At 71.0% G+C, this 48,467-nt stretch carries 43 protein-coding genes and 1 pseudogene (1 of these 44 only partly in view); 12 read left to right on the top strand and 32 right to left on the bottom strand.

Translation table 11 applies throughout. The annotated features are described in order from the left end of the window. Window positions 1-113 precede the first annotated feature (113 nt). The 3 genes from C464_RS12490 to C464_RS12480 are packed head-to-tail and all read right to left on the bottom strand — an operon-like array spanning window position 114 to window position 4,413. Complete coding sequence (locus C464_RS12490; protein WP_049911130.1) at window positions 114-1,322, bottom strand: ABC transporter ATP-binding protein; 1,209 nt, start codon at window positions 1,320-1,322, stop codon at window positions 114-116. Next, a complete protein-coding gene (locus C464_RS12485; RefSeq protein ID WP_006114077.1) occupies window positions 1,303-3,138 on the bottom strand; it encodes an ABC transporter permease in 1,836 nt (611 codons plus the stop codon). The genes C464_RS12490 and C464_RS12485 overlap by 20 nt, the downstream gene beginning before the upstream one ends. 27 nt (window positions 3,139-3,165) lie before the next feature. Continuing rightward, window positions 3,166-4,413, bottom strand: a complete 1,248-nt coding sequence (locus tag C464_RS12480) for a thiamine ABC transporter substrate-binding protein (protein ID WP_006114076.1) — start codon at window positions 4,411-4,413, stop codon at window positions 3,166-3,168. Between the two features lie 157 nt (window positions 4,414-4,570). Between C464_RS12480 and C464_RS12475 the strand changes: the two genes are divergently transcribed. The 4 genes from C464_RS12475 to hisA all read left to right on the top strand — a co-directional run bounded on the left by C464_RS12475 (window position 4,571) and on the right by hisA (window position 7,821). Further along, complete coding sequence (locus C464_RS12475) at window positions 4,571-5,389, top strand: hypothetical protein (protein ID WP_006114075.1); 819 nt, start codon at window positions 4,571-4,573, stop codon at window positions 5,387-5,389. Between the two features lie 230 nt (window positions 5,390-5,619). Continuing rightward, a complete protein-coding gene (locus tag C464_RS18535) occupies window positions 5,620-6,042 on the top strand; it encodes a hypothetical protein (RefSeq protein ID WP_152420937.1) in 423 nt (140 codons plus the stop codon). Beyond that, window positions 6,039-6,968 (top strand): hypothetical protein, encoded by a 930-nt coding sequence (locus C464_RS12470; protein ID WP_006114074.1) that lies wholly within the window; start codon window positions 6,039-6,041, stop codon window positions 6,966-6,968. The genes C464_RS18535 and C464_RS12470 overlap by 4 nt, the downstream gene beginning before the upstream one ends. Window positions 6,969-7,080: 112 nt before the next feature. Beyond that, window positions 7,081-7,821 (top strand): 1-(5-phosphoribosyl)-5-[(5-phosphoribosylamino)methylideneamino]imidazole-4-carboxamide isomerase, encoded by a 741-nt coding sequence (hisA, locus tag C464_RS12465; RefSeq protein ID WP_006114073.1) that lies wholly within the window; start codon window positions 7,081-7,083, stop codon window positions 7,819-7,821. Between the two features lie 37 nt (window positions 7,822-7,858). On the opposite strand, the gene C464_RS12460 is transcribed toward hisA, so the two are convergent. Further along, complete coding sequence (locus C464_RS12460; protein WP_006114072.1) at window positions 7,859-8,617, bottom strand: adenine nucleotide alpha hydrolase family protein; 759 nt, start codon at window positions 8,615-8,617, stop codon at window positions 7,859-7,861. 1 nt (window position 8,618) lies between these two features. Further along, window positions 8,619-10,046 (bottom strand): APC family permease, encoded by a 1,428-nt coding sequence (locus tag C464_RS12455; protein ID WP_006114071.1) that lies wholly within the window; start codon window positions 10,044-10,046, stop codon window positions 8,619-8,621. A 148-nt stretch (window positions 10,047-10,194) separates the two neighbouring features. Between C464_RS12455 and hisB the strand changes: the two genes are divergently transcribed. From hisB to C464_RS12440, 3 genes are all read left to right on the top strand, one after another. Beyond that, the gene (hisB, locus tag C464_RS12450; RefSeq protein ID WP_006114069.1) at window positions 10,195-10,791 is read left to right on the top strand and encodes an imidazoleglycerol-phosphate dehydratase HisB; all 597 of its coding nucleotides are present in this window, start codon (window positions 10,195-10,197) and stop codon (window positions 10,789-10,791) included. 85 nt (window positions 10,792-10,876) lie between these two features. After that, the gene (locus tag C464_RS12445; RefSeq protein ID WP_006114068.1) at window positions 10,877-11,764 is read left to right on the top strand and encodes a YkgJ family cysteine cluster protein; all 888 of its coding nucleotides are present in this window, start codon (window positions 10,877-10,879) and stop codon (window positions 11,762-11,764) included. Between the two features lie 116 nt (window positions 11,765-11,880). Next, the gene (locus C464_RS12440) at window positions 11,881-13,668 is read left to right on the top strand and encodes an L-aspartate oxidase (RefSeq protein WP_006114067.1); all 1,788 of its coding nucleotides are present in this window, start codon (window positions 11,881-11,883) and stop codon (window positions 13,666-13,668) included. Between the two features lie 49 nt (window positions 13,669-13,717). Here C464_RS12440 and C464_RS12435 read toward each other — a convergent pair whose 3' ends face one another. The 7 genes from C464_RS12435 to larE all read right to left on the bottom strand — a co-directional run bounded on the left by C464_RS12435 (window position 13,718) and on the right by larE (window position 18,747). Further along, window positions 13,718-14,014, bottom strand: a complete 297-nt coding sequence (locus tag C464_RS12435) for a DUF7861 family protein (RefSeq protein WP_006114066.1) — start codon at window positions 14,012-14,014, stop codon at window positions 13,718-13,720. Further along, the gene (locus C464_RS12430) at window positions 14,011-14,625 is read right to left on the bottom strand and encodes a GNAT family N-acetyltransferase (protein WP_006114064.1); all 615 of its coding nucleotides are present in this window, start codon (window positions 14,623-14,625) and stop codon (window positions 14,011-14,013) included. The genes C464_RS12435 and C464_RS12430 overlap by 4 nt, the downstream gene beginning before the upstream one ends. A 65-nt stretch (window positions 14,626-14,690) precedes the next feature. Next, window positions 14,691-15,830, bottom strand: coding sequence for a Brp/Blh family beta-carotene 15,15'-dioxygenase (locus tag C464_RS12425; RefSeq protein ID WP_006114063.1), 1,140 nt, complete (start codon window positions 15,828-15,830; stop codon window positions 14,691-14,693). Further along, entirely contained in the window at window positions 15,823-16,653 is an 831-nt protein-coding gene (locus tag C464_RS12420; protein WP_006114062.1) for a lycopene cyclase domain-containing protein, read from the bottom strand. Before C464_RS12420 ends, C464_RS12425 begins: the two co-directional genes overlap by 8 nt. A 136-nt stretch (window positions 16,654-16,789) precedes the next feature. Beyond that, complete coding sequence (serB, locus tag C464_RS12415) at window positions 16,790-17,440, bottom strand: phosphoserine phosphatase SerB (protein ID WP_006114061.1); 651 nt, start codon at window positions 17,438-17,440, stop codon at window positions 16,790-16,792. A gap of 46 nt (window positions 17,441-17,486) precedes the next feature. Next, window positions 17,487-17,690 (bottom strand): hypothetical protein, encoded by a 204-nt coding sequence (locus tag C464_RS12410; protein ID WP_006114060.1) that lies wholly within the window; start codon window positions 17,688-17,690, stop codon window positions 17,487-17,489. A 130-nt stretch (window positions 17,691-17,820) separates the two neighbouring features. Continuing rightward, window positions 17,821-18,747, bottom strand: a complete 927-nt coding sequence (larE, locus tag C464_RS12405) for an ATP-dependent sacrificial sulfur transferase LarE (RefSeq protein WP_006114059.1) — start codon at window positions 18,745-18,747, stop codon at window positions 17,821-17,823. A 131-nt stretch (window positions 18,748-18,878) separates the two neighbouring features. On the opposite strand from larE, the gene C464_RS12400 reads away from it, so the two are divergent. Continuing rightward, window positions 18,879-20,906, top strand: a complete 2,028-nt coding sequence (locus C464_RS12400) for a MutS-related protein (RefSeq protein ID WP_006114058.1) — start codon at window positions 18,879-18,881, stop codon at window positions 20,904-20,906. 33 nt (window positions 20,907-20,939) lie between these two features. Here C464_RS12400 and C464_RS12395 read toward each other — a convergent pair whose 3' ends face one another. The 3 genes from C464_RS12395 to tatC all read right to left on the bottom strand — a co-directional run bounded on the left by C464_RS12395 (window position 20,940) and on the right by tatC (window position 26,651). Next, entirely contained in the window at window positions 20,940-21,320 is a 381-nt protein-coding gene (locus C464_RS12395; RefSeq protein WP_006114057.1) for a RidA family protein, read from the bottom strand. 84 nt (window positions 21,321-21,404) lie between these two features. After that, entirely contained in the window at window positions 21,405-24,356 is a 2,952-nt protein-coding gene (gene uvrA, locus C464_RS12390; RefSeq protein ID WP_006114056.1) for an excinuclease ABC subunit UvrA, read from the bottom strand. Window positions 24,357-24,452: 96 nt separating this feature from the next. Next, window positions 24,453-26,651: a twin-arginine translocase subunit TatC gene (gene tatC / locus C464_RS12385; RefSeq protein ID WP_006114055.1), complete on the bottom strand. Its 2,199-nt coding sequence runs from the start codon at window positions 26,649-26,651 to the stop codon at window positions 24,453-24,455. Window positions 26,652-26,808: 157 nt separating this feature from the next. Between tatC and C464_RS12380 the strand changes: the two genes are divergently transcribed. Together C464_RS12380 and C464_RS12375 are read left to right on the top strand one after the other, a co-directional pair. Continuing rightward, window positions 26,809-27,981 (top strand): twin-arginine translocase subunit TatC, encoded by a 1,173-nt coding sequence (locus C464_RS12380; RefSeq protein WP_006114054.1) that lies wholly within the window; start codon window positions 26,809-26,811, stop codon window positions 27,979-27,981. A 200-nt stretch (window positions 27,982-28,181) separates the two neighbouring features. Then, window positions 28,182-29,090, top strand: coding sequence for an EamA family transporter (locus C464_RS12375; RefSeq protein ID WP_080510438.1), 909 nt, complete (start codon window positions 28,182-28,184; stop codon window positions 29,088-29,090). Between the two features lie 88 nt (window positions 29,091-29,178). On the opposite strand, the gene argF is transcribed toward C464_RS12375, so the two are convergent. The 15 genes from argF to C464_RS12305 all read right to left on the bottom strand — a co-directional run bounded on the left by argF (window position 29,179) and on the right by C464_RS12305 (window position 44,949). Next, on the bottom strand, window positions 29,179-30,078 hold the full coding sequence (argF, locus tag C464_RS12370; protein ID WP_006114052.1) for an ornithine carbamoyltransferase: 900 nt from the start codon (window positions 30,076-30,078) through the stop codon (window positions 29,179-29,181). A 59-nt stretch (window positions 30,079-30,137) separates the two neighbouring features. Then, window positions 30,138-31,316: a [LysW]-lysine hydrolase gene (locus tag C464_RS12365; protein ID WP_006114050.1), complete on the bottom strand. Its 1,179-nt coding sequence runs from the start codon at window positions 31,314-31,316 to the stop codon at window positions 30,138-30,140. Continuing rightward, window positions 31,316-32,443 carry an aspartate aminotransferase family protein gene (locus C464_RS12360; protein WP_006114049.1) on the bottom strand — a complete coding sequence of 376 codons (1,128 nt, stop codon included), beginning with the start codon at window positions 32,441-32,443 and terminating at the stop codon, window positions 31,316-31,318. The genes C464_RS12365 and C464_RS12360 overlap by 1 nt, the downstream gene beginning before the upstream one ends. Then, window positions 32,440-33,387 (bottom strand): acetylglutamate/acetylaminoadipate kinase, encoded by a 948-nt coding sequence (locus C464_RS12355; RefSeq protein WP_006114047.1) that lies wholly within the window; start codon window positions 33,385-33,387, stop codon window positions 32,440-32,442. Before C464_RS12355 ends, C464_RS12360 begins: the two co-directional genes overlap by 4 nt. After that, window positions 33,384-34,454 (bottom strand): N-acetyl-gamma-glutamyl-phosphate reductase, encoded by a 1,071-nt coding sequence (argC, locus tag C464_RS12350; RefSeq protein ID WP_006114046.1) that lies wholly within the window; start codon window positions 34,452-34,454, stop codon window positions 33,384-33,386. The genes C464_RS12355 and argC overlap by 4 nt, the downstream gene beginning before the upstream one ends. Continuing rightward, the gene (lysX, locus tag C464_RS12345; protein ID WP_006114044.1) at window positions 34,451-35,365 is read right to left on the bottom strand and encodes a lysine biosynthesis protein LysX; all 915 of its coding nucleotides are present in this window, start codon (window positions 35,363-35,365) and stop codon (window positions 34,451-34,453) included. Before lysX ends, argC begins: the two co-directional genes overlap by 4 nt. Before the next feature lie 79 nt (window positions 35,366-35,444). After that, entirely contained in the window at window positions 35,445-35,633 is a 189-nt protein-coding gene (gene lysW, locus C464_RS12340) for a lysine biosynthesis protein LysW (RefSeq protein WP_006114043.1), read from the bottom strand. Between the two features lie 132 nt (window positions 35,634-35,765). After that, the gene (locus C464_RS18970) at window positions 35,766-35,930 is read right to left on the bottom strand and encodes a hypothetical protein (protein WP_161781680.1); all 165 of its coding nucleotides are present in this window, start codon (window positions 35,928-35,930) and stop codon (window positions 35,766-35,768) included. After that, a complete protein-coding gene (argH, locus tag C464_RS12335; RefSeq protein WP_006114041.1) occupies window positions 35,927-37,468 on the bottom strand; it encodes an argininosuccinate lyase in 1,542 nt (513 codons plus the stop codon). The genes C464_RS18970 and argH overlap by 4 nt, the downstream gene beginning before the upstream one ends. Beyond that, window positions 37,469-38,710: an argininosuccinate synthase gene (locus C464_RS12330; protein WP_006114040.1), complete on the bottom strand. Its 1,242-nt coding sequence runs from the start codon at window positions 38,708-38,710 to the stop codon at window positions 37,469-37,471. Between the two features lie 354 nt (window positions 38,711-39,064). Next, window positions 39,065-40,402, bottom strand: a complete 1,338-nt coding sequence (gene hemL / locus C464_RS12325; RefSeq protein WP_006114039.1) for a glutamate-1-semialdehyde 2,1-aminomutase — start codon at window positions 40,400-40,402, stop codon at window positions 39,065-39,067. Between the two features lie 111 nt (window positions 40,403-40,513). Beyond that, window positions 40,514-42,196: an ammonium transporter gene (locus tag C464_RS12320; protein WP_006114038.1), complete on the bottom strand. Its 1,683-nt coding sequence runs from the start codon at window positions 42,194-42,196 to the stop codon at window positions 40,514-40,516. Between the two features lie 496 nt (window positions 42,197-42,692). Further along, the gene (radA, locus tag C464_RS12315; RefSeq protein ID WP_006114037.1) at window positions 42,693-43,724 is read right to left on the bottom strand and encodes a DNA repair and recombination protein RadA; all 1,032 of its coding nucleotides are present in this window, start codon (window positions 43,722-43,724) and stop codon (window positions 42,693-42,695) included. A 182-nt stretch (window positions 43,725-43,906) separates the two neighbouring features. Beyond that, window positions 43,907-44,407: a hypothetical protein gene (locus C464_RS12310; RefSeq protein ID WP_006114036.1), complete on the bottom strand. Its 501-nt coding sequence runs from the start codon at window positions 44,405-44,407 to the stop codon at window positions 43,907-43,909. 71 nt (window positions 44,408-44,478) lie between these two features. Then, complete coding sequence (locus C464_RS12305) at window positions 44,479-44,949, bottom strand: hypothetical protein (RefSeq protein WP_006114035.1); 471 nt, start codon at window positions 44,947-44,949, stop codon at window positions 44,479-44,481. A gap of 184 nt (window positions 44,950-45,133) precedes the next feature. Here C464_RS12305 and C464_RS12300 point away from each other — a divergent pair, with 184 nt between their 5' ends. Then, window positions 45,134-47,344, top strand: coding sequence for an ATP-dependent DNA helicase (locus C464_RS12300; RefSeq protein WP_006114034.1), 2,211 nt, complete (start codon window positions 45,134-45,136; stop codon window positions 47,342-47,344). 30 nt (window positions 47,345-47,374) lie between these two features. On the opposite strand, the gene C464_RS12295 is transcribed toward C464_RS12300, so the two are convergent. After that, window positions 47,375-47,734, bottom strand: coding sequence for a DUF7473 family protein (locus C464_RS12295; RefSeq protein ID WP_006114033.1), 360 nt, complete (start codon window positions 47,732-47,734; stop codon window positions 47,375-47,377). Window positions 47,735-47,812: 78 nt separating this feature from the next. Beyond that, window positions 47,813-48,373, bottom strand: coding sequence for a TATA-box-binding protein (locus C464_RS12290; protein WP_006114032.1), 561 nt, complete (start codon window positions 48,371-48,373; stop codon window positions 47,813-47,815). A gap of 57 nt (window positions 48,374-48,430) precedes the next feature. On the opposite strand from C464_RS12290, the pseudogene C464_RS12285 reads away from it, so the two are divergent. After that, window positions 48,431-48,467: pseudogene (locus tag C464_RS12285) on the top strand (TIGR01177 family methyltransferase) (it continues 1,088 nt past the right edge of the window).

Here is a 48,467-nt window from a genome sequence, read left to right as displayed (position 1 = left end):
CCCCCCCAGCCTCGTCAGTCGCCGTCGCTTCGCTCCGGCGACTGACTCCCTCGCGCGTGCTGGCTTCGCGGCCGCCGGTGGCGGCCGCTCGCAGGCACGCGCCACCGCAGGAATTAGCGCTGATCCACGTCGATCACGTGCGCGTCGCCCGGGTCGAACCCGACCGTCACCGCGCCGTCGAGGGGATCCACGGCCCGGACGAGCAGTTCGCGGTCGCCCCAGTCGAGCGTGACGCGCGTCGTCTCGCCGAGGAACTCCGCGCTGGCGACGGTCGCGCGGAGGGCGTTCTCGCCCGCGGGGGCGGCGGTCTCGTGACCCGCGGCTTCGTCCGCGCTCGCGACACGGAGGTGTTCCGGGCGGACGCAGAAGGCGATCCGGTCGCTGACTTCGGGGGACCGCGTCGCGGCCGCGTCTCCCGCCACCCCGTCGCTCCCGACCCCAACGCGGAGCGTCTCGTCGCCGCCGTCGACGTCGACCGCGAGTTCGCCTTCGTCGGACGAACCCGTGACGCGGCCCGCGAACACGTTGTTGTCGCCGACGAACTCCGCGACGAACCGCGTGGCGGGCTCGCGGTACACCGTCCGCGGCGGCGCGACCTGCTCCGGATTCCCGTCGTTCATCACCGCGACGCGGTCGGAGACGGCCAGCGCCTCCTCTTGGTCGTGGGTGACGTATATTGTGGTGATCCCCAGTTCGGACTGGATCCGCTTCACCTGCGCGCGGAGCCGCTCGCGGAGCCGCGCGTCGAGCGCGCTCATCGGCTCGTCCAAGAGCAGCACGTCGGGGCCGGGCGCGAGCGCCCGCGCCATCGCGATCCGCTGCTGTTGCCCGCCCGAGAGGCTCTCGGGGTCGCGGTCGGCGGCGTCGGGGAGGTCGACCAGTTCGAGCAGCTCCGCGACGCGCTCGTCGCGCGTGACGCCCGCGGGCGGGTCGGCGAAGTTGAGCCCGTACGCGACGTTCTCCCCGACGGTCATGTGCGGGAACAGCGCGTAGCTCTGGAAGACGACGCCCACGTCGCGGTCCTCAGGGGGCACGCCCGCGACCGACTCGCCGGCGAAGCGGACCGTCCCGCTCGTCGGCTCCTCGAACCCGGCGATCAGCCGGAGCGTGGTCGTCTTCCCGCAGCCGGAGGGGCCGACGAGCGTGAAGAACTCCCCCTCGCGCACCCGGAGGCTCACGTCGTCGACGGCGGTCGTCCCGCCGTAGCGCTTGCTGACGCCGTCGAGTTCGACCGCGACCGGGGCGTCGGCGGGGTCGGCGTCGCCGGCCGCGCCCTCGCGCCCGCCGCGGCCGGGCGCTCGCTCAGAGCCCACCGTGCTCACCCCCGAGGCGCTCGATGACGACGAAGCTCAGCCCGGTGACGACGAGCAGGACGACGCCCATGGCGGTCGCCGGTCCGAGCCGCCGCCCGATGAACCGTTCGATCGCGACGGGCATCGTGTACGCGTCGGCCCCGGTCGCCAACACCACCGTCGACGTGAACTCACCGATCGAGATGGCGAACGCGAACGCCGCGCCCGCGACGACCGCGGGCCACACGAGCGGGAGCTCCACGTCCCGGATCACCCGCGCCCGCGAGGCTCCGAGCGCCCGCGCGGACTCGACGAGCGAGCGGTCCAGCCCGGAGAGCCCGGGCGAGACGGTCCGCACGACGAACGGGTAGCCCGAGACCGCGTGCGCGACGACGATGGCGACCGCGCCGCTCGCGGCGATCCGCCATCCCGCGATCTCGACGCCGAAGACGAGCCCCCGCAGGAGTCCGAGCCCGACGATGATCCCGGACACCGCGAGCGGGGCCATCGCGGCCGCGTCGACCAGCGTCCGCCCGCGGTACCGGCGCGTGGTCAACACCGCGACGACGACGCCCATCGGGAGCGCGAGCAGCGTCGCGGCCGCCGCGAACGCCAGCGAGTTCCGGATAGCGGGCCACGGCCGCACCTGAAACGCCGCCCCCGTCCGCTGGCGCTCGACCAGGAACCGGTAGTGGTCGAGCGTGAGCGCCCCGTCGCCGCCGGTCACCGACGCGAGGATCATCGACGCGATCGGCGCGAGGAAGATCACGCCGGCGACGAGGACGTAGGCGGCCAGCCCCGCCCGCGGGAGCAGTTCGCGGAGCGTCGGCGCGGGCGGAACCAGCGAGCGTCGGGACAGGGGTCGCGCGCCGCGCGTGCTCGTCGCGTTCCGGGCCTCGTACCGGAGGTACGCGAGGAGGACCCCCAGCGAGACCACGAGTTCGACGATCGCCAGCGCGGCCGCCTCGGCGTAGCTCAGGTCGCGCACGAGCCGGTAGACGAACACCTCGACGGTCGCCAGCTGGAACCCCCCGAGCGCGAGGACGATGGGGAAGGTCCCGAAGGTGAACACGAAGGTGAGCGCCGCGCCCGTCAGCACGGCCGGGTACACCTGCGGCGCGACCACGTCGACGAACGCGCGGACCGGGCCGGCCCCAAGACTCCGGGCGGTCTCGACCGCGCTCGCGTCCACCGACTCCCACGCCGCGGTCGTCACGCGCGCCACGAGCGGCGCGTTGTAGAACGCGTGGGCGATCACCACGGCTTCGAGGGTGAAGAGGAGGTCGACCGGCGGGAGACCGAGCGCGCCCAGCGCGGCGTTCAGCGTGCCGTTGTCGCCGAACGTGGCGACGAACCCGACCGCGACCATGATCGACGGCAGGACGAACGGGACGATGGTGAGCGAGCGCAGCGTCCGCCGGCCGGGGAACTCGAACCGCGCGAGCAGGTAGGCCGCCGGGAGGCCTAGGGCGACGCTCGCGACCGTCGAGAGGACCGCCTGATACGCGGTGAAGCCGACGATCCCCAGCCGGCGGTCCGGAGAGAGCAGCGCCCGCGCGACCGCGGCCGGCGACTCGCCCGACAGCAGCCGCGCAAGCTCGCCGAAGTAGAACGGGTCGGTGAGAACCTCGGCGAAGACGCCGAGGGTGAAGACGCCGTCGACGACGACCGCCTCGACCAGGACCGTCGCGGTCGGGTAGTAGAAGGCGACGACGAGCGCGGCGCTGGTGAGGACCGCGAGCGCGGTCAGCGCGTTCGACTCGACGCGCTCTCGCAGGCGGGCCGCGCGGCCCCCTCGGCCACCGCGGTCGCCGTCCGTCGCCCGATCGCCGTCGGCTCCCGTCACGCGTTCGGTCTCTCGCCCGTCACGCGCTTAGTTCCCGGCGAACTGCCGCTCCCAGGCCTCGACCCACGCGTCGACCGAGCCCTGGAGCTCGTCGTAGGTGAACGTCACCGGGTCGGCCGGTTCCTGTGCCAGCTCCGCGTAGTCGCTCGGCAGGTCCGCGCCCTCGACCGCGGGGAACGCGACGTTGCGCTGGGCGATCTCGCCCTGGACGTCCGGCTCCAGCATGAACGACATGAACTGCCGGGCGAGGTCGGGTTCGTCCGCGTCGGCGAAGGCGGCCATCCCCTCGGGGTTCGCGTACGCCTGGTCGTTCAGGAAGCGGATCTGGTGCTCGTCGAGGTCCGCGCCCTCCATGTTCGCGAACACCTGGTCGGTGGAGTAGGAGACGACCATCGGGGCCTCGCCCTCGCTCCAGGCCGCGTACGCGTCGTCCCACGACCCCAGCACGCGCACGTCGTTGTCTTGGAGGTCCGCCCAGTAGTCGAGGTAGTCGTAGTCGGGGTCGCCGTCCTCGCCCGAGACCGCCTCCCCGTCGCCGTCGCTCGCGACGCCGCCGTCGCCGAAGCGGCTGATCGTGTGGAGGAGGAACGCGCGCCCGGTGGAGGAGGCCCCGGGGTTCTGCGCGATGAGCGCTCCCGCGTGCTCGTCGTCGAGGAGCCCGTCGAACGTCTCGGGGGCCTCCGCGGTCGTGCTGTCGTACACGAGGCTCACGTACCCGGTGTCGAACGGGACCGCCCGGTCGAACGGGTCGAACCGGAGCCCCTCCTTGACGGTGTCGCGGCCGTCGACCTCGCCCGCCTCGGCGAAGAGGTCGCCGTCGAGCTGTTCGTCGACGCGCACGAGGTCCTCCGTCGTGAGCCCGACGTAGACGTCGGCGTCGACGTCGGTCCCCGAGGCGGCGCGCTCGACGTAGTAGTTCACCTCGTTGTCGGGCGTCGCCCACTCCAGCTCGGCGTCGTACCGGCTCTCGAACTCCTCTTTGAGCCACTCGCCGGGGCTCACGGAGGGCGCGTCGATGAAGCTGGAGTACGTCGCCACCGTCAGCGTCGGCGTCTCCCCCTCGCCGTCGCCGCCGTCGTCCGTCTCGTTTCCGCCGCCTCCGGACCCGTCCTCGCCGTCTCCGGATCCGTCGCCACCGTCACCGCCGTCGTCGACCTGCTCCGCGCTACAGCCGGCGAGCGCGACGGCCCCGGCCGCCCCGGCCGCCGTCAGGAACCGCCGTCGGGTGTGTGACCGGGCGCGTCGCCGCCGCGTCTCGCTCTCGTCGGTAGTCATCACTCGGTTGTTGTACTCGGTGGTTACATAAGGGATCCGTCCTCGCCCGCCGCTCCGTCTCCGGGTCAGCGCGCCGGCCGGCTTCCTCGGACCGCCGACCGACTCTCTCGGTTCGGACTCCCGACATCCATTTACTCCGCGCGGACCACCTCGATCCATGGACGAGCACACCGACGTGCGGTCGACGCGGACCACTCGCCGCCGCCTGCTCGCCGGCGGCGCGGCGGTCGGCGTCGCCGGGCTCGCCGGCTGTCTCGGCGGCCGCGACGGGCCCGTGCCGGCCCCCGAGGTGACGAGCGATCGGATCGAGGACTGGCGGCGGACCGACGAGTCCGAGCGCACCGTGTTCGAGGAGTCGTACGGACCGGTTACCGTTCAGGCGCGCGAACACACGCGGGTCTTCGAGTACGCGCCCGTCGCGGACGCGCTCGCCGCCACGGTCGACGCCGACGGCTCGCCCGTCGTCTTCTTCGCGACGCGGATCGACCTCCGGCCCGCCGTCGACCGGCTCCCGGCCTCGGTCGGCCGGGACAGGATCCTGCGCCGGGTGGAGACGGCGGCGACCGACGCCTTCCGCGGGCAGCTCCGGACCGCCGGCATCGAGAACGTCGAGATCGCCGACGAGGGGATCTCCACCGTCCGGTCCGGTCACACGGCGACCGTGTGGCGGCTGACCGGCGAGTACGCGCTCGACGGCGAGGTCCCGCTCCCGACCGGCTCCGCGACCGACGTGGGTGGACCCGTCGAAGTCGGAGCCCGACTCGGCGTCTGGCACGACGGGACCGACGTGATCGTCGCCGGCGGCGCGTACCCGACCGAACCGCTCATCGCGGTCTTCGAGGCGTCGCTGCCCGACTCGGTCGACGCCGAGCGCGCGGTGACGGAGCTCGCCGACGCGGAGACCGCCGAGACGCTCGCGACCGACCCCGCCGCCTACGACGAGGACGTCTCGCAGCTGCTCATCTCGGTGGTGTGAGCGGACGGACGTCCGAACGTTCCGGCTCTGTCGGAACGCTGTCGTTCGTGTACTCCACCGGACCGTCCGGTGACTGAAGCGCGCGAACCCGGCACGGTATCCACATCGGGCGAGACACTTCCGACGAGTTACCACCCCGTGTCGATCGCAGCCGACCCGGGAACTGTCACCCGCTGAAGAGTCGCTAGGACCCCGAGTGCTTATTTTCGATCAGACAGCAGACTCATACTGTGTACCGACGAGCCCTCCTCACGTCGCTCGCACCCGTTCTCGCCGGCTGTTCGCTGGCACCGAGCGAGCCCTCCACAGCATCGTATCCGACGACCAGACCGAACGTCTTCATCTCCTTCGACTGGCATCCCGACCGATCGGCGCTCGATGTCACGTTCGAGCGTGGGAACCGGCTTACGACCGAAAACACGGGTCGACTCGCTATCGTCACGCCGGACTTAGACGATCGTGAAACCGCGTGGGTCGGCCCGACGCAAACGAACCCGAGGGCATCGTTTCCGCTCACTCCCGAGGCGACGGTGACCCACGAGATCCCGAGACCGGCACGGACACGGGTGGTTTGGGACGGACCCGGGGAGCGGAAGGGCGTAGCGGTCGCAGTCTGGCGGCCCGAGACGGGGTCCGGAGAGACCGACGGATGAACCGCCGTCAGTTTCTCGCCGGCGCCAGTACGGCCGTCGCCGGCACGGCAGCCGGATACGGCGGCGTCCGCGTGGCCGACATCCGTCCCTACGATCCCCCGCTGCCGACGGGAGACTCACCCCGTGAGCGCATCATCGCGGCGGCGAAGCATCGCTCGGCAGCCGACCACCGGGCGACCACTCGGACTCGGGTTCTGGACGACGGGACCGGGGACGCGCCGTACGATCTCGACGCGTACCGGCGGCGGTACCAACACTCGCGTCGCCGGTATCTACACGCGCTGACCACGTATCGGGGACCGCTGAGAGACGCCGGCATCGACGGGTTTCATCAGGAGATGCTCCCGCATCCAGACCTCTGGGCAGCGCTTCACTACGGTCGAGTGTTCAGGAACCCCGAAACCCTCCCGTCGACCACCGTTACCTACGTCACAGACGGGAGAGTGGTCCACGATACCGATGCCCCGGCCCCGGCGGGGAGTACGGTTCGCGTCTCGGACGCGCGGGCCGATGTCATCGCTCCGAACGATTATCCGACCGAACTGGCCCCGGTAGCATTCGTCCGTCCGCACCGGACCGACTGGAAGACGAGCGAAGAATCAGCTGAGACCGTCACCTACCGCGTCTCCGGCCCGGACGCGTACGCACAGGTCGTTCCGTTTCGGCACGGCACGCGGGACGTGGAACTTGGCGACTGCCGGATCGAGGTGACGCTCGATCGCGACACGGGGCGACTCCGGCAGATCACCGACCATCGCGTCCTCACGCTCGACCGAGAGGACGGAAGCGAACGATCGCTCACGTACCGCATTGAGACCGACTTCGACCGGTACGAAGAGACCGCCGTTCGTCCTCCGGTCGGTGATATCGAGCAAGACTTCAGCACTCGTCTGCGGGGGTTCCTCTTCGATTTACTGACCTACTGAGTTCTCGCGCCGACCGGGAACGAGGCTCTGTCGGGCGCTCCCCCGAGTCAGGCCCGCGCGTTCCGTCTCCTGAACCGACCGGTTTAATCGCCGGCCGCGACTCCCCTTCCGTATGAGCCACTTCCCGGAGTTCGAAGTGATCCCCGCCGTCGACGTGCAGGACGGCGAGGTCGTCCAGCTGGTCGGCGGCGAGCGCGGGACGGGCAAGCGCTACGGCGACCCGGTCGCGGCCGCCGAGCGCTGGATCGAGGCCGGTGCCGAGACGCTCCACCTCGTCGACCTCGACGGCGCGTTCGAGGGCGAGCGCGTCAACGCCGACGCGATCGAGTCGGTCGTCGAGAGCGTCCCGGACGGGGTCGGCCTCCAGCTCGGCGGCGGCATCCGCACCGCCGAGGGCGCTCGCGACCTCCTCGACTTGGGGCTCGACCGCGTCATCCTCGGGACCGCGGCGGTCGAAAATCCCGAGATCGTCGCCGAGATCGACGAGACCCACCCGGGGAGCGTCGTCGTCAGCCTCGACGCGAAGGACGGCGAGGTCGTCGTCTCGGGCTGGACCGAGGGGACGGGGTTGGACCCCGCCGAGGCCGCCGCGCGCTACGAGGAGCTGGGGGCGGGCGCGATCCTCTTCACGAACGTCGACGTGGAGGGCCAACTGGCGGGGATCGACCGCGAGGCGGTCGCGAGCGTGGTCGACGCGGTCGAGATCCCGGTCGTCGCCTCCGGCGGCGTCGCGAGCGTCGACGACGTCGTCGCGCTGAAGGACGCGGGCGCGGCCGCGGTCGTGGTCGGCACGGCGCTGTACGAGGGCCGGTTCTCCTTGCGGGAGGCGCAGGCGGCCGCGGACGGAGACTGAGCCGCGACCGGTCGGGCGGCCGACCGCGGCGCTCCGCTCACGCTTCGGGCCGCTCGCGCTGGACGACCAGCACCGGCCCGAGGAAGCGCTCGGCGACCTGCTCCGACGGCATCCCGAAGACGAACGTGGTGACCGACGGGTCGGTCTCGCCCATCACGACCGCGTCGTGCGACTCGGCCCGACTCGCGATGGCGTCGATCGGGACGCCCCCCTCCTCCACCGCCGTCTCGATCCGGTCCGGGTCGACCCCCCGTTCGACGAGGTCGCTTCGCACGCCGTTGAGGAACGCCTCCCCGTCGTCGCGGGACTCGCCCTCGTCGAGGGCGTGGTACAGCGTCACCGCGACGCCCGCGTCGGCGAACAGGCCGGCGACGAGCCGCGTGTTCCGGCCGACGCCGACGGTCCCGCGGAGCGCGACGAGGACCGACTCCACCTGCTCGGTGCTGTTCGGGACCAACACCGCGAGGCAGTCGTGCTCGTAGATGAGCCGGTCGACCGTCGTCTCCCTGTCGTGAGTGAACACGAGCCGCGTCTCGACGTCGGCCCCGGCCGTGGCGAGCCGCGCCGCGAACTCGTCGAGCTTCGACATCGCCGTCTCGCCGAACTGCTCGCGCGCCTGTTCGGCCGCGGTCTGCTCGGGGATCACGTGGTAGCCGAGCAGCACGACGCGGGCGTTCGCGAGCAGTTCGGGCGTCCCGGCGGGGAGCGACTCGCCCTCCAACACCGCCAGCGGGACCAACACCGACGGGCGGTCGGGGGCGGGCTGTGCGTCGTCGTCCGCGGGTGTGTCGGGCATCTCAGAAGTCACCTCTCAGTTCCACGTCGGTCGCGTAGTACCGGTACCAGCCGTAGGCGGCGACCATGATCGCGACGCCGACGCCGATCGACGCCGGCTGCATGAACGCGATGAGCGCGAAGCTCGCGACCCCGCCGACGCCGGCGACGGCGACCCCGGCCGGACAGCGGAAGGCGGGCGCGTACCAGTCGGGCCGCTCGCGGCGGAGCCGGACGAGCGCGACGCAGATCAGGCCGTACATCACGAGGTGGAGGAACGACGCCACCTCGGCGAGCAGCTCCACCTGTCCCGTCGCCGCGAGCGCGACGATGGGGCCGCCGGCGAGCCCCAGGGCGACGTGCGGGGTCCCGTACGCGAGGTTGATCCGGCTCGCGGCCTCGGGGATGAGGTCGTCGCGGCTCACCGCGTACACCGCCCGCGACGCGCTGAGGATCGACGCGTTCGCGCTGGAGAACGTCGCCAGCAGCCCCGCGATCACGATGGCGAGCGCGCCGGGGAAGCCGACGAACTCGCGGGCGACCTCCACCATGGCGGTCTCGCCGAACTCGCCGAGCCGCGCGCTCCCGAACGCGCTCGTCGCCACGAAGATGGTGACGACGTAGAAGACGCCGACCACGACCACGGAGCCGACCATCGCCAGCGGGAGGTTCCGGGAGGGCTCCTTGATGTCGCCGGCGACGGTCGCCACCTGCGCGAAGCCGAGGTACGACGTGAACACGAGCGCGGCGGTCTGGAGCACCGGGAGCGCCCCGCCGGGCGGGAAGAAGCGCTCCGGGACGCTCTCGGCCCCGAAGACGCCGAGCGCGTCGAGGCTCCCGTAGCTCAGGAACAGCGTGAGGATGACGAGCAACACGATCACGATCGCGTTCTGGAGCGCCGCGGTGTTCTCCGTGCCGAAGAGGCTGAGCGCCGTGAGCCCGACGCCGAACGCGACGCCGAGCGGGACCGCGGGATCGACCGGGAGCGCGATCCCCGCCTCGAGGAACACCTGCCCGGCGTAGCTGCCGAGCCCGACGAGGTAGAACGCGGAGGCGAACACGAGCCCGAGCCAGAGGCCGAGGCCGACCACCGCGCCCGGGGCGGTGCCCAGCCCCCGCGAGATGAAGAAGTAGCCGCCGCCGCTTCGCGGCATCGCCGTGGCGAGCTCGGCGGCCGGCAGCGCGACCAACAGGGCGACGACCGCGCCGATCGCGAACGACACGGCGGCCGCCGGCCCCGCGTTCTCGGCCGCGAGCCCCGGGAACACGAAGATCCCCGCGCCGATCATCGTGCCGATGCCGATCGCGAGGCCGCCGACGAGCCCGATCGTCCGTTCGAGCTCTCCCTCCCCGGTGTCGGCGTCGACGACGTCGGCGAGGGCGTCCGGGACCTCGACGTCGGGGGGCGAGGGCGCGGCGTCGCTCGCGTCGGCGGGGTCGGAGCCGTCCATACGTGTGGAGACGCGTCACTGACGCGACAAATATCCTCCGCCGCCCTCGACCCGGTCGCCGCGGCGCGGACCCGAGCCGTCGCCGGTCGGTCGCAGCGGGGCCCGCGCCACCCGCAACCGACTTACGAATCCCCCGCGACGGGCCGGTATGAGCGACCACGACCGGACCGCGGCCGTCACCCGCGAGACGAGCGAGACGACCATCGAACTCACGCTCGCGGTCGACGGCGACGGCGACAGCGAGGTCGACACGGGGGTCGGCTTCTACGACCACATGCTCGAATCGTTCGCGAAGCACGGCCTCTTCGACCTCACGGTCCGCTGTAACGGCGACCTCGACATCGACGACCACCACACCGTCGAGGACGTGGCGATCTGCCTCGGCGAGGCGTTCGACGAGGCGCTCGGCGACAAGCGGGGAATCCGGCGCTACGCCGACCGCCGGGTCCCCCTCGACGAGGCGGTCGCGAGCGTCGTCGTCGACGTGGCCGGCCGGCCGCACTACGAGTTCGAAGGCGCGTTCTCGCAGGAGTCGGTCGGCGAGTTCACGAGCGTCATGGCCGACCACTTCGCGCTCTCGCTGGCGCACAACGCCGGCCTGACGCTCCACGCCGCGCTCGAGCGCGGGGACAACGCCCACCACGAGGTGGAGGCGCTGTTCAAGGCGCTGGCGCGCGCGCTCGACGACGCCACCCGCCTCGACGAGCGCCGCGGCGACACGCCCAGCACGAAGGGCGAGCTCTGAGCGCGCGTCGGTCCACTTCTCCGCCGGCGGCCGCGGTCGTCTCCCGCCCATCGCTTATGCCTATGGGGGTCGTTAGCACGGCTGTATGGAACTCCGCTGTGAGGGGTGTGCCGGCTGCTGCGTCGACTGGCGGCCGCTCGACCCGGCGGCGGCGGGCTCCGACCGGGCCGGACCGCGCCCCCCGCTCGACGACGTCTACGGCCTCGCGCCGCTCACCCGCGACGAGGTCGCTCGCTTCGTCGACGACGGTCTGGCCGACGCCCTCGTCCCGCGGCTCTTCCAGCCGGCCGAGCGCGACGACAGCGTCCGGGTCGACGGGGTCGACCTCGCCGCCGCCGACGGCCGCCCCGTCTTCGTCGTCGGCCTCCGGAAGCCGCCGAAGCCGGTCGCGCCGATCGGGACCGACGAACCGCGCTGGCTCGACGCCTGCGCCTTCCTCGACCCGACCACCCTCCAGTGTCGGATCCACGACTCGGACCGCTACCCGCGCACCTGCGCAACGTACCCCGGCCACAACCTCGAACTGGGGGCCGAGACCGAGTGCGAGCGCGTCGAGGCCGCCGGCGGCGGCGACCGCCTCCTCGACGAAGACCCGCCCGCGGACCTCCCCGCGCCGGCGTTCGGGCCGCAGGCGCTCGGGGCGTCCGTGTTCGCGTACCCCGATCCCGCCGACCTCGACGGCGTCGTCGCGCGGCTCCGCGGCGGCGAGGCGACCCCGGACGACCGCGCCCGGTTCCTCGGTGCCGCCGTCGGCTCTCGTCCGGGATCGCTGTCCGTGGACCGCGGCCGGATGGCCGGGGCCCGAGCGCGCGCCCGCGACGCCGACTCGTGGGTCGGGGCGGCGGTCCGCGAGTGGACGACTCGGGCCGGGAACGACGGCGACCGCGTCGACCGCGACGGCGACGAGCGCGACCGACTGGTCCGCGAGATCGAAGACGGCGCGGGCGCGCCCGGCACGCCGGGGTGGGACTGACGGGGGCGCGGCGACCTCGCCCTCGCGACGCGACGGGGGCCCCGAGTCGTCGCTCTCGTGCGCGAGCGTGCGCACACGCGCGTGAGGCTTACCCGTGTGTGGAACGTACTTATCTCATGGCTGAACGCACACCGATCGACGACGACTCGGTCGAGTACGCACGCGAGGACGTGTCCGTCCTCGTCGTCGGTGCCGGCGCGGCGGGCGCGCGCACCGCGATCGAACTCGCCGAGCGCGGCGTCGACGACGTGCTCGTCCTCGGGAAGCGCGGGCACGGCGACGCCCACACCACGTGGGCCCGCGGCGGGATCAACGGCGCGCTCGGGACCCACGACCCGGAGGACTCGCCCGCGATCCACGCGGCGGACACGCTCAACGAGGGCCACATGGTCAACGACCCCGCGAAGGTCGAGACGGTGACCGAACAGATGCCCGAGCGCCTCCGCGAGCTCGACGAGTGGGGAATGGAGTACTCGCGGACCGAGGACGGCGAGATCGACCAGCGCTTCTTCGGCGCGCAGTCGTTCCGCCGGACCGCCTTCGCCGGCGACCACACGGGCGAGTCGCTGTTGAACGCGCTCGTCGACCGCGCGCAGGAGCTGTCGGTCCCCTACCGCGAGAACGTGATGATAACGAAGCTCGTCTCCGACGGCGAGGCGGTCCACGGCGCCGTGGGCTTCGACATGGATGACGGGGAGTTCGTCCTGTTCAACGCGGGGACGGTCGTCCTCGCCGCCGGCGGTCACGCGGCGATCTACGACCGCCACACCTCCCGGGACGACGAGAACAACGGCGACGGCGCGGCGCTGGCGTCCGACGCGGGGGCGTCGCTGATGGACATGGAGTTCATGCAGTTCCATCCGACCGGAATGGCCGTCGACGAGAGCGACCCCGAGTGGGAGCCGTGGAGCGGCCGCCTCGTGACCGAGGCTGTCCGCGGCGAAGGGGGCCGCCTGTTCAACGCCGAGGGCGAGCGGTTCATGGAGCGCTACTCGCCCGACCAGATGGAGCTCGACGCCCGCGACGTGGTCGCTCGGGCGATCGCGCGGGAGGTCGCCGAGGGGCGCGGCACGGAGAACGGCGGCGTCTACCTCGACATCTCTCACCGAGACGCCGAGTTCATCGAGGAGCGGCTCCCCCGGATGTACGAGCGGTTCGACGACCTCGGCGTCGACATGGCCGAGGAGCCCGTTGAGGTCGCGCCGACCTCCCACTACGGGATGGGCGGCGTCGCCGTCGACGATCACGGCGAGACCGACGTGGACGGCCTCTTCGCCATCGGCGAGACGATGGCGGGCGTCCACGGCGCGAACCGGCTCGGCGGCAACTCGCTGGCCGAGACCGTCGCGTACGGCGTCGTCGCCGGCGAGCGGATCGCCGACCGCGTCGACGGCCCGGGCGCGGTGCCCGACGCCCTCCGCGAGGGGCTCGTCGAGTCGCACCTCGGCGACCTGCGCGCGATGGCGGACAACGACGGCGACCACGACGTGGACGCGGTGCTCGCCGACCTCCGCGAGCTGATGTGGGAGCACGCGGGCATCCTCCGCGACGAGGCGTCGCTGCGCGAGGGGCTCGACCGGCTCGCCGACGTCCGCGACCGCGCCGCGGACATGCGCGTCGGACCGGTGACCAGCGAATCGTTCGAGTTCGCGGTCGACGTCGGATTCATGCTCGTCGCCGCCGAGGCCGTCCTCCGCGGCGCGCTCGAACGCGAGGAGTCCCGCGGCGCGCACTACCGCACCGACCACCCCGATGTCGACCCCGACTGGCGGCGCAACGTCTACTTCGACGCGGCCGACGTCGGCGGCATGACGCTCCGCACCGAACCGGTCGACGCGCCGAGCGAGGCCGTCCAGGCCGCCCTCGACGAGGGCCACGAGCTGGACTACCACCAGCTGGAGTAGTCGCGTCGCCGCCGGGGACTCGTCTTACCGACGTCCCCGTCAAGCCCGCTCAGCCGCCCCGCTTCCGGTACCACACGCGCTCGCCGACCGGGGACTCGCCGTCGTCGATCGGCAGCCGGCTCACGAACAGATCCCGCACGGCGAGCGTGAGCGTCAGCTCGACGGATTCTCCGCGCTCCCCGTCATCCGCCGTTTCCGCTCCGCCGTTCTCCTTTCGGTCCGGCGCGACCGGCCGAACCGTCACGACGGCGTGGCCGTCGCGCTCGCCGATCGACTCGACGACGCCCGCCGTCCACCGGTCGACGTGGTGCGACGGCTCCCGGGCGTGGACGCGGTCGTGGTTCACGGTTCGGTCCCCGCGACGCGCCGCACGGCGAGCGCGGCCTCGCAGGTACACGTCTCCTCGCACTTCGGACACTCCGCCGCGGGGCGCTCGATCGGCTCGCGGTGGACTGTCTCGTAGCCGTGCGCGCCGAACAGCTTCTCCGGCGAGTCGTCGCCGCCGTGGTACCACGAGTCCGCGAGGAACAGGTCGACGCCCCGCTCCGCGCCGATCTCGTGGAGCCGTTCGAGGAGTCGGCTCCCGATCCCTCGACCGGTCGCGCCGTCCCGGACGTACCCCATCTCCAAGTGGCCGTACAGCTCCGCGGCGGGGAGCAGGCCGGGGTCGTCGAAGAAGTACATCTCCTCGGCCACGTCGACCGGGTCGTCGAACTCGCGGAGCGCCATCACGCCGAGGATCGCGTCGTCGTCTCCGTCGTCACCGCCGCCTTCGACGCCGCCTCCGTTCGCGTCGCCGCCAGCATCCGCCTCGACCGCGACCAGCACGCGGTACGTCGGGTCGCCGATCCCGAGGTCGACGCCGTAGGAGCTCCCCTCGCTGAAATGTGAGGTGATGAGTTCCTCCAGCGGCTCGGCGTCCGCCGGCCGCGGGTCGCGGATCGCGATCTCGTCCATCTACCGGAGGGACGCCGCCGCCGCCAAAGAACGGTGCGGTGTCGGCACCGAGCGTTCCGCTCGCCTCACGCGCCGTCTTCCGGCCGCCAGACGCCCTGCCGTCGGTCGAGCCACGCCACGACGACGACGTGAGGCAGCGTCATCGCGGCGATGGCGACCAGCGACACGGCCAGCAGGTCGCCCGGTGCCGCCACGCCGGCCGGCACGGAGACCCCGACCGCGCCGACCACGAGGAACCCGCCGAGCGTCAGCGGCGCGGCGTCCCGACCGAAGCGGGCGAGCGCGCCGACCGCGTCGCCGGCCGACGCCGCGCCCGCGGCCTCGGGGTCGACCAGCACGAGCCGCCCGACGTGCCGGAGCGCGTGCCACAGCGCGAAGTACACCCCGATGGCGAACACCGGCGCGGCCAGCAGGAACCACGCCCACAGGACCGCGAGCTCGCCGACGTCGCGGTGCCAGCCGCCGGGGTCGCGCCCGGCTCGGACACGGCGGTAGCCGAGGGCGACGGACGCCAGCGTCGCGGCCGCCATCCCGACGCCGACGCCGATCCGTACCGCGGGCGCGAACAGCGGGTCGACCGCCGCCGCGGCCGCGCCCGCGTCGACGAGGAACAGGCCGACGATCCACTCGGCCACCAGCCGGTACTCCTCCGGATGCGCGAGCAGGGGGACGCCCATCGGCAGCCCGCCCCGGACCGCGAGCGCCAGCCACCGCTCCGCTGACGACGGGAGGTGGTCGACGCCGGCGATCGCGAGCGTCGCCACGTCGCCCTGGCCCCAGTGGAGCCACGTGAGCGCGATGAAGCCGACGAACGCGGCGACCGGCGCGACGAAGAACGCGGCGACGACCGCGCCGCCGAGCACCGCGTAGACGACGGAGACGACCGCGATCGACCGCCGGAGCGACACGTCCGGCGCGCCCCGGAGCGGGACCAGGTGGTCGACCGCGCCGTGCGCCATCCCGACGACGAGGGTGCCGAGCGCGAACGTCGCGACGCCGACTTCGACCGGAAACAGGGGGGTCACGGCCCCGATCGGCAACAGCGCGGCCAGCGCCACCGCCGGGCGATACGCGAACCAGCGGTCGACGCGTTCGCTCGCGGCGTCCGCGTCACCGCGGGCCGCCGCGGCCCCCGCTCCGGGACCTCGCTCGCGTACGTCCGCCGAACCGGACTCGGCCGCCCCCGCCGACGACGCCTCAGTCATCGACCGCGTCGGGCTCCGGGTCGGTCGGCGGCTCCGGCCCGGGCACGTCCCGCTCGGTCTCGCCCGACGGGGCCAGCTCCGCGACCCCGCCCCGACCGTCGTTCCAGTCGAGCACCCACTCGAAGAGGACGAGCCCGTTGACCGTCATCACGCCCGCCGAGGCGAAGAAGAGCATCTCCTCTATCGGGAGCCCGAGGACGGCGATCCCGGTCGTGAACTCGGTCGATATCTTCCAGGTCCCCATGGCGATCGCGATCCGGTCGGCGACCCAGAAGTACGCGGCCGGAACGAACGTCGCCGCGAGCCACATCCGCGGCGTCCGGACGAGGTACCCCCCGCCGACGGACCACTGGAGCGCGAACACCGGACCGACCCACGCGATCAGCCCGCCGAGGTAGAGGTACGAGGGGTCGAGGGTCGTGAGCCAGAGCCCCCCGACGACCATCGCGAGCCCCGCGACGACCCCGGCGATCCGGGGTTTCCGGTCGAAGTCGCCCTCGCGGAACGTCGGGTCGAACCCGATCAGGTGGAGCGCGAACGCGGTGACGACGGTCTGGATGGTGAAGAAGAGGTACTCGCCGAGGGGGATAGACAGCGCGCGGACGAGCACCGCGCCGTCGGCGTACCACCACGCCCCCCGCCGGATCATGTAGCTGATCCACGGCGTCGTGTAGACGTACGCGATGGCGACGAGGATCGCGATCCCGACCGTCGCGCGTCGCCGCCGGACGGCGTCGTATCGCGGCGCGAGGTACCACAGCAGTCCCAAAACGGGGAGACTGAAGACGAGATGGAACTGGAGATACGTCAGCGTCGGTAGCATCGGATCACCCCAGCGAGGACGCTCATGGCCACGCGTTCGGTCCGTCGTTCATTAACCCTTGAGCCAAACATGGTCAGGTATCGGACGCGGTCGGCGGGGACCCCCCGCCGACCGCGGTCGGGCGTTCCGGCGGGTTTCACTCCCCGTCCGCGAGCACGCCGTGGGCTTCCAGCACCTTCCCGAGCCGGTACATCGAGGCGACCACGGAGTCGCAGACCGGGCGCACCGCGGACTTCGGGACGAAGCCGACCGCGATTCCCGCCACCTCCAGCATCGGGAGGTCGTTCGCGCCGTCGCCGACCGCCACCGTCTCGCGCATCGGGACCCCGACCTCGGCCGCGAGGTCGGCGAGCGCGTCGTCCTTCGTCCCCTCGATGAGCGGGCCCTCGGCCTCGCCGGTGAGCGCCCCGTCGGCGTCGGTCGGCAGCCGGTTCGCGACTGTCGTGTCGACCGAGACGCCCTCGCGGGCCAGCGCCGCCTCGACGCCGCGCTCGAACCCGCCCGTGAGCACGGCGACGTGGTGCCCCTCGTCGCGCAGGCGCTCGATGAGGCGCGCGGCCCCGGGGCGGATCCGGACCGCGTCGAACGCGTCCTCGACGTCGGCCGCGGGGAGCCCCTCAAGCAGCGCCGCGCGGCGGTAGAGGCTCTCGGCGTAGCTGAGTTTGTCGTTCATCGCCCGCTCGGTGATCTCGGCGACCTCGTCGGCGACGCCCGCCCGCTCGGCGAGCAGGACCGTCATCTCGGAGTCGGAGAGCGTCCCGTCGAAGTCGAACGCGATGAGACTCATGGGACCCGTTCGTCGCGGCGGGACCTTGAAGCGCGCGGTCGGCGGCTCATTCGCCGTCCGCGTCGGCGAGGAACTCGACGTCCCCGGCGATGACCGCGCTCGCGATGACCCCGACGCCGACCACGGTCGCGACTCCGAGGGTCGTCAGCGTCACCGAGAGGGCGGACCCGCCGACCGCGACGCCGACGAACGCCCCCACGGCTCCGCCGACGCCGCCGGCTATCACCGCCAGCGTCTGCGCCTCGCGCATAGGTGTCGATTGAATAACACGGTTTATAAGCGTTCCCGCCGGGTTCTCTCCGGTGATAACGCGGCGAACGCCCGCTGACCCTCGCCGCCGTCGAACGCGCGAGCGCCGCGGCGGGCGCGCGAGCCGCGGCTCAGCGCGGATACCGTCGGTCGATGTCGACGCCGTCGTCGCCGTCCACGGGCCCCTCGTCGTCCCCGCTCTCCTCGCCGTCGCCGTCCGGGCTCACGCTGCCGGTCCGGTAGCCCGCCATGTCGAGCGTGACGTACTCGAAGCCGAGGTCGGAGAGGTGCTCGTGGACGGCGTCGGCGAAGGCCGGGTCGAGCGCGCGCTCCAGTTCGTCGGGCGCGATCTCGACGCGCGCGAGGCCGTCGTGGTCGCGCACGCGGAACCCCTCGAAGCCCCACTCGCGGAGGACCCGCTCCGCCTTTTCGACGCGAGTCAGCCGCTCCTCGGTCACCTCCAACCCGGTCGGGATCCGCGAGGAGAGGCACGCCATCGACGGTTTGTCGGCCACCGAGAGGTCGTACGACTCGGCGATCGCGCGGACCTCCTCCTTCGCGATCCCGGCGTCGAGCAGCGGGGAAGACACGTCGAGCTCCTCGACCGCGCGGAGCCCGGGCCGGTGTCCCTCCCCCGGGTCGTCGGCGTTCGTCCCGTCGCAGACGACTCCGATGCCGAGCTCCTTGGCCGCCTCGTACATCCGGCCGAGCCGCATCGTTCGGCAGTGATAACAGCGGTCGCCGTCGTTGGCGACGAAGTCCGGGTCGTCGAGTTCGGAGAACGTCACCGTCTCGTGGCGGATCCCGATCTCGTCGGCGACCCGCCTCGCGTCGTCGAGCTCCGCCGCCGGTAGCGTCTCGCTGCGGGCGGTACACGCCACGGCGTCGTCGCCGAGCGCGTCCGCCGCCAGCGCGGCCACCACCGCCGAGTCGACGCCCCCCGAGAACGCGATCAAGACCCCGTCGCGCTCGCCGAGCGCCTCGCGGGCGCTCGCCGCCTTCGTCGCCGTCTCGGGGTCGAGCGACCCGTCGCCGACGGCGCGCGCGTCTTGGCTCATGGCCGGCGTTCGCGGTGAGCGCGAAAAAGGGCGTCGCACCCGGCACGCCGGTCCTCGTCCGGGGACGCGCGCCGCCGGACCGCGGGAGCGACCCTCATCCTTTAGACCGTCGCCGCGATACCGGCGAGTAGATGGAGCTGGAGGCGATCCCCGGCGTCGGTGCCAAGACGGCCGCGGCGCTGCGCGAGCTCGACGACCCGGCCGCGACCGTCGAGTCCGGCGACGTGGCCGCCATCGCCCGCGCGCCGGGCGTCAACGAGGCCCGCGCGGCCCGCATCGCCCGCGGGGCGATCCGCCGCCGCCACGGCGACGACGGGCGCGTGCTCGCCACCGATCGCGCACGCGAGCTGTACCGGGAGGCGATCGACCTGCTGCGCGAGCGCACCGTCACCGACTACGCGGCGAAGCGCCTGGAGACGTTCTACCCGAGCGCGTCCGCCTCGCGGATCGAGGAGGCGCAGTCGTTCGCCGCCGCCGCGGCGGCGCGCGACCCAGACCCGGCGGTCCGCGAGGCGCTCGCGGACTGCGCGCCCCTGTCGGACCCGCCGACCGTCCGCGTCCGCGACCGCTGCCTCGCGACCGCCGACGCGGAGACGCTCGCGCGCGCCGAGAGCGCGGTCCCCGAGCTCTCCGTCGAGACCGTCGAGGACGCGCGCGACGTCTCCGAGCTCGGTCGGTCGTACGCCTCCGTGATCGTCTTAGACGAGTCGTTCGCCGGCCTCGACGTGGAGGGCGACGTGGTCGTCCGCCCGGACGCGCTCGACTCGCCCGCGGAGACGGTCCCGGAGCGCCTGCTGGCGTTCTTCGCCGAGAACCGCGAGCGGCTGGAGGCGGCCGCGGCGGTCCACGAGGCGGCCGCGGCGGCCGGCGACCCCGTCTCCGAGGACGGCCCGCCCGTCGACCTCGACCGCCTGCGCGACGCGCTCTCGCGGCTCGACGACGACGGGACCATCGCCGGCGACGCGGAGTTAGACCGGCTGACCGCCGCCGTCGACGACCTCGACGCCGGGGTGTCGACGGCCGCGTCCGTCGCCGACGACCGGCTGCGCGAGGCGATCCGCGAGCGCGACGTGACCATCGAGGGGACCGACTTCCTCTCCCTCGTCGAGCAGGGCGCGCGCGTGGACTCGCTCCTCGACCGCGAGCTCGCAGACGAGTACGACGAGGCGGTCGACGCCGCCCGCGACCACCTCGCCGACGCGCTCCGCCTGGAGCCCGAGGAGGCGGAGCTCGCCGAGCGCGTCTTCGGCGGCGACCCCTCCTTCCCGGTCGACCACGACGAGAGCGCCGTCTCGCGGCTCCGGACCGAGCTCTCCGCGGCCCGCGACCGCCGGGCGGCGACGCTGAAGGCCGACCTCGCGAGCGACCTCGGAGACCTCCGCGAGCCGGTCGAGGCGCTGGTCCGCGACGCACTAGAGCTCGACGTCGAGCTGGCGATCGCGCGGTTCGCGCGCGACTTCGACTGTACGCTGCCGGAGGTGGTCGGGCCCGACGGGGGGGACGCCGGCGACGACGCGTCCGGTGGCTTCCGCATCGAGGGGGGCCGCTCCCCGCTGCTCGACGTCGACTTCGCGGACGCCGAGCCCGTCGACTACGCCGTCTCGGGCGCGACGCTGCTCTCCGGGGTGAACTCCGGCGGGAAGACGTCGACGCTCGACCTGGTCGCCCTCGTCGTCGTCCTCGCGCAGATGGGGATGCCCGTGCCGGCCGAGTCGGCGACCGTCGAGCGGTTCGAGGAGGTCCACTACTACGCGAAGTCGCAGGGGACCCTCGACGCGGGCGCGTTCGAGGCGACGCTCCGCGACTTCGGCGACCTCGTCGACGGCGCGGACGGCCGGCTCGTCCTCGTCGACGAACTGGAGTCGATCACCGAGCCCGGGGCCTCGGCGAAGATCATCGCGGGGATCCTGGAGGCGCTCGACGAGCAGGACGCGACCGCCGTCTTCGTCTCGCACCTCGCGCGCGAGATCAGCGACGCCGCCGACTTCGCGGTCGCGGTCGACGGCATCGAGGCCGAGGGGCTCGTCGACGGCGAACTCCGGGTGAACCGCTCGCCGAAGAAGGGGCACCTCGCGCGGTCGACGCCGGAACTCATCGTCGAGAAGCTCGCGGACGACCGCGGCGGCGAGTTCTACGGCGACCTGTTAGAGAAGTTCTGAGTCGGGCGCAGTCCCTCCCGGCGGGCCGCGGACTCAGTCGTCGCCTCGCTCGGCCGTAACCGTGATCTCGACGTCGAGCGGCGCGGGGAGCCGAGACACCTCGACGCAGGTCCGCGCCGGGTACGGCTCCGAGAGGAACGCGCGGTACGCCTCGTTGACCGCGTCGTAGTCGTCCATGTCGGTGAGGTAGACGGTCGCGGACACGATCGCGTCCGGGCTCGTCCCGGCCGCTTCGAGGACCGTGGCGACGTTTTCGAGCGTCTGCGTCGTCTGTGCGGCGACCGACTCGGACGCCTCACCCGTCTCGGGATCCACGCCGCTCTTCCCTGACACGTGGACCGTGTCGCCCGAGACGATCCCTTGCGAGTACGGCCCGAGCGCCTCCGGTACGTCGTCGGTGGTTATCTCTCGCATCGGTCGGAGCGACGGCGCGCCGCGGTATCAAGCTGCGGGTGGCCGCCGACGGACAGCCGGACGACCCGTCGGAGACGGCGGACCTCAGTCGTCGTCCGCCATCGCGGGCTTGCGGCGGTCGTCGCGCGGCCCCTCCAAGTCCACGTCGGGGAGCATGTCGCGCAGGTAACGCCCGGTGTGCGAGGCGTCCTCACGGGCTATCTCCTCGGGGGTGCCGCTGGCGACCAGCTCGCCGCCCCCGTCGCCGCCCTCGGGTCCGAGGTCGATCACGCGGTCGGCGTTCTTCACGAGGTCGAGCTCGTGCTCGATGACGACCACGGTGTTGCCGGCGTCGACGAGCCGGTGGAGCACGTCGATCAGCTTGCGCTCGTCCTCCTTGTGGAGCCCCGTCGTCGGCTCGTCGAGCAGGTACAGCGTGTCGCCGGTCGCGCGCTTGCCCAGCTCCTCGGCGAGCTTGACGCGCTGGGCCTCGCCGCCCGAGAGCGTGGTCGAGGGCTGGCCCAGCTCCATGTAGCCGAGCCCCACGTCCTTCAGCAGCTTCAGGCGGCGCTCGAGTCCGCGGTGGCTCTCGAAGAACTCGTGGGCCTCCTCCACGCTCATGTCGAGCACGTCGGCGATCGTCTTCCCCTTGTACTCCACGTCGAGGGTCTCGTCGTTGTAGCGCGCGCCGCCGCACTCCTCGCAAGGGACGTACACGTCGGAGAGGAAGTTCATCTCGATCTTGACGGTCCCCTGCCCGCCGCACTCCTCGCAGCGGCCGCCCTTCACGTTGAACGAGAAGCGGCCCTTCTCGTAGCCGCGGCGCTTCGAGAGCTTCGTCTCCGCGAATAGCTCGCGGACGTGGTCGAACACGTCCGTGTACGTCGCGGGGTTCGAGCGCGGCGTCCGCCCGATCGGCGACTGGTCGATGAGCCGCACCGTCTCGACCCCGTCGAGCCCCTCGATCGCGTCGTGTTCGCCGGGGTCGACCGAGGTGTTGTCGTTCATCTCGCGCGCCAGCCCCTTGTAGAGGATGTCGTTGACGAGCGTCGACTTGCCGGAGCCGGAGACGCCCGTCACCGTCGTCAGCGTGCCGAGCGGGATCGGCACGTCGAGGTCCTTCAGGTTGTGCTGGCGAGCGCCCGTCACCACGAGTTCGCCGTCGGCCTCGCGGCGCTCGTCGGGGACCGGGATCGCCTCTCGGCCCGCGAGGTAGTCGGCGGTCACCGACTCCTCGGCGTCGACCACGTCGTCGAAGTCGCCCTGCGCGACGATCTCGCCGCCGCGCTTGCCCGGCCCGGGCCCCATGTCGATTATCTCGTCGGCGCGCCGCATCGTCTCCTCGTCGTGCTCGACGACGAGGAGCGTGTTGCCGAGGTCGCGCAGCCCCTCGAGCGTGTTGAGCAGCCGGTCGTTGTCGCGCTGGTGGAGCCCGATGGAGGGCTCGTCGAGGACGTAGAGGACGCCGACGAGCCCGGAGCCGACCTGCGTGGCGAGCCGGATGCGCTGGCTCTCGCCGCCGGAGAGGGTCGACGCCTCGCGGTCGAGCGTGAGGTACTCCAAGCCGACCTCCTCCATGAAGCCGAGCCGCGCGCGGATCTCCTTCAATATCTCCTCGGCGATCGTCGTCTCGCGCTCGTTCAGCTCGTCTTCCATCCCCTCGAAGTGCTCGCGGGCGTCGCCGATCGACAGCTCGTTCACGTCGGTGATCGACGTGTCGGCGACGAGGACGTGCCGCGACTGCTCTTTGAGGCGCGTCCCCTCACACTCCGGGCAGGTGGTGACGGCCATGTACTCCTCGATGTGGTCGCGGGCGCGCTCGGAGTCGGTCTCGACGTGGCGGCGCTCCAGGTTGGGGATCACGCCCTCGAAGCGCTCCGTCTTCTCGCGCGTGCCGTTCTTCGTGGTCCACTCGAAGTGGACCATCCGGTCGGTGCCGTAGAGGAACTGCCGCCGGATCTCCCCGTCGAGCTTCTCGAAGGGCGTGTCGAGGTCGACGCCGAAGTGGTCCGCGACGTTGTCGAGCTGCCGGGAGTAGTAGGTGCGGTCGTAGCTCCACGGCTCGAACACGTGTTTCAGGGGTTTCGAGGGGTCCTCGACGACGAGGTCCTCGTCGACCTCCTTCGTCGAACCGATCCCCTCGCACTCTGGGCACGCGCCGTACGGGCTGTTGAACGAGAACGAGCGCGTCTCGATCGCGGAGAACTGGACGTCGGAGTTGGGGTTGCCGAGCTCCTCGGAGAACTCGAGGACGAGACGGTCGTCGCCGTCGGCGTCCGCCGCGAGCGACCCCGTCGAGCGCGCGTTCGACGCGAACGGGACGTCCTCGGGCGGGTCGGGGACGATCAGCTTGAGGACGCCGTCCGCCTCGTCGAGGGCGGTCTCGACGGAGTCCGTGATCCGCGAGCGCGCGTCCGGCGAGACGCGGACCCGGTCGACGATCACGTCGATCGTGTGATCGTAGTTCTCGTCGAGGTCGGGGTCGTCGAGGGTCAGGTCGACCGGCTCGCCGTCGACCTCGACGCGGCTGTACCCGTCGCTCACCAGCTCCTCGAACAGGTCCTCGAACGCGCCCTTCTGGTCGCGGACCACGGGAGCCGCCACCTTCGCGCGGGTCCCCGCCGGGAGGTCGAGGATCTGGTTCACCATGTCCTGGGCGGACTGCTCGCCGACCTCCTCGCCCGTGACGGGGTCGTACTGCGTGCCGACCCGGGCGTACAGGAGCCGGAGGTAGTCGTGGAGCTCGGTGACCGTCCCCACCGTCGACCGCGGGTTGTTCGCGGCGTTCTTCTGGTCGATCGAGATGGCCGGCGAGAGCCCCTCGACGGACTCCACCTGCGGTTTGTCCATCTGCCCGAGGAAGTTGCGGGCGTACGCCGACAGCGACTCGATGTAGCGGCGCTGTCCCTCGGCGTAGACGGTGTCGAACGCGAGCGACGACTTCCCCGACCCGGAGAGTCCGGTGACGACGGTGAACTCCTCGCGCGGGATCCGGACGTCGAGGTCCGCGAGGTTGTGCTCCTCGGCTCCGCGGACCTCGATGTAGTCCTTACTCATTTCACTCTGCCGTTGCGGGCGCGCGCGGGAATACCCGTCGGTCGCGGGGACCGCGAGCGGCCGTTCCCGCCGTCGACCGCCCCGAACGCGGGCGGCTCACTCCCCGACGAACTCCGCCGGCGGCGAGAGGTCCCGCCGGCCCCCGAAGGTGACGAGGAAGAGGACGCCGACGCCAATCCCGTACGCCAGCATCAGCGGGATCGTCGCGAGGAACATGGTGATCACGTCCGCGGGGGTGAACACGGCCGCGGCGAGCAGGATCCCGATCGTCACCTCGCGCCAGCGGTTGCGGAACACGCGGTACGGGACGCCCGCGTTGTTCAACAGGACCATCGCGATGGGGATGTCCGCGAGGAAGCCGATCCCGATCGTCGTGTAGATGACGAGCCAGAGGAAGTCGCTCACCTGATAGGTGATGATCATGTCCGCGAGGCGCGCGTCGGTGACGAGCCACCCGATGAGGCCGGGGGCGATGTACGCGTAGCCGAGCGCGAAGCCGCCGATCATGCCGGCTCCGAGCGCGCCCGTCCACAGGTACACCTGATAGAGCCGTCCGGCGACGAAGCCGCGCTCGCGGAGCGCGGGCCACGCGTAGTAGAGGGCGACGGGGAACGCGGCGAAGATCCCGAGCATCACGGAGAACTTCACCATGAAGATCAGCGCCTCGACCGGGTGGAGCGTGATGATGTTGATCCCGCCCTCGACCTCCGCGGGCACGCGCCGCTCGAGGTCGCCGCGGACGGTGCCGAGTCCGCCGAGGTACAGCCACGTGAACGCGGCCGCCATCACGGCCCCGAAGACGGCGACGATCCGGAACGACCGCGAGCGCAGCGAGTCGAAGATGAACTTGAGGTCCTTGTAGTAGCCGCCGATGTCGTCTTCGGCCTCCTCCTCGTCGCCGTCGGTGAGTTCCGCGAGGAACGTCGACCCCGCCCGCGAGCCCCGGTTCTGGACGTTCTCGACGAGCCCGCCGTCGTCGGCGTCGCCCTCGTCGCCCGCGCCGTCGGCGTCACCGTCGCTCTCGTCGGTCGCCCCGTCGAAGCGGTCGAGGATCGCCTGCGCCTTCTCCGGGTCGTCGTCGTCCATCGCGGCCTGCGCCAGCGCGAGCGACTCCTCTTCCTCCATCTCGGCGAACGCGTCTGCGGGGGCCGCCCGCACGCCCGCCGCGTCGAGTTCGCTCACGTCGATGGCGGTCGGGTCGCCGTACTGGTAGCCCGCGCTCGTGGTGTCGAGGTCGGTGTACACCGCCCACAGCGTCGCGACGGCGACGAACGCGAGCGCCCACAGGGCGGCGTAGACGCCGAGCGCGGTCGTCGGGTCGACGCCGAGGCCGGCCCCCGGTTCGAGGAAGCGCCGGGTGCTGCCCGCGAGCCGGAGGAGGTCGTTGACCGCGGTCCGGCCGCCGTACTCGTAGAAGGCGTACACGAGCCCGCCACCGAGGACGACGGCGCCCCCGACGACGTTCCAGTGGTTCCGGACCGCGCCGAGCACGTCGATCCGGTCGGAGCTCCGCTTTGCCGTGACGACGAGCTTCGCGAGGTAGAGGCTGAAGCCGTACAGCGCGACCAGCGGGAACGCCCACAGCAGTTGGGTGAACGGGTCCGGCGGCGAGAAGACGGCCCCGAAGACGAAGATGGCGACGACCGCGTAGCGCCACTTGTCGCGGAACGTCTCGTACGGGACGATCTCGGCGTACGAGAGGCCGGTGATGATCATCGGCATCTGTCCGGCGAGGCCGAACGACAGCGAGAGGAAGACGATGAACTCCGTCCACATCACGATCCCGTACGTCGGCTGGATGTCGGCCTCGAGGCCGAACTCGGCGAGGAAGCCGAACATCAGCGGGAAGAAGGCGAAGACGCCGTAGGAGACGCCCGCCGCGAAGAGCCCGGCCGCGAGTAGTCCGAGGAGCGCGAGCTTCCAGCGCGCGACCGGGGACTGCGGCCACATGCCCCGACGACGCAGCTCGTCGCGGGTGACGTAGATCAGCGGCGGGACCGCGGTGATCGCGCCCACTATCAGCCCGATCTTCGCTTGGAGGAGGATCACCTCGAACGGCGTCGTCGCGATGATGTCCGACTCCGCGGCGACCGCCGCGCTCATGTTGGACTCGGTCACCTCCCGGAGCCGGTCCCAGACGTACGTTCGGAGCGCCCAGAACGTCGCGAGGAAGCCGATGAGGAAGACGACGAACACCTTCTGGAGGTCCTTCTGAACCGACCGAAGGAACGCCTTCGCCGTCTCGCGGCCCTCCGCGATCGACTGCTGGGTGTCTTCGTTGAGGGCGCTCGCCATACGGAGGGCGAGGGCCGTCGCCGTTATCAACCTTTTCGACCGCGGGCGATCGCGCGCGCCGCGCCCGCCGGTCGGTCCGGCGAGCGGGGCGGAGCGCCGCCGCGCGGCGGCGCTATCCGAAAAGGTTGATAACCGCCCGGTCGCGTACAGCAACTGAATGGACGACTCGGACCGGTCGCGCGACGACGACTCGGTAGCCGCCGACGGGTCGGCCGGCGAGGCCGACACCGACGGTGCCGTCGACGAAGGGTCCGAGACCGCCGCGTCAGACGACGGAGCCCCCGAGACCGGCGATTCCGAGGCCGACGGGGACGCGTCCGACGACCCGGCCGCGCCCGATTCCGCTCCCGACGACGGTCCCGAGCCGGACGACGCCGCGGCCGAACCGGACGCCGCGCGCGCCGCCGCCGAGGAAAGCGACGCGACCGACGCCGACACCCCGGGAAGCGACGAGGCGGCCGCCGCCGCCGGCGCAGACGACGCCACGGCCGCGTCGCTGAGATACGACACCGAGACCGCCGGCGACGGCGGCACGCCGACGACGGCCGCGGAGACGCCGACCGCCGACGCCGCGACGGCGGTCGACGACGAGCCGTTCGAGGGCATCGAGGGGCCGGAGACGGACGAGGAGATGCCGCTCGCCGCACACATCGAGGAGATGATGCGCCGGCTGGCGGTCGTCTTCCTCATCGGCGGGCTGGCGACGCTCGTCGTCGTCACCGAGTCGACGGAGCTCATCAACTACTTCTGGAGCTACCACATCCCCGCGCCGCTGGAGAACCGTCCGCGGCTGTACGGGCCCCTCGAACTGCCGCTCACCCGGCTGAAGGTCGCCGGGCTCGCGGGCGTCGTGGTCGGGCTCCCGGCGTTCGTCTACGAGACGTATCGGTTCATGCGCCCGGGCCTCTACCAGACCGAGCGTCGGTACTACCTCGCGGCGGTGCCGACCAGCCTGATCCTCGGCGGGATCGGCATCGCGTTCGCGCACTTCCTCGTGTTGCCCGCCATCTTCTCGTATTTCACCACCTACACCTCCGACGCCGCGACCATCGCCTTCGGGCTCGCGGAGACGTTCAACCTGATCGTCATCATGCTGTCGTTCATGGCGATCGTCTTCCAGATCCCGTTGTTCATCATGCTCGCGATCATGATGAACCTCGTCACGCGGCAGTGGCTGGAGGCGAAGCGGCTGATCTTCTGGGGGTCGTTCCTCGGGATCGCCTTCCTGTTCAGCCCCGACCCGACGGGGATGGCCCCGATCATCGTGACGCTCACGATGATCGCCCTCTTCGAGGGGACGCTCGCGATACTGCGCTGGACCGGCAACTAGGCGCTCCTCCGCGTTCGAACGTTCTCTCCGTCGCCATGAGATATGTTATGTGTTATCATATGTCGTCAATATTTTATATTCTTCTGAACGGTTTCTAACGGCATGATGATCAGAAGAAATGTAACGCCGTATCTGTTTGATCGGGAGTTTGGCCGTTTACACGAGAAAATGCGTAGGCGAGGCGAGAAAATATTTCGATAGTGGTATTCGAATTCGCCTCCTCGGTCGGATTCACCCTCGCGGTACTTGCCGCCGTCCTCTTGGCCGTCCAAAACCTCCTGATTCGGGTGGCCACCGACGGCGGTGATGTCGGTGACGCCGTCGTCGTTATGATGGGTGTCAACTTCCTGCTCGTCGTTCCGGTGGCCGTCGTCCGCCACCATCCGGCGTACGGCCTGTCGCCGGTCGCCGTCGCGGCGTTCGCCGCGGCGGGGGTCACCGGCCTCGTCCTCGGGCGCCTCTGTCTGTTCGCCGGGATCGAGACGATCGGCGCGAGCCGAACGACGCCGATACTCTCGGCCTCGACGCTGGTCGCCGCCGTCTTGGCCGTGCTGCTTTTCAGCGAATCGCTCACGCCGCCTCACGTCGTCGGGATCGCGCTCATCGTCGCGGGGATCGCCGTTATCTCGTGGGTGACCGCTGCCGACTCCCGGTCGACCGCCTCGCCGCGGAGCGTCGGCGTGTCGCTGCTGTTCCCGGTCGCCGCCGCGGGGTTCACCGGTATCGAACCGATCCTCGTCCGGATCGGGCTCGACGCTGGAACGCCGATCCTCGCCGGGCTCGCGGTCATGATGACCACGGCGTTCGCCGGTTACACGGGATACCGTCGCCTTCGCGGCATCCCTTTTCCCACGCTCATCAGGAACCCGCACGCGCGGTGGTATGTCGGTGCGGGGGTAGCGAGCACGGTCGGACTGCTCGCGTACTTCGGCGCCCTCGCGTCCGCCCCGGTGGTGATCGTGGTCCCGATCACGCACACCGCACCGCTGATCGTTATCGCCCTGTCGGCCCTATTCCTCCCTAACCACCTCGAGCGAGTCACGTGGCCGCTGGTTGTAGCCGCGTTCGTCGTGGTAGTGGGTGCGTCGCTCGTCACGCTCTCCGGGTAAGCGTCCGTGCCGAGTTTCGGGCGTCCACGATCGCGCCGCGACCGATCTCTTGGTCGCGATCGGGGCCCGGCCGACCGCCGTTTTCGTCTCACTCCCCGCCGAGCAGTTCGACGAGCAGCGCGTTCTGCGCGTGCATCCGGTTCTCCGCCTGGTCCCAGACCAAGGCCCGGTCGGACTCGAGCACGTCGTCCGTGACCTCCTCGCCGCGGTGCGCAGGCAGGCAGTGCATCACCTTCGCGTCGGTGCCGGCGAGCAGGTCGGCGTTCACCTGGAACCCGTCGAAGGCGGCGAGCTTCTCGTCGCGCTCGTCCTCCTGCCCCATCGAGATCCACACGTCGGTGTAGACGACGTCGGCGCCGTCGACGGCGGTCTCCGGGTCCGTCGTCGGTGCCACGTCCGCGCCGAACTCGGCGGCGCGATCGAACACGTCGGGGTCCATCCCGTAGTCGGCGGGCGTGGCGACCTCGACGTCGACGCCGGCCATCGCCGCGCCGACGACGAACGACTGCCCGACGTTGTTGCCGTCGCCGACCCACGCGACCGTGGCCTCCTCGCCGACCGTCTCCCGAATCGTGAGGAGGTCGGCGAGCGTCTGGCAGGGGTGCGCCTCGTCGGTGAGCCCGTTGATCACGGGGCAGTCGGCGTACTCGGCGAGGACCTCCACGTCCGCGTGGTCGAAGAGCCGGGCCATCACGCCGTCGACGTACCGGCCGAGGACCCGCGCCGTGTCCTTCAGCGGCTCGCCGTGCCCCAGTTGGATGTCGTCGGGGCCGAGGAACATCGCGTGGCCGCCCAGCCGCGTCATCCCCGTCTCGAAGGAGACCCGGGTGCGCGTCGAGGGCTTCTCGAAGATCATCCCGAGCGTCGCGTCCCCGAGTCGGGGCTCCGCCTCGCCCGCCTTCATGACGGCGGCGCGGTCGAGTAAGGCGTCCAGTTCGGCGGGCGTCACGTCGTCGATGTCGAGGAAGTCGTTGGTGGCGAGTGGCATCGTGAGAGTGGTGGTGTGGTGTCGTTCGAAAACGGTCGGTCTCGGGGGAGTGCGGCGGGTCAGAGTCGCTCGCGGCAGACGTCGGTCAGCACGCGCACCGCGCGGTCGAGGTCCGGGAGCGGGAGCCGCTCGTCGGGGGCGTGGTCGAGGTCGGAGTTCCCCGGCCCGTAGGTGACCATCGGGCAGTCCCACGCGGCCGCGAAGAGGTTCATGTCGCTCGTGCCGGTCTTCCGGAGCAGGCGCACGTCGCCGCCCGCGCTCCGGATCGCGACGCGGAACGCCCGCGCGAGGTCGGTCCGCGGACTCTCCATCACGGGCGGCATCGGCTCGCCCCAGTGGACCGTGCCCGTCGACAGCTCCGCCTCCGCGAGCTCGTGGATCTCGTCGACCGGTCGCGACGGCGGGATCCGCAGCTGGACGTCCATCGTCGTCTCCACGGCGAGGCCGTCGTCGCTCAGGCCGCCGTCGACCGAGATGGGCTTGGTCGTCACCTGGTCGAAGACGGCGGTCTCCGCGTCGTCCGGCGTGAACGCCGCCTCGACGCCGTGCCACCAGTCGATCGCGTGCTGGATCGCGTTCGGCTCCGGCCGCGAGGAGTGCCCCGACTCGCTGGTGTTCACGTACGTCCCCTCCAGCAGGCCGCGGTAGCCGAGGGTGATCCCCTGCCAGCCCGACGGCTCGCCGTTGACCACCGCGTCGGGCGCGTCGCGGTCGCCGATGAGGTGGCGCGCGCCGCCGGAGTCGACCTCCTCGCGGACGACGCCCGCGAAGGAGACGCCGGTCTTCACCGCCGCGACCGCCATCGAGACGAGCGGCCCGGTCGCGTCGACCGCCCCGCGGCCCCACAGCACGGGGTCACCGGGCTCGCCGACGCGGGCGTCCGATGGCTCCGGCAGCTCGCCCTCGGGCGGCGCGGGCCGCACCTCGACCGGGATGTCGCCGGGGACGGTGTCGACGTGCGAGGTGAGCAGGACGGCGTCGTTCGCCGGGGCGCGGACGTTCCCGACTTCGTCGATCCACGCCTCTCGGCCGTTCGCCTCAAAGAAGTCGACGAGGCGCTCGGCCGCCCGCTCCTCGTCGCGCGACGGCGAGGGGATCGAGACCATGTCGTACAGCAGCTTCCGGGCGGGCGTGTCGCAGGCCGCGGGGTAGCCGCCCCCGGCGACGACGTCGGTGCCGCCGGCCGCGGCGTCGGACGCCTCGACTCCCTCCCGATCCCGCTCCTGTCCGGTCGCCATCAGCCGACCACCTCGGCTATCGCGTCGACGACGGCGTCGGCGTGCTCGCGTTCGATCGTCAGCGGCGGCAGCAGGCGCAGCACGGTCCGCCCCGCCGGCAGCGCGAGGATCCGGTGGTCGATGGCGAGGTCGCGCAGCAGCCGGTTCGACCCGCGGCGCACCTCGATCCCGACCATCAGCCCGTCGCCGCGCACGTCGCGCACGTCGTCGCCGAGGCGGTCGCGGAGCTCGCCGCGGAGGTAGCTCCCGATCTCCTCGGCGTGCGCGGGCAGGTCCTCGCGCTCGATCACGTCGAGCGTGGCCCCCGCCGCGGCCGACACCACGGGCCCGCCGGAGAACGTCGAGCCGTGGTCGCCGCCGTCCTCGGCGATCCAGTCGCGACACAGCGTCGCGCCGATCGGGAGCCCGCTGCCGAGCCCCTTCGCGGTCGTGAGGACGTCCGGGACCACGTGATGGCGGTCGGCGGCCCACAGCTCTCCGGTGCGACCGAGCCCGGTCTGGATCTCGTCTAAGATCATCGCCGCGCCGGACGTGGCGGTCGCGACGCGGACCGCCTGGAGGTACTCGGTCGAGACGGGGTTGATCCCGCCCTCGCCCTGGAGGGGCTCTAAGATCACCGCGGCGGTGTCCTCGTCGACGGCCTCGCGCATCGCCTCGGCGTCGCCGTACTCGACGAACTCCACGCCGCCCGCGAGCGGGCCGAACCCCTGCTTATACTTGTCCTTCCACGTCGTCGCGAGCGTCCCCATCGTCCGACCGTGGAACCCCTGCGTGGTCGCGACGATCTTCTCGCGACCGGTCGCGTGCCGGGCGAACTTCAGCGCGGCCTCGTTCGCCTCGGTCCCGGAGTTACAGAGCCAGACGTTGTCGACGTCGACCGGCGCGGTGTCGGCCAACCGCTCGTACAGCGCCGTCCGCGCCGCGTGCGGGTACGACGCCTGGACGTACATGAGCTCCTCCAGCTGGCTCGTCGCCGCGTCGACGACCTCCGGGTGACAGTGGCCGACCGGCGTACAGGCGTAGCTGGCCCCGAAGTCGAGGTACTCCGTGCCGTTCGTGTCCGTGAGGTACACCCCGTCGCCCGAGGCGATCTCGATCGGCTTCTCGGAGAAGACGAAGCCGCTCACACGGTCTCACCTCCTTCGGCCTCGGCGTCCGCACCGTCGCCGTCCGCCTCTTTAGCGCCGCCGTCCGCCGCTCCGTCGCCCCCGAGCGCCGACCGTTCGATCGTCGTTCCCTCGCCGCCGAGCGCGGCGACGACCGGGTCGCGGACGTTGGCGTCCGCGATCACGGCGCGGTCGGATCCGCCCGACAACGCCTCTCTCGCGGCCATCACCTTCTTCCCCATGAACCCCTCGGCGGCGTCCTCGACGGCCGCCAGCTCGTCTGGCGTCGCGGCCGCGTCGATCCGCGTCTCGGGGTCGTCCGGGTCGGCGTACACGCCCGAGACGTCGGTCAGCAGGACGAGGTCGGCGTCGAGCGCGCCCGCGACCGCCGCGGCCGCGCGGTCGGCGTCGGCGTTGACCGCCGTCACCTCGCCGTCGCCCTCGTCGCCCGCCATCGGCGGCGAGACGACCGGCGTGTAGCCGTCGGCGAGGAGCCCGGCGAGGAGGTCGGCGTTCACCGACTCGATCCGCCCGGAGTGGTCGCCGCGCCGGATCTTCCGTTTCCCGTCCTCAACGACGCGGACCGCCGACTTGCGCGGCCCGGCGAGGAGGCCGCCGTCGACCCCGGAGAGGCCGACCGCGTCCACCCCGGCCGAGCGGAACCGGGCCGTCAGTTCGGTGTTGAGCTTGCCGGCCATCGCCATCGAGAACGCCTCCATCGTCTCCGCGTCGGTGAACCGCCCGGTGACGCCCGAGGCGGACTCGACGTACTCTGGCTCGATGCCGAGCCGTCCGAGCGTCTCGTCGACGACCGTCGAGCCGCCGTGGACGACGACGACGGCGCGCCCGTTGGCCGCGAGGTGCGCGACGTCGCCGACCGCGCCGGCCGGGTCGACCGCCTTCGCGCCGCCGACCTTGACGACCACCGGCGGCTCGGTCCCCGACTCGGAATCGTTCCCCGTCATGGCGCACCCACCGGGTGGAGCCCGTCGAACTCGAGACCCGCCGTCTCGGGCAGTCCGAGGGCGACGTTCGCCGCGTGGACCGCCTGCCCGGCGGAGCCTTTCATCATGTTGTCGATGGCCGAGAAGACGACGACCCGGCGGTTGCCGGGGTCGAGCTCGAAGCCGACCTCGCCGTGGTTCGTCCCCGCGACCGCCTTCGGCTCGGGGTAGCGGTAGACGCCGCCCCCGCCCGAGACGATCCGCTGAAACGGCTCGTCGGCGTAGGCGTCGCGGTACGCGCCCCACAGGTCCCCCTTCGATATCGGCTCGTCGGGGAAGACGTGACAGGTCGCGCTCGCGCCGCGGACCATGTCGACCGCGTGGACGGTGAAGGAGACGGAGAGCCCGAGGTACGCCTCGATCTCCGCCTCGTGGCGGTGACCGGTCGGCGCGTACGGGCGCACGACGCCAGAGCGCTCCGGGTGCGAGGAGGCCGCGCCGCCGCCCGCCCCGCCCTCCGAGGAGCCGACCTTCACGTCGACGACGACCTCGCCGGTCTCGGGACCGAGCGCGCCGGCGTCCACGAGGGGTTTCAGCCCGAGGATCGTCGCGGTCGCGTTACAGCCGCCGCCCGCGATCAGGTCGGCGCCGGGGAGGTTCTCGCGGTTGAGTTCGGGGAGCGCGTACTCCGCGCGCTCCAGGTACTCCGGCGACTCGTGGCCGTCGTACCACTCGTCGTACGCCGCGGCCTCGGGGAGCCGGAAGTCCGCCGAGAGGTCGACGACCGTGTCGGCGGCCTCGGCGAACTCGTCGATGCGCCCCATCGAGACCCCGTGCGGCGTCGCCGCGAACAGCACGTCGACCGATTCGAGGTCCTCGGGGTCCGAGAAGCGCAGGTCGAGCCCGCGCAGGTTCGGGTGCGAGCGCCCGACGGTCATGTTGTCGGCCGACCGCGAGGTCGCCTGGACGACCTCGAAGTTCGGGTGGCCGGCGAGGAGCCGCAGCAGCTCGCCGCCGGTGAACCCGGTGCCGCCGACGACGCTCGCGGTGTAGGCGTCCGCGGTCGCCGCGTCGGCCTCGGCGGTCACGCGTCGGCCCCCACGACGGCTCCGTCGGCCAGTTCGACCGCCTTCGCCTCCAGCCAGTCGACGACCCGCGCGGGGACGTCGACGTCGGTGGCCGCGTCGAGCGCCTTGAACTCGACCGTGTGGTTCACCTCGTGGACGGTGTACTCGCCGGAGCCGCCGGTCTCGGCGGTGTCCGCCTCGACTCCCACCTCCATCAGGTCGACGCCGAGCATGCCGCCGCCGACCGCCTCGGAGGCGCGTTCGACGAGTTCGGTCGCCCGCTCGTCGAGGTCGAACGGCTCCGTCTCGCCGCCCTTCGCGGCGTTCGTGAGCCAGTGCTCCGAGGAGCGCGTCATCGCCGCGACCGGGTCGCCGTCGACCGCCAGCACGCGGACGTCGCGGCCGGGCTTGTCGACGAACTCCTGCACGTAGAACACCTTGTGCTCGTAGTGGCCGAGCGTCTCCTTGTGTTCCAAGATCGCTTCGGCGGCGTTCCGCGAGTCGATCTTCGCCATCAGCCGCCCCCACGAGCCGACGACGGGCTTGAGCACGCACGGGTAGCCGAACGACTCGATAGCCTCCAAAGCGGCCTCCTTCGTGAACGCGACCTCCGTCGCCGGGGTCGGCACGTCCGCCTCGGCGAGCGCGAGCGAGTTCTTCGCCTTGTCGGCGCAGACGTCGCCGGTCTCCGGGCCGTTCACGACGGGAACGCCGTAGCTGTCGAGGAACCGCGTCGCGTACAGCGACCGGCTCGTCGACAGGCAGCGGTCGACGACGACGTCAAGGTCGTCGACGGCGGCGGTCGTCGAGTCCAGGCCGAACCGCTCCTTGCGCACGTCGATCTTCTCGACGTCGTGGCCGCGCTCGCGGAGCTCGCCGAGCAGGAGCTTCTCGTCCTTCCGGATCCGCGAGTAGAGGACCCCTACGCGCACGTCGATTCCCCTCCGTTCGGGTCGGTGATCACGCGCATGTCGACCACTCGCGTGTCGCGGCCGTGGCGGTCGTCGCCATCTACTCGCCCCAGTCCTCCTCGAGCTCGGGCGCTTCGTCCAAGACGACCGGGTCGAGCGAGATGACCTCCAGTTCGGTCCCCGTGACCGGACTGTCGATGATCTCGCCGACCTCGACGTCGGCCGGGATCTCGATCTCCTCGCCCGTGATCGGGTCCTCCGCGGTCAGCGTGTCGGTGTCGCTCGTCATCGTACTCCATGCTGGGCGGCCCGAACACATAAAGGTTCCGAACTTACCAAAAAAATTACACTAACTAAAGCACCGGCTATCGGTGCGAAAGCGGTCGAAAGCGCCCGGACGAACCGGACTGTCAGATTTCGGTCACTTGTCCGCCTCCTCGCGGAGACGAGGTCGCGACCGGCGGTCGCGGGTCGACCCCCGGCCGCGGCGGTCGTCGCAGCCGGTCGGGCTGCGGCGGTCGGTTCGGTCGCGACGGCCGGTTCGGCGTCCGACCGCGACGCCCGCCGCGGTCGGTCCGACGGTCACTCATACGTCGCCACCTCCGCGTCGAGCGCCTCGGCCGCCGCCGTCAGGGCCCCGCGGCGCTCGTCGAGCGCCGTCGCGTCCGCGTCGATCCCGGCCGTCGCCGCCGTCAGATCCTCCGCGACCGCCGCCGGCGCGGGGCCGCCCGCGGAGTCGCGGCTCGCGACGCTCGCGGCCGGATCGAGGACGCGTTCCACCTCGTCGCGCGACACGCGTTCGAAGAGGGACTCGCCGAGCACGGCGCGTGCGGCCTCGTCAACTTTTGCGGCGGCGGTCGCGGGGTCGTCGCCGTCCTCGACCGCGGGCGCGGCGCTCGCGACGATCTCGTGGGCCGTCCGGAACGGGAGCCCCGCCATCGCGAGCAGGTCGGCGACCCCGGTGGCCGTCGAGAACCCCTCGCCCGCGGCGGCCGCGAGCGCGTCCTCGTCCCACTCGGTGGTCGCGACCGCACCCGCGGCGACCTCGGTCGCCTCCCGCACGTCGCCCGCGATCTCGAACACGCTCGCGTGGGCGCGCTGGAGGTCGCGGTTGTACGCCCGCGGCAGCCCCTTGAGGAGGCTCAGCGTGCCGGTCGCCTCGCCGATCGCGTCGCCCGCGACGCCGCGGGTCAGCTCCAGCGTGTCGGGGTTCTTCTTCTGGGGCATGATCGAGGAGGTGGAGGCGTACGCGTCCGCCAGCTCGACGACTCCTTTGTTCGAGAATACGATCAGGTCCTCCGCGAGCCCCGACAGCGTCGTCGCGAGGGTCGCGAGCGCGCTCGCCGACTCCGCGAGGAAGTCGCGCGCCGAGGCGGCGTCCATCGAGTTGCGGACCGTCCCGTCGAACCCGAGCAGCTCGGCGGTCCGGTCGCGGTCGACGTCGAACGGCGTCCCCGCGAACGCGGCCGCGCCGAGCGGCGACCGGTTGACGCGGTCGTACGCGCCGAGGAGCCGCTCCGCGTCGCGGGCGAGGCCGCCCTCGTACGACAGCAGGTAGTGCGCGACCGTCGTCGGCTGGGCGGGCTGGAGGTGGGTGTACCCCGGCATCACCGTCTCCGCGTGCTCGCCCGCGACGTCGACGAGGACCTCGCGGGCGGCGACGGTCGCCTCGGCGGCGTCCAGCAGGTCCCCGCGCAGGCGATACCGGATACAGGTCGCCACCTCGTCGTTGCGCGAGCGGGCGGTGTGCATCCGGCCGCCGTCCGGGCCGACCCGGTCGATGACCGCGGTCTCGATCGCCTCGTGGACGTCCTCGCCGTCCGGGAGCGCGCCGTGACCCGCGTCCTCCACCCCGTCGAGCGCGGCGAGGATATCGCCCGCGACCTCGCTATCGACGATCCCCTGCTCCGCGAGCATCACCGTGTGCGCGCGGTCGACCGCGAGGTCCGCCTCGAAGATGGCGGCGTCCGCGGCGAGGCTCGACAGGAACTCGCGGGCGGGGCCGCCGGTGAAGCGGTCGCGGCGGATGGCGGTGTCGCCTCCGCCGGCGTCGCGGCTCGTCGCGCCGTCGTCAGCCTCGCCGGAGTCGGCGTCCGCCGCCGCGTCGGGATCGTCGTCGGCCATCTACTCGTGGTCGGCGTCGGACGCGTCCGTCTCGCCCGCCCCGTCCGTCGCGAGCTCGGGCTTCGAGACGCTCGCTTTCACGTCGTTGGCGAGGCGCTCTTGGAGCCCGTGGTACTTCGCGACGCCCGTCGCGTCCGACTGCGCGATGCCGGCGACGTCCTCGGTGTTGAACGAGGCCATCTCCTCCGAGTACACCGCGTACTCGGAGTCGCGGGCGACGACGCGGCAGTCGCCGCCGGAGACCTTCACCGTGGCCGTGCCGGTCACCACGTCCTGCGTCTCGTCGACGAAGGCGTTCAGCGCGTCGACGACGGGCGCGAACACGAGTCCCTCGTACGCCTTCTCGGACCACTCCTGTTCGATCCCCTTCTTGAACGAGCGCTCGTTCTTCGTGAGGACGAGGTCTTCGAGCGCCTGATGGGCGGTCAGCAGGACGGTCGCGGCCGGATGCTCGTAGTTCTCGCGGACCTTCAGCCCGAGCATGCGGTCCTCCATCACGTCGGTGCGGCCGACGCCGTAGCCGCCGGCGTACTCATTGAGGTGCTGGATGAGCGGGACCGGGTCCATCGCCTCGCCGTCGACGGCGACGGGGACGCCCGCCTCGAAGGTCACCTCGATGGTGGTCTCGCCCTCCGGCTCGGCGGTCCACTCGTAGATGTCCTCCGGCGGCTCGTAGTCCGGGTTCTCCAGCTTCCCGCCCTCGACCGCGCGCGACCAGATGTTCTCGTCGATGGACCAGACGCCGCCGTCGCCGGCCTCGACGGGCAGGTCCTTCTCGGCGGCGTAGTCGATCTCCCACTCGCGGGTGAGGCCGAGCTCGCGCACGGGGGCGATCACTTCGAGGTCGGAGCCGCGCCAGACGGCCTCGAAGCGGAGCTGGTCGTTCCCCTTGCCCGTACAGCCGTGGGCGATGGCGTCGCAGCCCTGCTCCTCGGCGACGCCGAGGATCGCCTCGGCGATGACCGGGCGCGCGAGGGCGGTCCCGAGCGGGTAGCCCTGGTAGCTGGCGTTCGCCTTCACCGCGTCGAAACAGAGGTCCGCGAACTCGGCTTTCGCGTCGACGACGTGGATGTCGAGCCCCAGCGCCTCGGCGGTCTCCTCGGCCTCGTCGAACTCCTCCGTCGGCTGGCCGACGTCGACGTTCACGCCGATGACCTCGTCGTAGCCGTACTCCTCTTTCAGCAGCGGTACGCAGACCGTGGTGTCGAGTCCTCCGCTGAACGCGAGTGCAACGCTCGTCATTACCAGAGTACACCCGGTCTACGCCCTTAAATTCAGTGGTTTCAGTTTTGTAAGAAAATGGCGGCGCGGCGGCTCACGGAGACGAGAGTCGAGACTCTTCGGAACGAAACGGCGCGAACGCGACGAGGGATGAAGATTACTGGCCCGAACGGGCCTGTCGTCGCGCCGCGCCGGAAGCCGGTCGCGGCGGTCGGACGTCTCGTCGCGGTCGCAGGGCTCGTCGGCCTCGGACGAGGTCGCGGCGAGCCGCTGCGGTCATCACCCGTACGTACCGATCTGCGGTATAAAACTGTTCCGCACCGGTCGGCGCGCGCAAGGTTTGCCGGCCGGCCCGGTCGACGCGGGTCGCCCGGCTTACAGCGCTTCGCGGTACGCTTCGAGCGTCTTCTCGACGTCCGCCTCCGTGTGCGCGTAGGAGGCGAACTGACACTCGTACTGGTTCGCCGTGAGGAACACGCCGCGGTCTTTCATCTCCTGCCAGAACACGCGTTCCCAGCGGTCGGTCGCGGCCGCGGCCACGTCGGCCCCCGTCTTCGGACACGAGTCGTACCGGGCGCAGTCCGGGTCCTGCCGACAGCCGCCCGCACAGCAGGCGTCGATGTCGTCGGGTGCCTCGCGGGTGAACACCGTCTTGAACATCGAGTCGGTGCCGACGACGGTGTACTCCGGCGCGCGCTCGGCGCAGATCTCGGCGATCCCCTCCCGGAGCTGCCGGCCGAGGCGGTTGACGTGCTCGTACACGTCGTTCTCGGCGGCGTACTCCAGCCCGGCCTTGCCGGCGGCCATCGTCACCGGATGCCCGGAGAAGGTGCCGGACTGGAACACCTCGCCCGCCGGCGTGAACCCCTCGATTATCTCGGCCTTCCCGCCGATCGCGCCGACCGGGAACCCGCCGCCGACGATCTTCCCGAACGTCGTCACGTCGGGCGTGACGCCGAACTTCGACTGCGCGCAGCCGAGGCCGCCCACCCGGAACCCGGTGATAACCTCGTCGAAGATCAGCAGCGAGCCGTAGTCGTCACAGAGGTCCCGCAGGGTCTCGTGGTAGCCGTCGACGGGCATCACGATCCCCATGTTGGCGAGGATCGGCTCGACGAGCACGGCCGCGATGTCGTCGCCGTGCTCCGCGAACACCTCCTTCGCCGCCTGCGGGTCGTTGAACGGGATCGGGAGGGTGTGCTCGGCGAACGCCTCGGGTATCCCCGCCGTCGACGGGTGCGCGTCCCCGGGCGACCCCTCGACGAGCGTCGACTCCTGTGCGCCGTGGTAGCCGCCCTGCATCACGACGATCTTGTCGCGGTCGGTGTGGCCGCGGGCCAGCCGCACCGCCGAGACGGTCGCCTCCGTGCCGGAGTTGACGAACCGGATCGACTCCACGCTCGGGACGTGCCGCGCCACGAACTCGGCGTGTTCGACCTCGATCTCCGTCGGCGCGCCGTACATCGGCCCCTCCGCGACGTGCGACTGAACCGCGGCCTCGACGGGGTCCGGGAGGTCGTGGCCGTACAGCAGCGGGCCGTATCCCATCACCCAGTCGACGTACCGGTTCCCGTCGGCGTCGATCACGTGCCCGCCGTCGCCGCGCTCGATGAAGAACGGATGCGGCATCGTCGCCCGGACCGAGGAGTTGACGCCGCCCGGCATGACCGACAGCGCGCGGTCGTACAGCCCGCGCGAGCGCTCGTGGTTCATACAGAACGGTTGGGCCGGCGGGCTGAAAGTAGTTGCCGAACCGCCGTCATGCCCGCCCGAGAAAAGTCCGCTCGTCGATTCGCGTGCGGTGCCGACCCGCCGGCGGCGTCGCTACACCGCCTCCGGACCGGTCGCGCCCGTGCGGACCTGAAGCGCGTCCTCGACCGGCAGGACGAACACTTTGCCGTCGCCGGGTTCGCCGGTCTCGGCCGCGTCCGCGATGGCCTCCGCGACCTCGTCGGCCGGGATGTCGGCGACGACCACGTCGACTTTGACCTTCTGGTGGAGGTCGACGGTGAACTCCTCGCCGCGCCACTGGCCCTTCTTCGCGGGCTGGCTGCCGCGGCCGGAGACGTTCGTCACGGTGAGCGAGGGCGCGTTGATCTCCGCGAGCGCCTGCTTGATGGCTCCGAGCTTGTCGGGCCGGACGACCGCCGTGACCATCTTGATCTCCGCGCCGTCCTCCTCGCCGCCGTCGGCGCGCGGCGAGCCCTCGTTCGCGTCCGTCCCCGCCACGCGACCGCCGTCGGTGGTGACGGAGGGCTTGCCGAACTCGGGGTACGTCTCGACGCCGTGTTCGCTGACGTCGAGCCCGTCGCGCTCGTGTTCGGGGGTGACGCGGGCCTGACCGGCGGCCTTGAACGCCCCGAAGACGAGCGCCGTCGCGACCACGGTCCACGCCGCGATGACGACCACGCCGATCACCTGCGAGACGAGCAGGTCGACGGAGAAGCCGTTGATGCTGACGAACGGCAGCGCGAGGACGCCGATGACCCCGGCCGAGCCGTGGACCGGGAACACCGCGCAGACGTCGTCGATCTTCATCGTGTCGGCGACGAACTCGAAGACGATCGGGAGCTGGAGGCCGCAGACCAGCCCGACCGCGATAGCGCCCCACCACGTCGCGAGGTTCGCGATGCCGGTCACGCCGACCAGCCCGGCGAGCAGCCCGTTCGCGACGTACAGCGTGTCGACCTTCTTCGAGAGCGCCACCGACGCCAGCGCCGCGCCGACGCCGCCCGCGGCCATGCCCAGCGTCGTGGTGAGCGAGACGCGACCGACCGCGGCGTAGCCGCCGAGCGCGAGTTCGCCGGACTCCGTGACCGAGAAGACGGTCGCGGTCGTGCCGACGTTGAAGCCGTACCAGCCGAACGCCAGGATCAGCGTGCCGAGCACCGCGAACGTCATCGAGTGACCGGGGATGACGTTCGAGGAGCCGTCCTCGGCGTAGCGGTCCATCCGCGGACCGAGCACGTACGCGGCCGTGAGCCCCGCGATGCCGCCCATGCCGTGGACGATCATCCCGCCAGCGAAGTCGGTGAACCCGAGCCCTGCGCCGCCGAGGAAGCCGCCGCCCCAGGTGATCCCCGCGACGACCGGGTAGATGACCGCGGAGATGGCCATCGTGTACGCCACGTACGCGCGGAGCTTCGCCCGTCCGGCGACCGCGCCGGAGACGATCGTCGCCGCCGTCATCGCGAAGACGGCACCGAACAGCCAGCTGTTGACCCAGCCGCCGTCACCGAGCGCGGACGCCGCCGAGAAGCCCCCGCCGGCGGAGAGCCCCTCGACGCCGAAGCCGATCAGGAAGTAAAACAGCACGCCGACGCTCCACGTCAGCAGGTTCTTGGTGAGCTGGTTCGCCACGTTCTTCGCGCGTACCTGGCCCGCTTCCAGCATCGCGAAGCCGGCGTGCATGAAGAAGATGAGGAAGCAGACCACCGCGACCCACATCAGGTTAATCCCCTCGGCGAGGACGCTCGGATCGATCGAGGCGAGAACGCCACCCGTCACAGCTCTCCCACCTCTACTGAACGCCCGTCCGATTCAAACCGCATTTCGACCGTGTTCATGTGTTGAATCACGTTTCCATTTCCGGGAACGACTATACATAAACGTTCGAGTTGAGTTTCAGAAGAAATCTGCTTGATAATACGGTGGTCGTCCGATATAAGGACGTGGCTATGGAATATAAGGTCGTTTCATCGAGTATTTCGCGGCAATCGTTGCGCTCGAAGCCGACAACTGTTGTGTAAACTATCTATTCATTCGGCCGCGATCCGCCGCTCTCGTCCGTTCAGCGGCGGTGCGCGGCCGGTTCTGGCGAGTATTGCCAGCCCGCCGTCTCGCGGCTCGTCGTCGGACGGTTCGTCCCCCGCGAATTCCGGACGCTAAAGGCCTCTCGACGAAAATTGACGTTCGTCAACCCGATCCACGACGCGTCGACGGGTTCGATCGGTCGGTCGCGGGCCGCCCCGGCTACCGATCGATCGCTCCCGAGAGAACCCGCTTATTCGGGCTTCAGACCCTCGTTCTGGACGCGCATCACGGCCTCGCCGTCGGCGAGGTTCGGGGCGTCGACGAGGCGGACGATCCGCTTGTCGCCCTTCGACTTCCGGAGGTACATCCGGAACGTGGAGGCGTGTCCGAGGATGTTGCCGCCGATCGCCTGCGTCGGGTCACCGAAGTACGAGTCGGGGTTCGACGCGACCTGATTGGTGACGAGGATAGCGGTGTTGAACAGGTCGCCGATCCGCATCAGGTCGTGGAGGTGTTTGTTGAGCTTCTGCTGGCGGTCGGCGAGTTCGCCCCGACCGACGTACTCGGCGCGGAAGTGCGCCGTGAGCGAGTCGACGCAGACGATCCGGATCGGCCACTCCGTCTCCTCGTGTTCGCCGGCCAGCTCCTTCGCCTTCTCGGCGAGCAGGATCTGGTGGTTGGAGTTGAACGCCTTCGCGACGTGGATCTGGTCGAGGAACGCCTCGACGAGTTCCTCCATCGCCTCCTTGTCGCTCGGCGTCCCCTCAATCTCGCGGCGCTCCATCTCGTCCGCGAGGATCTCGTCGTCGAGCCCGCGGACCATGTCGTCGATCCGCTCCGGGCGGAACGTGTCCTCGGAGTCGACGAAGATACAGCCGCCGTCGAGGCCGCCGTTCTCCGGTTCAAGCTGGACGTTGACCGCCATCTGGTGGGTGACCTGCGACTTCCCGGACCCGAACTCGCCGTACACCTCCGTGATCGACTGCGTCTCGATGCCGCCGCCGAGCAAGTCGTCGACCTCGTCGATCTGCCAGGAGAGCTTCCCGATCTCCTCGCGGCGTTCGAGCACGGTCGCGCCGGTCTCGAAGCCGCCGACGTCGGCGGCGTCGCGGGCGGCGTTGATGATGTCCGCTGCAGACGACTCCCCGATGTCGGCGGTGTTCGACATCTCGCCGGGGCTCGCGACCGCGATCGACTGGTAGCTCTCGAATCCGTTGTCCACGAGTTTGTCCGCGGTCGCCGGGCCGACGCCGGGGAGGTCCTCGAGTTCGTCTTCAGGCATGTACACGACGTTTCGTCGGCATCCAGTATAAAGACTGGTTTACACCCGAGTGAAAGTGAAATCCGCGACGCACCGCCGCGCGGTCGTGGCTCGTGACCGCTCAAAAGCGTTCGGCGGATCGACCCGCCCAGCCGCGCGGTGAAACTGGTCGGCGTACCCGAGTCGGTGCGGTCGTCGGTGCCTCAGAAGCCGACGCGGCGGACGTACTCCAGCTCGCGGATCTCCACGAGCAGGTCGCCCGACAGCTCGGCGTCGGTGATCACGTACAGCTTCGGGTCGTCGGTGAACTCGGGGTCCTCGCTCAACACCTGGCGGATCGAGACGTCGCGGTCGGCCAAGATCTCCGTCACTTCGGCGACGATTCCGGCCTCGTCGGCGGCCGCGACCTCGATGGTGAGCACCGCGAGGTCCAAGACCGGCGCGAGGTCCATCAGGCTCGGGATCGACGAGATGTTGGTGAAGATGCGCTTCAGCTCCGGGTCGGCGAGGATCGCGTCGGTCGTGGAGTCCACGACGCGCCGGTCGACGTCGAGTTCGCGCGCGATGCCGGTGTACGGGATCTCGATCCCGCCGGAGACGACGCGCCCCTCCTCGTTGACGGAGAAGCCGCGCTCCAAGAACAGCCGGATCACTGCCTGCTGGCTGGGTGACCCCTCGAACTTCTCGAGGATCTCGTCGAACATGCTCTCATCGATGATCGCCGCGGGGGTTAAAAACCGGGGTGCTGCGTCGGGGTCAGTCCGCCACCGCGGCGTCAGTTCGCCACCGCGGCGTACACGCCGCCGAGAACGGTACCGTAGACCACGTGGCCGACGAGGCTCTCGACGCCGATGTTCGGCAGCGGCGGCGCGCCCGCGAACCCGACGGCGCTCAGCCAGACCGGCATCGCGATCACCGCGAGCGCGATCCAGACGAGCAGGCCGTAGCCCGCACCGACGCCCAGACTCGATCCGATCGAATCGCCGAGTCCCGGCCGCAGGTTCGCGACGCCGGCGAACACGACCCCGATGACCGCGCCGTGAGACATGTGGATCACCCAACCGACGGCCCCGGCGGGACCGCCGACGCCGTACATCGCCGGAATCGCCATCTCGAGGACGCCCGGCGTCAGCACCGACATCATCGCGCCGAAGACGAGCGCTCCGCCGAGTCCGCCGGCGACGCCGGCCTTCCAGTTACCGGTTTCAATCGATACGCCAGTTGTCGTCGCGGTTTCAGTTGCCATGCGTACATCTCACACGCTCAACAACCGGTAATAAATGCCGGTAGCGTGCGTCGCGGGCGCACTCCCCCAGAACATATATGAACGCTGAAACTAATTTCGCCGGCCGACACCGCCGCACGCGCCGGATAACCACTTCCGCCCCGCCACCCGACTCCTTTTGCCCGGTGACGCCGAACTCCACCCCGTGTCAGAGTCGCCGCACCTGCGGTTCTTCCCGTACGAGGAGCCCTACCCGAACCAGCGCGAGGCGATGGACAGGGTCGCCAACGCGTTAGACCGGGGGCAGGACGTGCTGTTCGAGGGCGCGCCGGGGACGGGGAAGACCCTCTCCGCGCTCGTGCCCGCCCTCGAACACGCCCGCGAGCACGACCGCACGGTCGTCATCACGACCAACGTCCACCAGCAGATGCGGCAGTTCGTCGAAGACGCTCGCGCGATAACCCGCGAGGAGCCGATCCGCGCGGTCGTCTTCAAGGGGAAGTCGTCGATGTGCCACATCGACGTCGACTATCAGGAGTGTCAGACCCTCCGCGACACCACCCGCGAGATGGTCGAGACGGAGAGCGAGGTCCGCGAGCTTGAGTCGCGCCAGCGCGAGCTGCTGGCCGAGAGCCGCGAGGGCGACGCGAGCGCCGCGGAGGCCCGCGAGGCGGTCATGGACGAACTCGACGAGCTGGAGGCGGAGATAGACGAGTACGAGACCGCCAACGTCTGCGAACACTACCGCAACAACCTCACCCGCGACACCGACGACTTCTTCGCGTGGCTCTTCGAGGACGTCCGGACCCCGGAGGACGTGTACGAGTACGCCGACGAGCGCGCGCTGTGCGGCTACGAGCTGCTGAAGGAGGGGATGGAGGGCGTCGACCTGGTCGTCTGTAACTACCACCACCTGCTCGACCCGAACATCCGCGAGCAGTTCTTCCGGTGGATCGACCGCGACCCGAGCGAGATAATCACCGTCTTCGACGAGGCGCACAACGTCGAGGACGCCGCCCGCGACCACGCCACCCGGACGCTGACCGAGAACACGCTCGACGCCGCCTTGGACGAACTGGCCGACAGCGACGACTCGCGCGCGGAGCCCGCCGAGAACGTCCTCGGCGCCTTCCGCGACGCTCTCGTCGAGACGTACGACGACGCGCTCGGCTTCGGCGGTGCGGAGTCCGTGACGGAGAACTGGGAGGACGTCTCGATCGCCAACGACGACCGCCGCGACGACCTCACGCTGGCGTTCCTCCGCAGCTACGAGGGGAACGGGATCGACGCGGAGACCGAACTCGCCGTCCAGCTCGGGCAGGCGATAGACGAGGAGTACGAGCGCCGCTACCGCGACGGCGAGGCGACCACCCGGTCGGAATCACAGACGCTCGCGGCCGCCCGGTTCGTCTCGACGTGGATGGACGAGGGCGCGGAGTTCGGCCAGTACCCGGTGGTCTCCGTCCGGCGCGACGCGGGGACCGACGAGGTGTACGGCCGGGCGGAGCTGTACACCTGTATCCCCCGGAGCGTCACGAGCGAGCTGTTCGACGAGGTGGCCGCCTCGGTCCTGATGAGCGCGACGCTGCGCCCGTTCGACGTGACCGAGGACGTGTTGGGGCTCGAAGATGTCGCCTCGATGGCCTACGGGATGGGCTACCCCGAGTCGAACCGCCGGACGTTCGCCGCCGACGTCCCGCCGTTGTTCGCCTCGGACCGTAACGACCCGGAGACCCAAGAGGCGGTGGCGTCGCTGCTCCGCGACGCGATCCGGTTCACGCCCGGCAACACGCTCGCCTTCTTCCCGTCGTACGCGGAGGCCGAGCGCTACCACGACCGGCTCGCGGGAGCGAGCGGGGGAAGCGTCGGCGGCGACGCGGGAGCGGCCGCTGACATCGGTCCGATCCACCTCGACGGCCCGGGAAAAGACGAGGAGCGGCTCCGGAGCGAGTTCGTCGACAGCGACGGCGCGGCGCTGTTCACGTCGCTGTGGGGCACGCTCGGCGAGGGCGTGAGCTTCGACGGCGACGACGCCCGGACGGTCGTCGTCGTGGGCGTCCCGTACCCGCACCTCTCGGACCGCACCGAGGCGGTTCAGGACGCCTACGACCGCGCGTTCGCCGACCGCGACCGCGCCCGCGACCCGGGGTGGACGTACGCGGTCGAGATCCCGACGATCCGCAAGACCCGACAGGCGCTCGGTCGCGTGATCCGCGGCCCCGACGACTACGGCGTCCGGATCCTCGCCGACCGGCGCTACACGACCGCCGACATGGGGAAGTACTCGGTCCGGTCCGCGTTCCCGCCGGAAGAGCGCGAGGAGCTGCTTGACGTCGACCCCGCGAAGCTGAAGTTCGCGACCCTGAACTTCTATCAGGACCACGACGCGTACGACGGGCCCCCGCCGTCGCCGTGACGCGGGCGGGATTCCGCCGCTCTCGGTCGCTCACCCCGGCATCGACGCGAGCAGGATCGAGATCAGGATCAGGACTCCGGCGAGCAGCGTCGTGACCACCGCGTGGATCAGCGTCATCGCGGCGACGGCCCGGCGCGACCGCTCGTAGCTCCACCAGAACATCGTTCCGTCGACGAGGAGCGCCGCGAGGAGGATGAGCCCCGCGGGGAGTTCGAGCGCGTTCCCGACGACGCTGATCACCGCGGGCAGCGGGCCGATGTAGAGGGCGCGCCGCGGGTCGACGTCGCCGAGGACGTTCCGGGCCGCGATGTGGGCGGTCACGGAGAGGAACAGCGCCAACAGGACGGTCGTCCCGAGCACGGAGACCGGCGTCACCGTCTGTAAGAGCATGGCGGGCCTACGGGCCGAGGGGTAAAAGTGACCGCGGAACGCGCCGAATCCCGACCGGGACGCCCGGCCGCCGCCGCGTCACTCCAGCAGTCCGAGCCCGTCCAGTTCCTCGACGATCACGTCGACGGCGGCCGCCGCGTCCTCGGGGCTGGTCCCGCCGGTGACGACGACCTTGCCGCTGCCGAACAGGAGCGCGACGACGTCCGGCTCGTCGAGCCGGTAGACGAGCCCGGGGAACTGCTCCGGCTCGTACTCGATGTGTTCCAAGCCGAGCCCGATCGCGATGGCGTTCAGGTTCAGACTCTCGCCGAGGTCGGCCGACGTGACGATGTTCTGGACCGTGACCTCGGGGTCTTCGATCGGGATCTGGAGCGCGCGGAGCTCCTCGAACACGATGTCGAGGCTCTCGTAGACCGCGTCGATCGAGTTCGCGCCGGTACAGACGATCTTCCCGGAGCGGAAGATCAGCGCGGCCGACTTCGGGTCCGTGGTCCGGTAGACGAGTCCGGGGAACTGCTCGGGGTCGTAGTCGGCCCCCTCGAGGTCCATCGCGACGCTCTGGAGATCGAGCTCCTGTCCGATCCCCGTCGAGGCGACGACGTTCTCTACGGTGATCGTCTCCTTCGGGTCGGCCCTCATTACATACGTTCTCGCCCGAACGACATAAAAAGGTGGCTGGTCGGAACCGCCACGCTATTGCCCTCGCCGCTGTCTCTTATACACATCTCTGAGC

This window comes from Halorubrum coriense DSM 10284 (assembly GCF_000337035.1).
GTDB classification, from domain to species: Archaea; Halobacteriota; Halobacteria; order Halobacteriales; family Haloferacaceae; genus Halorubrum; species Halorubrum coriense.
Note: the sequence above shows the minus strand (reverse complement) of the source record. Positions and strands in the feature narration are given on the sequence as shown.

Excerpts from the sequence above, each read along its gene's own strand:
- C464_RS12480 (WP_006114076.1), bottom strand. The coding sequence starts at position 4,413 with ATGACTACCGACGAGAGCGAGACGCGGCGGCGACGCGCCCGGTCACAC.
- C464_RS12475 (WP_006114075.1), top strand. The coding sequence starts at position 4,571 with ATGGACGAGCACACCGACGTGCGGTCGACGCGGACCACTCGCCGCCGC.
- C464_RS12470 (WP_006114074.1), top strand. The coding sequence starts at position 6,039 with ATGAACCGCCGTCAGTTTCTCGCCGGCGCCAGTACGGCCGTCGCCGGC.
- hisA (WP_006114073.1), top strand. The coding sequence starts at position 7,081 with ATGAGCCACTTCCCGGAGTTCGAAGTGATCCCCGCCGTCGACGTGCAG.
- C464_RS12460 (WP_006114072.1), bottom strand. The coding sequence starts at position 8,617 with ATGCCCGACACACCCGCGGACGACGACGCACAGCCCGCCCCCGACCGC.
- C464_RS12455 (WP_006114071.1), bottom strand. The coding sequence starts at position 10,046 with ATGGACGGCTCCGACCCCGCCGACGCGAGCGACGCCGCGCCCTCGCCC.
- hisB (WP_006114069.1), top strand. The coding sequence starts at position 10,195 with ATGAGCGACCACGACCGGACCGCGGCCGTCACCCGCGAGACGAGCGAG.
- C464_RS12445 (WP_006114068.1), top strand. The coding sequence starts at position 10,877 with ATGGAACTCCGCTGTGAGGGGTGTGCCGGCTGCTGCGTCGACTGGCGG.
- C464_RS12440 (WP_006114067.1), top strand. The coding sequence starts at position 11,881 with ATGGCTGAACGCACACCGATCGACGACGACTCGGTCGAGTACGCACGC.
- C464_RS12430 (WP_006114064.1), bottom strand. The coding sequence starts at position 14,625 with ATGGACGAGATCGCGATCCGCGACCCGCGGCCGGCGGACGCCGAGCCG.
- C464_RS12425 (WP_006114063.1), bottom strand. The coding sequence starts at position 15,830 with ATGACTGAGGCGTCGTCGGCGGGGGCGGCCGAGTCCGGTTCGGCGGAC.
- C464_RS12420 (WP_006114062.1), bottom strand. The coding sequence starts at position 16,653 with ATGCTACCGACGCTGACGTATCTCCAGTTCCATCTCGTCTTCAGTCTC.
- serB (WP_006114061.1), bottom strand. The coding sequence starts at position 17,440 with ATGAGTCTCATCGCGTTCGACTTCGACGGGACGCTCTCCGACTCCGAG.
- C464_RS12410 (WP_006114060.1), bottom strand. The coding sequence starts at position 17,690 with ATGCGCGAGGCGCAGACGCTGGCGGTGATAGCCGGCGGCGTCGGCGGA.
- larE (WP_006114059.1), bottom strand. The coding sequence starts at position 18,747 with ATGAGCCAAGACGCGCGCGCCGTCGGCGACGGGTCGCTCGACCCCGAG.
- C464_RS12400 (WP_006114058.1), top strand. The coding sequence starts at position 18,879 with ATGGAGCTGGAGGCGATCCCCGGCGTCGGTGCCAAGACGGCCGCGGCG.
- C464_RS12395 (WP_006114057.1), bottom strand. The coding sequence starts at position 21,320 with ATGCGAGAGATAACCACCGACGACGTACCGGAGGCGCTCGGGCCGTAC.
- uvrA (WP_006114056.1), bottom strand. The coding sequence starts at position 24,356 with ATGAGTAAGGACTACATCGAGGTCCGCGGAGCCGAGGAGCACAACCTC.
- tatC (WP_006114055.1), bottom strand. The coding sequence starts at position 26,651 with ATGGCGAGCGCCCTCAACGAAGACACCCAGCAGTCGATCGCGGAGGGC.
- C464_RS12380 (WP_006114054.1), top strand. The coding sequence starts at position 26,809 with ATGGACGACTCGGACCGGTCGCGCGACGACGACTCGGTAGCCGCCGAC.
- argF (WP_006114052.1), bottom strand. The coding sequence starts at position 30,078 with ATGCCACTCGCCACCAACGACTTCCTCGACATCGACGACGTGACGCCC.
- C464_RS12365 (WP_006114050.1), bottom strand. The coding sequence starts at position 31,316 with ATGGCGACCGGACAGGAGCGGGATCGGGAGGGAGTCGAGGCGTCCGAC.
- C464_RS12355 (WP_006114047.1), bottom strand. The coding sequence starts at position 33,387 with ATGACGGGGAACGATTCCGAGTCGGGGACCGAGCCGCCGGTGGTCGTC.
- lysW (WP_006114043.1), bottom strand. The coding sequence starts at position 35,633 with ATGACGAGCGACACCGACACGCTGACCGCGGAGGACCCGATCACGGGC.
- argH (WP_006114041.1), bottom strand. The coding sequence starts at position 37,468 with ATGGCCGACGACGATCCCGACGCGGCGGCGGACGCCGACTCCGGCGAG.
- C464_RS12330 (WP_006114040.1), bottom strand. The coding sequence starts at position 38,710 with ATGACGAGCGTTGCACTCGCGTTCAGCGGAGGACTCGACACCACGGTC.
- hemL (WP_006114039.1), bottom strand. The coding sequence starts at position 40,402 with ATGAACCACGAGCGCTCGCGCGGGCTGTACGACCGCGCGCTGTCGGTC.
- radA (WP_006114037.1), bottom strand. The coding sequence starts at position 43,724 with ATGCCTGAAGACGAACTCGAGGACCTCCCCGGCGTCGGCCCGGCGACC.
- C464_RS12310 (WP_006114036.1), bottom strand. The coding sequence starts at position 44,407 with ATGTTCGACGAGATCCTCGAGAAGTTCGAGGGGTCACCCAGCCAGCAG.
- C464_RS12305 (WP_006114035.1), bottom strand. The coding sequence starts at position 44,949 with ATGGCAACTGAAACCGCGACGACAACTGGCGTATCGATTGAAACCGGT.
- C464_RS12295 (WP_006114033.1), bottom strand. The coding sequence starts at position 47,734 with ATGCTCTTACAGACGGTGACGCCGGTCTCCGTGCTCGGGACGACCGTC.
- C464_RS12290 (WP_006114032.1), bottom strand. The coding sequence starts at position 48,373 with ATGAGGGCCGACCCGAAGGAGACGATCACCGTAGAGAACGTCGTCGCC.